Raw genomic sequence first — 57,671 nt, 5'->3', positions numbered from 1 at the left:
GCGGGCCGGGCTCGCCGAGGCCGATCGGCGTCTCGGCCCGGCGCCCCGCCGGTCAGCCCAGTTCGAGTGTGGTGACGCCGAACACTCGTTCCCCGGCGTGGGCGCGGACCGGCCCGGTGTACATGCGGGCGGTCTCGAACGAGGGGCTGAGGCCGGCCTCCTCGACGAGTGCGACCGCGGCCGTGTTCGGCTCGGGCACGTCGACGGCGACCTCGCGGCCGGCGGCGTCGGCGGTGAGCGCGGCGAACAGGGCCCGGGCGTCGTCCGCGGTGTCGGCGAAGAGGGGGCCGACGCGCAGGGTGTCGTGTCCGGGGCGGATCACTCCGTAGCCGGTGAGCCGGTCGCCGTCGTGGCGGACGAAGGCACGGTGGCCGTGGCCGGTGAGCCACTCGGCGAGGAAGCGGGGCCGGTCGGCGGGCGTGCAGAGGGCGTCGTACGCGGTGATGGCGGGCAGGTCGGCGGGGCTCGCGGGGCGGACGCCCGCGGACGATCCGGTGCCGGGCGCGACGCCGGTGAACCGGATGGTGCGGTGGGCGGGTTCGAAGCCGGACCGGCGGTAGTTGTCCTGCTGGGCGACGACTCCGTCGAGGCCGACGGTGCGGTTCCCGGCATGGGCCAGGGCGGTCTTCCAGGTGGTCAGACCGTGGCCGTGGCCGCGCAGGTCCGGGCGGACGAGGTAGCAGCCGAGGAAGGCGTAGCCGGAGCCGTAGGTGACGACGGAGATGGCCGAGACGGGTTCCCCGTCGATCCGGCCGAGGAAGAAGCCGTCGGGGTCCTGGGCGAAGAAGGCGGGCCCGTCGGACAGCCCGGGGTTCCAGCCCTCGGCCGCCGCCCACCCGCTGATCACCGGCCAGTCGGCGAGCGTGGCCCGGGTGACGACGAGGTCCTGCGGGGCCGGTGAGATCATCGGTGCGCTCCACTGTCCGTGAGGTTCGGGCTGCCGTAGGGCGCGGCGCTCGGCCGCGCACCGGGCATCCTTCCCGACCACCCCGGACCCGCGCCATGCCGGGACCGGCCGTGACGCGGTACCCAACCGGCTTTCGGACATTCGCTGTTGGGGCCGGGACAGCGGTGAGCCCCACCGGGCCGGCGTCCGGTGGGGCCTTACCGCCGACGGGTCAGCGCATGCGGCTCGGCCGGAAGCGGCGGTACAGGACCGTTCCGGTGAGCAGCAGAGCCGCGCTGCCGGCGACCGCCGGTGCCGTCATGTCCGCGCCGGTGTGGGCCAGGGTGGCCACGGAGGGCTCCGGAGCGGCCTGCCGGGTGTGCGGGGCCGGGTGGGACTTGACCGGGGTCGTGCGGGCCGGCTCCGGCGTGGTGGTCTCCGGCGTGTGGTGGTTGCTGGAGCGGTTGCCCTCCGTGGGGTTGCCCACGCCCACCACGTTCACCGAGTTGCCGGTGACGTTCACCGGCACGTGCACGGGGAGCTGGATGCTGTTGCCGGAGATCACTCCGGGCGAGTCCTTGCTGCCGCCGTACGCGGACGCACCGCCGTGGGACGAGGAGGAACCGGCCTTGTGCGAGCCGCCCTTCTTGTCCCCGTGCCCGCCGTTCTCGCAGGCGTTGCCCGCGGAGGGGTTGAGCAGTCCCACGACGTTCACGGTGTTGCCGCACACGTTCAGCGGGATGTGCACCGGAACCTGGATGGCGTTGCCGGAGATCACCCCGGGCGAGCCGGTCGCCGCACCTTCGGCGGAGGCCCCGTCGGCCGCGAACGCAGCGGACACAGGCATCGCCACGGCCATCGCGCCAGAGGCGGCAACGACAGCGATCACACCGTTTCGGGTAGCCCGTCTCATGGATTTCCCTGCTTTCTAGACATCGTCGCGGGCACTTGCCCACACCGGATAGAACGCAGACGAACCATCGGGGTTATGGCGTATCAGTCTTTCACCCCATTGAGCGACATGATCTTTCGAGTCGCACGTAAAGTTTCGAATAGTCACCGATCATCACAGAAAGTGCGAATAATAGATCATCGACAGCCGCGCCGCTCGCCCGGAGGCGGCCCTTCCGGACCCCGCTTATGGTGAGCGAGGGCGCCGCCCGGTCCCCGTCGGGTGCGCCCCCCGGGAGGCGAACGATGCTGGCCAAGCTGTCCACCGGGCCCGCCGTGCGGAAGTGCGCGGGCGCCGGCGCGCTGACCCTGACGCTGCTCGGGTCCGGGCTGCCCGCCGCGGCGGGCGACGAGCCGCGGCCCGGCCTGTCCCGCTTCTACGGGCAGAAGGTGGCGTGGGCGGCCTGCGACGGCGCGGACATGCCCGGAGACCTGCAGTGCGGGAAGGTGACCGTCCCGCTCGACTACGCCCACCCCGGCGCCGGCACGCTCGACCTGGCGCTGGCCCGCTACCGGGCCACGGGCGGGTCGCGGGGCTCGGTGCTGCTGAACTTCGGCGGCCCCGGCGGCTCCGGGGTCCATGAACTCGCGTCGGGCGGGAAACAGTTCATGGACCTGACCAACGGCTACGACGTGGTCACCTTCGATCCGCGCGGCGTCGGCCGGTCCTCCCCCGTCAGCTGCGGCGAGGGCGGCGACCAGACCTCGGTGGCGACCGGCCAGAACCTCGACATCAGCCGGCCCCTGCCCCTGCTGAAGCGGTTGCGGCAGGCCGCCGACCAGTGCGCCCGGAACTCCGGCCCGGTGCTGCGGCACATAGGCACCGTGGACGCCGCCCGCGACCTGGACGTCATACGCCAGGCCCTCGGCGACAAGAAACTCAACTACCTGGGCTTCTCCTACGGGACGCGGCTCGGCGCGGTGTACGCGGCGCAGTTCCCGCACCGGGTCGGCCGCATGACCCTGGACGGTGTCGACACCCTGACCGAATCCCTGTCCGAACAGGGGATCGCGGGCGCCGAGGGGCTCCAGACGGCACTGGACGACTTCCTGGACTGGTGCACGACGGACATCGCCTGTCCGTTCGGGCGGGACCGGCGCATGGCCGGGAGCCAGGTGATCCGTCTGGTCCGCTCGCTCGACGAGAACCCGGTGCCCACCGACTTCGGCGGCGCCTTCTCCGGGCAGGACCTGGCGGGCGCCATCGGTTCCGCCCTGTACAGCCAGGAGCTGTGGCCCACCCTGGAACGGGCGCTCGCCTCGCTTGTCGACGACGGTGACACCCGGGGCGTGCTCAGCTTCTCCGCCGGCGCGTTCTGGCCGGGCGGCGGCTTCACCCCGCCCGTCCGTCGGCCGGGACCGGCCCGGGGACCGGCGGTGGACAAGCGGGACGGCGGGCTCGTGAACTCCGGCGACGTCCCGGCCGACAACCTGCCGGCCGCACTGCTGGCGGTCAACTGCGCGGACGACCCCGACCGGCCCACCGACGCGCAGCTCGCCAAGGACCTCAAGAACCTGCGGACCGCCTACGACCAGGCCTCACCGGTCTTCGGCCGGTTCAAGCTCACCCAGCTCCTCATGTGCTACGGCCGCCCCAGGGGCACGGACTTCATCCGGGACCGGGTGAAGAACGTCGACACGGCGAAGATGCTGCTGGTCGGCACGCGCGGCGACCCGGCGACGCCGTACCGCTGGACCGAGGAGACGGCCCGGCGGCTCGGCGCGGCGGCCGTCGTGCTGGACAACAGGGGCGACGGGCACACCGGCTACTCGTCGTCCAAGTGCGTGCACCGCAAGGTCGACGACTTCCTGCTGTACGGCTCCCTGCCGGCCGACGGCAGTTCCTGTCCGGCGGACCGGAAGGGCTGGACCTCCACGTCCGGCACCGCCCGCTGACGACGGACATGGCGCGAACGGGTGACAGGGGCGATCGCGGCGCAACCTCACGGCCGCCCGGACCGTCACATCCCACGAGGCGCGCCCCGGCCCGCCGTACCCGCACCGACCACGACAGGGGGAATGCGCCATGCGTATCCGAGCCGCCGTAGCCGTACCCGCCGTCTGCGCCGCCGTGGCGCTGCTGGGCGCCGCGCCGCAGAGCCAGGCGGCCGCCCGGCAGGCCGGCCCCGCCCGCTGCGCGGAACGGGCACTGGCCGTACGGGCGAAGGCCGCGTCCGCCGATCCTTCCGTGCTGCGCGTGGCCGTGACCAATCGCGGGGTCCGCACCTGCGTGGTCGACCGGGTGCCCACGATCACGTTCGGCGACCTGGACGGGGCCGCGCTGCCGGTGCCCGAGGGCGGCAGGGGCACCTACGCGCTCAAGGCGGGCAGGACGGCGTACGCGGCCGTGCGCACGATCGCCGACCTGGCGGACCCCGAGGCCCGCCGGACGGGCTCGGTCACGGTGGCCGCCTCGGCCTCGCAGTGGGGCCGCTCCTTCACCGCCGCCCGGCTGGGCACCGGGAGCGAGGTGCTGGTGTGGGAGCCGGTGACGACGTGGTGGCAGCCGACGGCGGCGGCCGCGGACCGGGCTCTCGGCGTCGGCTGAGGCCCGCTCCGGGCGCGCGGACGTCCCGGGGGCGGCGCTACGGCCGCGGGGTCGCCGCGGACTTCGGCGGCCGTGCCGGCCCCTCGGTCTCCTGGGCCTCCGCGGACTGCCCGGCCTCCTCGGGCTCGGCGGACTGCACGGCCTCCTCGGGCTCCGGGGTCGCCTCGTGCGGCTCCGTCCGCTCGGTCTCCACAGGCTTCGGGGTCTCCTCGGCCTCCTCGGGCTCCGGGGTCGCCTCGTGCGGCTCCGTCCGCTCGGTCTCCACAGGCTTCGGGGTCTCCTCGGCCTGCTCGGGCTTCGGGGTCAGGAACCAGTCCAGGGCCGCGGTGAGTTCGGCCGGCTTCTCCACGGGCAGCTCGTGGCCCGCGTCGATGATGCGGACGACCGCGTCCGGGTAGGCCTTGGCCAGCCGCAGCATCTGCCGCACGGGAAGCTGGATGTCGTGGTAGCCGTGCACCATCAGGGTGGGCGTGCGGATCTCACCTGCCCGGTCGAGGACGTCGAAGGCGCGCATGGCGCCGTACAGCGACATGACGACCTCGCGCGGGGTCTCCCCGGAGGCGCGGATGTACTCGCGGACCTCCTCGCGCGGATGGCCCGGCGCGAAGGCCCGCTGGATGTTGGCCGCGATGAACATCTTGTACGGCGCCAGCGTGGAGGCCGCCATGAGCAGCCCCCGGCCACGGCTGTAGGTCATCCGGCCGATGGAGTTGACCAGCACCATCCGCTCCACCCGCTCGGGGTGGGACAGGGCGATGGTCTGGGAGATCATCCCGCCCATGGAGTGGCCGACCAGCACGAACCGCTCGACCCCGAGGTGGTCGAGGAGCGCCAGGACGTCCGCCGCCAGCTCCGCCACCGTCCGCACCCCGGCCCCGGTGCTCTCCCCGTGCCCGCGCAGGTCCAGCCGGATCACCCGTCGGCCCGCCGAGAAGTGCGCCACCTGGTGGTCCCAGCGGTGCCGGTTCGCGGTCCAGCCGTGCACGAAGACCAGGGGCACCGCCGCGCCGTCGCGGGGGCCCTCGTCGTCGTACGTCAGTACCGCGCCGGCGACGTCGAGCTGCGGCATGGGGACCTCCTGGGGTGTGGTGCGGGGCGAGTCCGGTTACTGACGGGTACGGTATCCGGCGGTGCCGCCCGCCGTCACCGGCCTCCGGGGGTGATTCTCAGCGGTGCGCGCCGAGGAACTCCAGGACGTGCCCGAAGACGTCCAGCGCGGCGCCGCGGCCCAGGAACGGGTCGAGGTGGCCGTAACCGGGGATCTCGGTGTAGGACACGTCGAGCTGCGGCTGCCGGCGGGACAGCACCTCGTGGCAGAGCTTCTGCGAGTCCAGCCACAGCCCGTTCTCGCTGCCCGAGAGCAGCAGCACCGGGGTGTCGATGCGGCCCGCGGCGTCCAGCGCGTTGGGCGGGAGCGCCCGGTAGCGGTGGTCGGTGTCGTGCCAGCGGACGACGGTGCGGGCCAGCTCGATCCGGCGCAGATGGGGCAGGATCCACAGCGGGGCGGGGCCGAGCAGTTCGGCGAGCCGGTCGTGGGTGGCCGGGTCGAGGTTCTCGTGGACGAAGAGGGAAGCGCCGGTCCCCCAGGCCGAGTTGTGCAGGATCTGGCAGGTCGGGTCCGGGCAGGCCGCCTTGCGCGAGGCGAGCGCGAACAGCGGGGTGTACTTCGACCACAGGCCCACCTTGCGGATGTCGACCGGGATGTGGTCGATCCGGGTCTTGAGCAGTTCCCCCGCCACGGACATCCGCAGCGAGGTCCGCCCGGCCAGCTTGGGCGTGAGGAAGACCCCCTGTGACACCACCCCGGCCAGGCCCGGGACGAGACCGGCCGCCATGCTCATCGACAGGGTGAGCGAGCCGATGCAGTGCGCGACCACGAACAGCGGCCGGTCCCCGATGCGTTCGCGGACGTGTGCGACGGCTTCGGGGATGTCGTACAGGGCCACGTCGTCGTACGTGTACCGGCCCCCGGTCTCGTTGTACGGGAGCCTGCTGCTGCCCCGCCAGTCCAGCAGCCAGGGCTCGTAGCCGTCGTCGAGCAGGACGTCGACGAGGTTGCGGGTCTCGGGCAGCAGGAACATGTCGGCGGAGGCGGTGTGCCCGTGCAGCAGCAGTACGGCGGGGCGGCCCGGGTCGGCGGGGCCGATCCGGGTCAGGCCGAGGCGGACGCCGTCGCCGGCCCGGAACGGGACCTCTTCGACGTGGGCCGGGTCCAGGCGGTGGCGCAGGGGGCGCGGTGCCACGCCGGTGCGGACCTTGCGGAGCGCCGGGCGGGCCGCCTTGGCGGGGGTGGTCCTGAAGATCATCGGTTGTGCTCCGTGAGGGTCGGGGTCCGGCGCAGGTCGAGCAGGTCGGCGGCGGCCCGGGCGAACGGGGCGACCAGGCCGCGGCCCATCTCAAGACCGAACCAGGCGAGCCAGGTGAGCTTGGCGGCCCGCTTCTCCTGGCCGGTCAGGCGCGGGTCGACGCGGATGCCGTCGATCTGGTCGCGGACGTAGGAGTCGGCGGGCACGACGACCTCGCCGAGCAGGCTCGCCGCCTCGCCCTCGCGGCCGATCTCCACGGTGAGCGCGCGGGTCTGCCGCCACAGGTCCCGGCGGGCGCGCGCGTACTTGCGGCCCTCGAGCCACCAGAGACCTCCGTCCGCGTCCCGCAACTTGAGGCGATAGCGCAGGAGTTGGTGCCGCATGCCGTGCTGTTGCGGGATGCCCTCCTCGGGGCGCACCCACAGGTCGCCGCGTTCCACGGCGAGCGGTTCGGGGTGCAGGGCGGGGCAGGTCACCTGTCCGGTGACGTCCACCCGGCGCTCCTTCACCAGTTGGTACATGCTCGCGATGGACAGGGTGAGCGCCATCGAGCAGGGGGCCGAGGCCGCGGCGCCTACCGGCCCGACGGTGCCCTCGGTGGTCTCGGAGAACCAGAGGTAGGGCTGGTCGTCCTTGTGCGGCAGCCGGGCGAGGCCGTCGCCGGCGAGCTTCTCGAAGGCCCTCAGCTGGGCCTGGGCGTCGTAGCGGGCGGCGGGGGCGAGGCCGAGCGCGGCGACCAGGGCGTCGGTGCGCGCGGCCTCGGCGGCCGGGCCCTTCAGGGTGGCCTCGCACAGCTTGAGGGCGGTGGGGCTCCGCAGCACCCGGGAGAGGAAACCGAGTTCGGGTACGGGCTCGGCCTCCAGGCGGGCGAGGGTGCCGGTGCGCCACTCGTCCCAGTCCTGGACGCGTACGTGCATGCCGCCGAAGGCCATGTCCCGTACGACGTCGTCGAGGGTGTTGGGCACGCCGGTGAGGTTGTAGTCGAAGCCCCACGCGTCGGGTTCGCATATCGCGGCGACGGCGACCCGGCTGACCCAGTCCACCGGGGCGGCGTTGAGGTGGCGGAACGCCGGCACGGTGCGGAAGCGGCCGAAGGCGGAGATCAGGCCGCTGCTGAGGTCCTGCGGGTTGTAGGCGCCGGTCCTCGTGTGGCCGCCGATGCCGCCGGGGCGGAGCGCGGTGACGACCAGGCCGTGGTCGCGGGCCCGGCGCAGGGCGACCTCGGCGGCCCACTTGGACTGGTCGTAGCCGGAGACGAGCCGGTCGATGTGGGCGAGCGGGTCGTCCTCGCCCATCGAGGTGATGCCCACCTCGTTGAACACCGCGATCGACGAGATGTGGTGCAGCGGTTTGGGGCGGCCGGTCGCGGCGAGTTCGGCGAGGGTGAGCGCGCCGAGGACGTTGCTGCCGCGCAGCGATCGGTAGCCGCGCAGGAAGTCCACGGCGGCCGCGACGCCGACGACGCTGTCGAGTTCGTGGGCGAGGGTGTGCCACCGCTCGTCGGTGAGGCCGAGGCGCGGGCGGCGGATGTCACCGGGCAGCACGGTGATCCGGCGGCGGACCTCGGACGACCACGGCAGCCGGTAGCCGCGCAGTTGTTCGCCGAGCCGTTCGGTGGCCGCCGCCTCGTCGTCGGCGCGGACCAGGCAGTGGACATGGGCGTCGCTGTGGCGCAGCAGGTCGAGCAGCATGTGGCTGCCGAGGAAGCCGGTCGCGCCGGTGAGCAGGATCCGGCGGGGCGGCACCGGCTCGGGCACATCGGTGAACGGAAGCCGGTCGGCGAGGGCGAGGTCGGCGAGTATCTGCTGGAGGTCCTCAGGGCGGGCGCGGGAGTGGCGGTCGCCGCCGGTGCGGTGCGGGACGCCGGTTACGGCGGGCGGGGTGCGGGGGGACGGGACGGGGAGGGTGCCGGGGGCCGCCGTCGGTGCGGGGAGGGCGGGCGGGGTGTCCGCGAACGCCGGGGCGGAGGCCGGTGCCGGTGACGCGGAGGGCGTTCCCGTGGCGCGGGGTGTCGCGCCGGGCGCCGGGACCGGAGCGGCGCGGACCGCCTCGGCGGCGGCCGGGGGCGGGCCCGGCGGAGCCGTGAGGGGCGTCTCGGCGGCGACGGACTCCGGGCTCGGCGCGGACGCGTGGGTGCCCGGCACGGCGGCGGCGGCTTCGGAGGGCGCCGTCGGCGCGGCGTCCAGGAGCGGCAGCCAGCGGCGGGCCAGGCTGCTCGGGCGGGCGTCGGCGAAGACCTCGTCGAGGTCGACCTCGATGCCCAGTTCGCCCTCCAGTTCGGCGATGAGTTCCACCGCGCCCACGCTGGTGCCGCCCGCGTCGAAGAAGTCGGCGTCGGGGTCGAGCCGGCCGGCGGGCAGATGGCGGCCGGCCGCGGCGGCGACGGTGGCGGTGAGGCCGTCCAGGTCCGGCGCCGGGGCCGGCGCGGGCTCGGGTACGGCGGCCTCCGCCCGCACCTTGGCCAGCAGCTCGGACACGCCGAGTCCGCCGCCGCCCCGCTCGATCGACTCGGCGATCGCCTCGTTCACGTCACGCATGAGAGCCCTTCGCGTTGTGCTTGGTCTTGTCGCTCAACTCTGGTCCCAGGAGCGGAACGCCCGCAGGTGCTCGGGCGTGACGACGACGTCCAGCCGCGCGTCGTCCGGGTCGCCGCCGCCGAGCGCGGCGAGCAGCCGGCGGGCGGGTGCGTTGCGCGGGGTGCGCTCCGCGGTGAGCCGGACCTTGGTGCAGCCCAGTTCCCCGGCCCGGTCGGCGAGCCATGCGAGCAGCCGTTCCTCGACCCCGCGGCCGAGGGCGCGGCAGCTCATCGGCCAGGCGAGGACGTCGAGCCGGTCGCCGTCGGCGGCGACCGCGAGCAGCGCGATCTGGCCGTAGTCGCCGAACCGGTCGCGGGCCGCCGCCGTCCACACCTCGCCCCGTTCGCGCCACCGGGTGAGGTCACCGCCGTCGGCGGAGCGGGCGCGCAGGGTGAACTGGTTGGTGCGCCGGACGAGTTGTTCGCCGCGTTCGACGTCCGCGTCGGTGAGTTCGCGGATGTCGACCTCGAGGCCGAGCCCGGCCAGGAAGTCCTCGAACCCGGCGCCCGCGCGGACGGCGTCCCGGGCGCGTTCCGCCTCGTAGAACCGGGCCCTGAGGGCGTCCTCGGCGGTGGCCGCGGCCGGGACCAGGGGCCACAACCGGTCGAGGAGCGCCTCGAGTTCACCGGCCGGCGGGCAGGTCACCGACAGCACCTGCGGGAGTGCCGCGCGCATCTTGGCGATCTCGGCCGGGTTGTCGTCCAGGAACAGGAAGCTGTCCAGGCCGAGGTTCAGGGTGCGGGCGGCCTCGTCGAGCCGGGCGGGCTTGGGTCCCCAGGCGGCCGAGATCACGCTGAAGTGCTCGGCCTTCAGCGGACTGTCGGGCCGGTCGAGGACCGCGCGGACGGTGGCCTCGTCGTTGTTGCTGACCAGGGCCAGCAGCGTACCCGCCGCCCGCCACCGCAGCAGCCGGCGGGCCAGCAGGGCGCGCGGGCCGGTGAGGTCCACCGCGTCGGGACCGCTCTCGCCCGCCACGCCGCCCCACAGCGTCTCGTCGCCGTCGACGGCGATCACCTTGGGCGCGGGCCGCTGTACGGCCCGCACCACCTCGGCGAGACGCAGCGCGACCGCGCCCTGGAACTCGGGGGTGAAGGGCAGGTGGGCGAGCCGCTCGGTGCGCTCGTCGAACCGCTGCCCGACGGCGTGGTGGCGGGTCCACTCGTCGGGGCCGAGCACCGCGATCCCGGGCGACTCGGCCAGGTCGGCGGCGATGCCGCGCTCCCAGTCGAGGAGCCGGCCGGTGGTCCCGGCGCTGGGCAGGATGCCGACGACGAGGGGCCTGCGGGTGCGCTCGGCGAGGGACTTCAGGGCGGCCGGGTAGGCGTCACGCAGTTCGGTGAGGAGGGTGTCGTCGACCGGTCCGAAGCGTTCCAGATCGGCGGCGCGCAGCAGGACGACGCCGACCGCGGTGGCCGGGTCGGCGAGAACGCCCGACGGGTCCTGGAGGGCGGCCAGCACCTGGTGGTAGGGCGCTTCGGCGGTACTCGCCCGCTCGTCCTCGAGGGCCGCCTCGCACATCAGGGGCAGATGGCCGAGGGCGAAGGTGGCGGCCAGGGCGAGGCGCGGCCCCTCGGCGGGCTGCTCGGGCCGCCGTTCGCGCACCGGGGCGGTCGCGTCCTCGGTGGTCCGGGCGAGCAGCGTCAGGAACTCCTGGCCCAGTCGGGCGGTGGTGTCCGCGTCGAGGATGTCGAGATTGTGGTCGAGGCGGACGGTGCCCGCGTCCGGGGTCATGGTGATCATCAGGTCCAGGTCGGTGTGCCCGACGCCGGCGGGCAGCACTTCCAGGTGCCTCAGCTCACCGGAGAAGCGCACGTAGTTGAAGTAGACCTCGACGAGCGGTGCGTTGGCCCGGTGCAGGCCCTGCCGGGCGAGGGTGGCGAGCACGTCGGAGAACATGGCGCCCTTCGACAGGATCCGCCGCAGCCGGCTGTCGGTGCGCAGCAGTACGTCCGCGACCCGCTCCCCCGCCGCGGCCTGCGCGGGGAAGGGCACGGGGACGCCGAAGAAGCCCACCGCGCCGAAGGCGTCGGCGTGGATGCGGGTGTCCACCGGAACGGCGAGCACGAACCGCTCCCGCTCCCGCGTCCGGGCCAGCAGCACGGTGAGGGTGCCGAGGCAGTAGGCGGCGGGGGTGACGCCCAGGGCGCTCGCGGCGTCCGCGACGCGCCGCATGAGCCCGTCGGGGACGGACACGGTGACACTGCCGGACCGGTACGAGCGGGTGTCCGGGCGGGGACGTGCGAGGGTCAGGTCGAGCCGTTCGCTGCCCCGGAAGGCCGCGCGCCACTCGTCGCCGGGGCCCTCCCCGCCGCCCTGCTGGGCCTCGGTCAGCAGGTCCAGGTCACGGTTGGTGACGGTGCCGTCCAGCGGGGTGCCGGACAGCTCGGCGTCGATCTCCGCGGCCACCAGCAGCAGGGACTGCAGGTCGCTGACCGCGTGGTGGGCGCCGAACGCCAGGACCTGGCCCCGCGGGCCGCCGTCGGCCAGTTCGAACCGCCACAGCGGCGGGGCCGCCAGGTCGAACGGCGGCTCCAGCAGCAGCCGCAGCCGCTCGGCGGGGTCCACGTCCGTGCCGTCGGTCCAGCGCAGCGGCGGCGCGGGCAGCTCCCGGTCCACCCGGAGCTCGCGCCGGCCGTCGGCGCCGGTCACGACGGCCGTGCGCAGGGCCGAGTGCCGGGCGACGAGCCGGTCCAGGATGCCGGTGAGGTCCTCCCGGGTGACCGGGGTGGTGAGCCGTACGGCGAGGCCGACGCCGTGGGCCGCGTGCGGCATGTCCGGCTGGGCGCTGCGCAGGAGGCGTACGACGTCCCGCGTGGCGGGCCGCAGTTCGGTCTCCGGGACCTCCCGCGCCGGGGCGTCCTGCCCCGCGTCGGCCGGTGCGGTGCGCTCGGGGAGCCCTTCGCCGAGGGCCAGGGCGAGACCGCGGATGTCGGCGGCGGAGAACACGTCGGCGGCCGGGAGTTCGACGCCCAGCTCGCGGGCGAAGGCGTTGCGCAGCCGGACCAGCATGAGGGAGTCCAGGCCGAGTTCCTTCAGGGCGGTGGTGGCGAACACGTCGACGGCGCCGCCGGAGACCTCGCCGACCCGGGCCCGTACATAGGTTTCGAGCCACTCGGCGCGCTCCTCCTCGGTGGCGGCCGCGAGCACCCGCCGCACGAGGTCGTCGCCGTCCGCGCCGGCGGCCGGGACGGTCACCAGGTCGGCGAGCAGGGGCCGGCCGCGGGCCGCGTCCGGATCGAGGGCGAGCAGCTCCATGTCGAGTGCCATCGGCGCGAGTTGACGGCGGCCGGTGGCCAGCACCCGGTCGAACAGCTCGCCGCCGTCCTGCGGGGAGAGGGCGACCAGGCCCGAGCGGCCGGTCTCGGCGGCCCGGGTGCCGGATCCGGCGACCATGCCGACGCCGGCCCAGGCGCCCCAGTCCAGGCTGAGCGCCCGCCGTCCGGTGCGGGAGAGGTGGTGCGCCCAGGCGTCGAGGAAGGCGTTGGCCGCCGAGTACGGGCTCTGTCCCGCCGAGCCGAGCAGACCCGCCGCCGAGGCGAACAGCACCAGGTCGTCCGCCTCGGGGACGAGTTCGGTGAGCAGGGCGGTGCCGAGCACCTTGGGCGCGAGGACGCGCAGGACGCGTTCCTCGGTGAGGTTGGCCAGGGTGGCGTCGTCCAGGACACCGGCCGCGTGCACCACGGTGGTGACGGGTCCGGCCGCGCGGCGTACGGCGTCCAGGGCGGCCGTGAGCCCGTCGCGGTCGGCGACGTCCGCGCGGGCCAGGTGGACGTCCACTCCGCGCTGTTCGAGACCGGCGATCCAGGCACGGGCGGCCGCGTCCGGGGTGCCGCGGCCGAGCAGGGCGATCCGCCGGGCGCCCCGGCGGACCAGCCGTTCGGCGACGACCCGGCCGAGCCCGCCGAGCCCGCCGGTGATCAGGTGCACGCCGTCCGGCCGCTCAGGGTGGCCGCCGTCGTCGGGACGGGTGCGGGCCAGCCGCGGGACGAGCCGGCCGGTGTCGCGCAGCGCGACGAGGCGTTCGTCGTCCGCGTGCCGGAGTTGCGTCCACAGCAGGTCGGTGCCGCCTTCGGCGGGCAGGTCGATCAGGGTGGTGGCGAGTTCCGGGTGCTCCTGGGCCACGGCGAGGGCGAACCCCCAGGCGAGGGCCTGCTGCGGATGGGTCACGGCGGTGCTGTCGCCGGCGGCCTGGCTGCCGCGGACGACGACGAACAGGCGCGGCGTCCGGCCCTTCGGCCGGTCGCGGCCGGTGAGGGCGCGGACCAGGTGGAGGGTGGTCAGGCAGCACAGCCGGGCCGCCTCCCGCGCGCTGCCGCCGTCCGCGACCGGCGGGGCGTCGAGCGCGGAGAGCTGGACGATCCGCTCGGGCGGCGCGTCCGCGAAGGCCTCGTCCAGGAGCCTGGCGAGCTGCGCGGGGTCGGCCGGGTCGAGAACATGGCGGCCGGGTGCCTCCACGGCGTACTCGGTGCCCGGGCGGGCGACGACGTACGGCACCAGTCCGTCCAGCCGGGAGGCGAGTTCGTCCGCCGTGCCGGTCTCGTCGGCGAGGATCAGCCAGCCGCCCGCACCGGGCGGTTCCTGTGCCTCGGGGCGCGGCTGCCAGCGGGTCTCGAAGAGGGCACCGTCCAGCGGGGACAGCGCGGCGAGCCGGAACTCGTCCACCGCGAGCACGAGTTGACCGTCCTCGTCCCACAGGCGCAGATCCGGCGTGGCCGTGTCGCCGTCCACCGAGCGCAGGTCGCAGCTCACCCAGGCGGGCGTGGTGCGCGCGCCGCTGTGGTACACGCGGCCGGCGCCCGCGGGGACGAAGGCGCGGCCGGCGGGCGCGGCGGCGGGCAGGGCCGCGCTGTGGAAGGAGGCGTCCAGGGTGGCGGGGTGCAGCAGGTGCCCGGCCGCGGGCCGGGCGGCCAGCCGGGCGAGGGCTGTCGTGCCGCCGTCCCGGTGGCCCTCCTCCAGGCCCCGGAAGGCAGGGCCGTATTCGATGCCGAGGGCGGCGAGGCCCGCGTAGACGGCGCTCACGTCGACCCGCTCGGTGCACCGCTCGCGCAGCGCGGCGAGCCCGGGCCCGCCGGCCGGGGCGGGTTCCGGGGCGGTCGCGGCCGGCGCCGAGACGATGCGGCCGGTGACGTGCCGCTCCCACCGCCGGCCGCCGGCCGGGGCGGAGGCGACCGTGAAGTCCCGGTGGCCGTACTCGGCCGGGCGCAGCACCAACTGCAGGCGTACGGGCCGGTCGGCGTCCAGCCGCAGCGGCTGGACGAACCGGACGTCGGTCAGCCGCACCCCGTCACCGTCACCGTCCGCCGCCGGGCCGGTGGCGGCCTCCAGCACCATGCCGAGTAGGGCGGCGCCCGGCAGCCACACCTCGCCGGTGACGCGGTGGTCGGTCAGGTAGGCGAAGCGGCCGTCGTTCAGGTCGATCTCGGTCTGGAAGAGGTCGCGGCCGGGCTCGTCGCTGGCCTGGACGTGGGTGCCGAGGAGCGGTGAGCCTCCGGTGGCGTCCGACTGGACGGGGGCGAGCCAGTGGCGTTCGCGGGCGAAGGCGTAGGTCGGCAGGTCGGCGCGGCGGCCCCGCGGGTACAGCGCGGTCCAGTCGGGCGTGTGCCCGGCGGCGTACAACTCCCCGAGCCTGCCGAGGAGTACGTCGTGCCCGTCGCGGCCGCGGCGCAGCGAGCCGACGCCGGTCGCGTCGACGCCGGCTTCGCCCGCGACCGCCTCGATCGCCGGGAGCAGCGAGGGGTGCGGGCTGAGTTCGACGAAGTAGCGGTAGCCGTCGTCCAGCATCCGCCTGATCGTGTCCGCGAAGCGGACCGGCCGGCTCAGGTTCGCGTACCAGTAGGCGGCGTCCAGACCGTCGCCGGGGACGGGTTCGGCGAGCACGGACGAGTAGAGGGGGGTCGGTGTGCGGGTGCCGCGGATGCCGGAGAAGCGGTCGAGGAGGTCCGCCCGCAGGGGGTCCATGAGCGGGGTGTGGGAGGCGAACGGTGTCGACAGCACCCGGCTGGAAACGCCCCGTTCCGCCAGTTCCGCGCGGAGCGCGGTGAGCGCCTCCGACTCGCCGGAGACGGCGGTGGCGGTGGGGCCGTTGACCGCTCCGACGAACAGCTTCCCGGCGTAGGGGCGCAGCAGGTCCTCGACGTCGGCGGGCGGCAGCTCGACGGCGAGCATGCCGCCGTGCCCGACGAGGGGCACCACCGCCTGGGCCCGGCCGGTGACGGCGGTCACGGCCTCGTCCAGGGTGAGGGCGCCCGCGCTGTAGGCGGCGGCGATCTCGCCGAGGCTGTGGCCCACCACGGCGTCCGGGGTGACGCCGAGTTCGCGCCAGGCGGCGGCGAGGGCCGCGTTCACGGCGAACAGGACCGGCTGGAGGTACTCGGTGCGGTCGAGCGGGGAGAACTCCTCCGGTGCGCGCAGCACGTTGAGCACCGACCAGCCGGCGTGCCGTTCGACGGCGGCGTCGATGCGGGTCAGCTCCGCCCGGAAGGCCTCGGAGCGGTTCATCAGCTCCAGTCCCATTCCGGTCCACTGGCCGCCGTGCCCGGCGAACACGAAGGCGACCTTGCCGGACTGCTCCTCGTGCGGCGCGGGTACCGGCCTGCGGCCGCTGCCCAGGGCCCGGAGCGAGGACAGCAGTTCCTCCCGGCCGTCCGCGACGACCGCGGCGCGCCACTCGAAGTGGCTGCGGTGCCGGGCCAGGGTGTGGGCCACGTCCGGGAGGGCGGTGCCGGCGGTGATGTGCCGGGCGAGCCGGGCGGCCTGTCCGCGCAGCCCGGCCTCGCTGCGTCCGGACAGCGGGAACAGCCGCTTGCCGTCCGGGACTTCCGTCTCCTCGGCGGGCCGGGCGGGGGCCTCCTCCACGATGACATGGGCGTTGGTGCCGCTGATCCCGAAGGCGCTGACACCGGCCCGCCGCACCCGCTCGCCCGTCGCCGGCCAGGCCACCGGTTCCTGGAGCAGCCGCAGTCCGCTGTCCTCCCACTCGACGTGCCGGCTGGGTGTGCCGGCGTGCAGGGTGGGCGGCAGGGTCCGGTGCCGCATCGCCTGCACGACCTTGATGAGCCCGGCGACGCCCGAAGCGGCCTGCACATGGCCGATGTTGGACTTCAGCGACCCCAGGTACAGCGGGCGGTCCGCGGTCCGGGTGCCGGCGAAGACCTCGGCGAGGGCGTTCGCCTCGATCGGGTCGCCGAGCGTGGTGCCGGTGCCGTGGGCCTCGACGTAGTCGATGTCGGCGGGGTCGAGTCCGGACTGTTCCAGCGCACGGCGCAGGACCTGTACCTGGGCCGGTCCGTTGGGCGCGGACAGGCCCTGACTGCGGCCGTCCTGGCCCACCGCCGTGCCGCGCAGCACGGCCAGCACCTCGTCGCCGTCCCGTCGCGCGTCACCGAGCCGTTTGAGGACCAGCATGCCCGCGCCCTCGGCCCAGATGGCCCCGTCGGCGTCGTCGGAGAAGGCGCGGCAGCGCCCGGTCGGGGAGAGCCCGCGCAGCCGGCTGAACTCCACGAAGGTCTGCGGGGTCACCATCAGGGTCACCCCGCCGGCCAGCGCCAGATCGCACTCGCCCGCGCGCAGCGCCTGGGCGGCGAGATGGGTGGCGACCAGTGAGGAGGAACAGGCCGTGTCCACGGTCAGCGCCGGGCCGTGCAGGCCGAGCGCGTACGCCAGCCGGCCGGAGGCGACGCTGAGTGCCGAGCCGGTGCCGACGTAGCCGTCGAGCTGGTCGAGGCGGGATCCGGCCAGGTAGTCGCTGCCGAACATGCCGACGTACACGCCGGTGGTGCTGCCCGCGAGCCGGGCGGGCACGATGCCGGCCCGTTCGAGCGCCTCCCAGGCCGTCTCCAGCAGCAGCCGCTGCTGGGGGTCCATGGCGGCGGCCTCCTTCGGGGTGATGCCGAAGAAACCCGCGTCGAAGGACTCGATGTCGTCCAGGAAGCCGCCTTCGCGGGCGTAGGACTTGCCGGGGGCGTCCGGGTCGGGGTCGTACAGCGCGTCGACGTCCCAGCGTCCCGCCGGGAACGGGCCGACCGCGTCCCGGCCTTCGGCGACCAGCCGCCACAGCCCCTCCGGGTCGTTCACCGAACCGGGGAGCCGGCAGGCCATGGCCACGATGGCGATGGGTTCGTCGTTGGCCGGGCCGCTCCGGCGCGCCACCGCCGGGGCCGGCCTCGGGGCGGCGTCGCCGAGCGCGTGGGCCAGCAGGTACGCGGCCAGCCGGTCGGCGGTGGGGTGGTCGAAGAGCAGGGTGGCGGGCAGCCGCACGCCCAGCCGGGCCGCGAGGCGGTTGCGCAGTTCGACTGCGGTGACGGAGTCCATGCCGAGGTCGCGCAGCGGCCGGCCGGCCGGTACGGACTCGGTGGAGCGCAGCCCGAGCGCGCGGGCCGCCTCCTCGCGAACCAGGGCCAGGACGCGTTCGGCCCGCTCGGGTCCGGGCAGCCGGGCCAGCCGGCCGGCCAGGGCGCCGCCCGTCGCGTCGCCGGTGCGGGGCGCGGGCAGCAGCGTGCGCCACAGGGCGGTGCCCGCGGTGTCCGTCGTGCGCAGGCGGGGCAGGTCCAGGACCCAGCCGACCAGGTGCGGGGCGTCGCCGCGCAGGGCCAGCGCCACCAGGTCGCGGCCCTGCTCCGGGGTGAGGGCCCGGTGCCCCAGCCGGGCCATGCGGTCCAGGTCGGCGTGGGCGGCGGCGAGGCCCTCGCCGGCCCAGGCGCCGAAGGACAGGGAGAGGCCGGGCAGGCCCGAGGCCCGCCGGTGGTGGGCGAGTTGGTCGAGGAGCACGTTGGCGGCCCCGTAGTTGCCCTGGCCCGGGTTGCCCACGACACCGGCGGCCGAGGACACCAGCAGGAACAGGTCCAGCGGGGTTCCGGCGGTGAGCCGGTGCAGATGGGCGGCGCCGTCGGCCTTGGGGCGCAGCACCCGCTCCAGCCGTTCGGGGGTCAGCTCGCCGATCACACCGTCGTCGAGGACCCCGGCGCAGTGCACGACACCGCGCAGCGGGAACTCCTCGCCCACCGAACCGAGTACGCCGGCGAGCGCGGCCGGGTCGGTGACGTCGCAGGCGACGACCTCGGCCCGCGCGCCGAGCGCGGCCAGCCCGGCGACGGCCTCCTCAGCGCGCGGGTCCCCGGCGCCGCCCCGTGCCGTCAACAGCAGCCTCGGCACACCGCGTTCGGCGAGAAGCCGGGCGATGTGCCCGCCGACGGCTCCCAGACCGCCGGTGACCAGGACGGTTCCGTCCGTGGGCGGCACGCCGGCCCGGCCCGGGTCCGGCTCCACTCCTCGTCCGGTCCTCCCCGGGCGGGCCCGCACCAGCCGGGGCGCCAGCAACTCAGTCTCACGCCAGGCCAGTTCGGGCTCGCCGGGAAGACCGGCGGCGGCCCTCAGCGCGGGGCCCGGGTCGAGGCCGTCGTCGTCCAGGTCGAGCAGGGTCAGTCCCAGGTGCGGGTGTTCGGCACGCGCGCTGCGCACCAGGCCCCACAGCACCGACTGGGCGTACGCGGGCACCCGGTCGCCGTCGGCGGCGGCCACCGCGCCGCGGGTCACCCACACGGTCCGCGCGGGTGCCTGGCCCTCGGGGAGCGCGATGAGCCGCCGCAGTTCCCCGAGGGCGCCGGTGGCCGTCTCGTGCGCGACGGCCACCGGATCGGCGTCCGGTGCCGGGCGCGGCCAGAAGCGTACGGCGACGTCGGCGCGGTCCTCGGCGCCGGGCAGGGCGTGCCGGGCGGCCGCGGCCTGCGGGTCGGCGGGGTCGCCGGCCACGGCCCAGGTGAGGTCCGGCGCGTCGGCGGGCTCGCCGGGCGCCGTCCACGCCACCTCGTACAGGTGCCGGGCGTTCTCCGAGCCGGCGTCGAGGTCGGCGGGGTCGGCGGCGCGCAGGCGTACGGCGTCCAGACGTCCGGCGGGGAGGCCGTCGGCGTCCCACAGGGTGACGTCCAGGGTGAGGTCGGTGCCGGTGTCACCGGTGCGCCGGACCCGTGCGGTCAGCTCGCCCGTGGTGACGGCCGGGAGGACGCAGCGGCCCACGGCGACGGGCAGCAGGGCGCGTCGCCCGGCCGGGCCGAGCGCGGCCGTCACCTGGAGGGCGGCGTCCAGCAGCGCGGGGTGCACGGGGTACGGGCCGGCGGTGTCGCGGGCGCCGGCGGGCGGCGAGAGCCGGGCGAGGAGTTCCCCGTCGCCGGTGACGGCCGCCGACCGCACGCCCTGGAAGGCGGGCCCGTAGCCGAGGCCGAGCCCGGCCAGCCGGTCGTAGGTCCCCTCGGTCCAGGCCTCTTCGGCGGACTCGGGCCATACGGGCGGGCGTTCCGCGGTGAGCGGGGCCGAGGGGGCGGCGGAGGCGCTGGCGTTGAGGGTCCAGCCGGGGGCGTCCTGGCCGCGCGGACGGCTGTGCACGGTGATCTCGGGCACGGGGCCCGCGGTGACGACCTCGACCGAGACCTCGACCGTGCCGGAGGCGGGCAGCACGAGCGGGGCGACCAGCAGCAGGTCGGTGACGTCGGCGGACTCGTCCGGGCGGGCCACGGCGAGCGCGGCACGGCACAGCTCCATCAGAGTGGTGCCGGAGACCACGGTGCGGCCGAAGACGGTGTGGTCCGGCAGCCAGTCGGCGGTGGCCGGGGACCACTCGTCGCGGAAGGTCCAGCGGGTCTCGTCGGCGGACTGGAGCTGGACGCCGAGCAACGGGTGCGCCGCGCGGTCGAACAGGGCGGGGCCACCGGCCCCGGACTCGGGTTCGGTCCAGTGGCGCTCCTGGTCCCAGGCGTACGTCGGCAGATCGGCGGCGGCGCCGGACTGGACCAGGCGGCGCCAGTCGATCCGGCGTCCATGGGTGTGGAGTTCGGCCGCGGCGCGGTCCAGGCAGCCGGGACCGTCCTCGTCGCGGCGCAGCGAGCCGACGGCCGTCAGTTCGTGGCCGGTGTCCTCGCCGAGGGTGCGCAGCGCGGTGAGCAGGGCGGGGTGGGGGCTGAGTTCGACGAAGTGGCGGTAGCCGTCGGCGAGCATGCGCTCGACGGTGGGCGCGAAGCGGACCGTCTCGCGCAGGTTGGTGTACCAGTAGTCCGCCTCCAGTTCCCCGGTGACCGGTTCGGCGGTGACCGTGGAGTACCAGGCGATGTCCGTGGGGCAGGTGACGACGCCGTCGAGTTCGTCGAGGACCGGCGCCCGGACGGCCTCGACCTGGGCGCTGTGCGAGGCGTAGTCGACGTCGAGGCGGCGGACGAACACCTGGCGCGCCTCCAGGCCGGTGAGCAGGGCCTCCAGCGGTTCGACGGCGCCCGCGACCACGGTGGCCCGGCCGCTGTTGACGGCGGCGACCGAGACGCCGTCGCCGAGCAGGGGCTCCACCTCGGTGTGGGGCAGCGCGACGACGGCCATGCCGCCGGTACCGGCCAGGCCGGTGAGGGCCTGGCTGCGCAGGGCGACCACGGCGGCCGCGTCGTTGAGGCTGAGGGCGCCGGCGACACAGGCGGCGGCCACCTCGCCCTGGCTGTGCCCGATCACGGCGTCCGGGAGCACGCCCCGGGCCCGCCACACGGCGGCCAGCGACACCATAACGGCGAACAGGGCGGGCTGGACGACGTCCACGCGCTCCGGCGACGGGGCGCCCGCGTCGCCCCGCAGCACGGCCGCCACCGACCAGTCGGTGAAGGGGCGCAGGGCAGCGTCGCAGCGGTCGAGTTCGTCGGCGAAGACCGGGTCCCGGTCCAGCAGGTCGCGGGCCATTCCGGCCCACTGGCTGCCCTGTCCGGGGAAGACGAAGGCCAGCTTCCCGCCGGGGGCGGCCTGCTGGGGTCCGGTGACGCGGTCGGGGTCGGTCCGGCCGTCGGCGAGGGCGCGCAGGGCGTCGAGGAGGCCGGCGCGGTCGGGTGCGTGGAGCACGGCGCGGTGCTCGAAGTGGGTGCGGTGGTGGGCGAGGGTGGCGGCGACCGGGGCCAGTGGCAGCTCGGGGCGGTTTTCTACGGCTTCCAGCAGCCGGGCGGCCTGTCCCCGGAGGGAGGGAAGGCCGCGGGCGGAGAGGGGGAAGAGGGCGGGGCCGGTCCGCGCGGCGGGGGCGGCGGCCGGCGTGGCGGTGTCGGCCGGGGGGTGAGGCGCTTCCTCGACGACGACGTGGGCGTTGGTGCCGCTGATCCCGAAGGCGCTGACTCCCGCCCGGCGTACCCGGTCCGCGTCGCGTGGCCAGGCGAGCCCCTCGGTGGGCACCCGCAGCCCGGTGCCGGACCAGTCGATGTGGTCGGTGGGGCGCTCGGCGTGCAGGGAGGCCGGTATGTGCTCGTGGCCCAGGGCCAGAACGGTCTTGATGACGCCGCCGATGCCCGCGGCCGCCTGGGTGTGGCCGATGTTGGACTTCAGGGAGCCGATGACGAGCGGCCGGCCGGCCGGGCGGTCCGGGCCGAACACATCGGCCAGCGCCCGGAGTTCGATGGGGTCGCCGAGCCGGGTGCCGGTGCCGTGGGCCTCCACGAGATCCAGGTCGTGCGGGCCGAGCCCGGCCGCGTGCAGGGCGGCCCGCAGCACCCGTTCCTGCGCCGGGCCGTTGGGGGCGGACAGGCCCTGGCTGCGGCCGTCCTGGTTGATCGCCGAGCCCTTGACGACGGCCAGGACCCGGTCGCCGTCCCGGCGTGCGTCGCTGAGCCGCTTGAGCAGGACGAGACCGCAGCCCTCGGCCCACACCACCCCGTCCGCTTCGGCGGAGAAGGGGCTGCACCGCCCGGACGGGGACAGTCCGCGCAGCCGGCTGAACTCGACGTGCCCGCGCGGGGTGACCAGCAGGGTGGCGCCGCCGGCCAGGGCGAGGTCGCACTCCCCGCCCGCCAGGGCGCGCGCCGCCAGGTGCAGGGCGACCAGCGAGGACGAGCAGGCGGTGTCCACGGTCACCGCGGGTCCCCGCAGGCCGAGGGTGTAGGCGATGCGCCCGGAGGCCACGCTGGCCGCCGAGCCGGTGCCGACGTGCCCGTCGAGCTGGCCCAGCGAGGCGGCGGCGAGGTAGCCGCTGTCGTACAGGCCGAGGTAGACGCCGGTGGAGCTGCCGTTCAGGGACTCCGGGATGATGCCGGCGCGTTCGAACGTCTCCCAGGAGGTCTGCAGGAGCAGCCGCTGCTGGGGGTCCATGGCGGCGGCCTCGCGCGGTGAGATGCCGAAGAAGGCCGCGTCGAAGCGATCGATGCCGCCGTCGAGGAAGCCGCCGCGCAGGGTGTACGCCTTCCCGGTGGCCTCCGGGTCGGGGTCGTACAGCCCGCTGGTGTCCCAACGGCCCGCGGGGACCTCGCCGATGGCGTCCCGTCCGGCGTCCAGCAGCCGCCACAGGGCCTCGGGGTGATCGGCGCCACCGGGGAAGCGGCAGGCCATGGAGATGATCGCCACGTCGTCGCCGGGACCGGTGCGGTCGGGGCCGGGGGCGGCGCCCGCGGTGGGCGGCTGCGCCGGGGCCGGCGCGAAGACGGCCTCCGCGACGGCGTCGATCGTCGGGTGGTTGAAGACGAGGGAGGGTTCCAGGGGTCGGCCGGTCAGGGTGCCGAGTTCGGCGGCCAGGGTGACCAGGTGCCGTGAGCCGAGGCCGAGTTCGGCGAGCGGGCGGTTGGGGTCGAGGCGGGCCGGGTCGGTCCCGGCGGCCTCGGCGACGGCCGACACCAGCCAGGCCCGGACGCCCTCGGAGGTCGTCAGGGACGGCTCGGGGGTCTGCTTCGGGGACTCGTTCGCAGGCATCTGGGCAGCTGTCCTCTGAACTCGGGCTCAGGCGGGGCTCCGTACCGGGCTTCGGCTGCGCGGTACGGCGAGGCGGGGGGGCGTACGCCCCTGACCGGGGCCGTACGGCGGCGGCCGGGGCGCGCCGGGCCGCCGGCGCGGGTCCGGGCGCGCCGGCGGCGGGCGGTGTCACACGGCGGGCTCGGTCACCACGGCGAGCGTGCCCTCGAGGTAGGCGCCCCGGGTGGCGCGGCGCTGGATCTTCCCGCTGGACGTCTTGGGGATGGTGCCGGGCCGGACCAGCACGATGTCGTGCAACGACAGGCCGTGGGCCTCGCCCACGGCGGCCCGGACCACGTCGGTGATCTTCTCCGCCTCACCGGCGCTGTCCGGGGCGATCTCGGCGACGATCACGGGCCGTTCGCCGTCCGCCCCGGCGTCCACGGAGAACGCGGCGGTGCAGCCGGGGCGCAGCGCCGGATGGGTCAGTTCGGCGGTGAGCTCCAGGTCCTGGGGGTAGTGGTTGCGGCCGTCGATGACGATGAGGTCCTTGAGCCGGCCGGTGACGAACAGCTCGCCGTCCCGCAGCAGGCCGAGGTCGCCGGTGCGCAGGAACCGGCCCTCGTGTCCGGCGAGTTCGGCCCGGAAGGTCTGGCGGGTGGCGAGCGCGTTGCGCCAGTAGCCCTTGGCGACACTGGCTCCGCCGACCCAGATCTCGCCGACCTCGCCCGCGGGCTGTTCCCGCAGGCTCTCCGGGTGGACGACCGCCACGGTGACGCCGGGGCCGGGCCGGCCGCAGCCGACGGCGGCCGCGTCGGCCTCGCCAGCGTTCGGGGTGCCGTCGGCCGCGGCGAGCAGGGTCGGCGGGGTGCCCGCGGTGCCGCCGGTGACCATCAGGGTGGCCTCGGCCAGGCCGTAGCAGGGGTAGAGGGCCTCGCGGCGGAAGCCGGCCGCGCCGAAGGTGCCGGCGAACCGGCGCAGGGTGGCCGCGCGCACCGGCTCGGCGCCGTTGAAGGCGACCTTCCACGAGCTGAGGTCGAGGCTGCCGAGGAGCTCCGGGTCCGCGTGCTTCAGGGCGAGTTCGTAGGCGAAGTTGGGGGCGCCGCTGGTGTGCGGGCGGTACCGGCTGACGGCGGTGAGCCAGCGGGCCGGCTGCTGGAGGAAGTGCAGCGGCGAGAACAGGGTGGCGGTGGCGCCCAGATAGACCGTGTTCAGGACCGGGCCGATGAGGCCCATGTCGTGGTAGACCGGCAGCCAGCTGACGAACAGCTCGTGGTCGTGTGCGGCCATCGCCTCGGGCGTGTGACCCATGCGCTCGGTGATGACCGCCTCGTTGTCCAGCAGGTTGCCGTGGGTGACGGCGACCCCGCGGGGCGCGGAGGTCGAGCCGGACGTGTACTGGAGGAACGCGACCGTGTCCGGGGTGAGTTCGGGTTCGCGCCAGCCGGCCGCCGCGTCGTCGGGGATGTCCTCGGTGGCGAGGCGGGTGATCCGGCCGAGCTCGGGCAGGTGCTCCGCCATGCCGTCGAGCGCGGCGAGCACGCCGCGGTCGCCCAGCACCACCTTGGCATCCGCGTCGGCCATCAGCCGCTTCATCCGGGTGAGCGCCCGGTGGTTCTGCGCGCGGCCCTGCGGGGGCACGCCCGGTACGGCGATCACACCGGCGGCGAGGCAGCCCAGGTACGCGCAGATGAACTCGAGACCGGGCGGGTACAGCAGCATGGCCCGCGAGCCGGCCAGCCCGCGGTCCTGGAGCCAGGCGGCGACGGCGCGGGAGCGTACGGCCAGCCGGCGGTAGGTGAGTTCCTGGATCTCTCCGTCGCAGTCACCGGTGACGAGGTGACGGTACGCGGTGCGCTCGGGGTGGTTCGAGGCGTGCGTGGTCAGCAATTCGACCAGGGATCGTGCCATGGGACGAGTCTCACCTGTCTGAATGAGTGGCGAGGAGACAGGAGTTCGGTGCGGCGTCACGCGCACACCCCGGAGCCCGCCGCGACCCGGCCCCGTTGCCGGGTCGTTCGAGCTCGACCCTCCGCGCAAGGCGCCGTGGTCCTACGGCTCCTCGCGGTCCCCCCGCAGCAGTTGCTACCGACAAGTAGCACCATAGCAAGTCTGTTCGGCCGAAATGCCGACCGTGCGTGAACGCTTCGTATCCAAGCACACCGGCCGGAACCGCGTCGATGACGACCGCGTGAACGGACGCCACCGGACGGCCGTTGCGCCACGAAGGCGGCGACGGAGGTTCAGCGGCCTCCTCCCGCCGGCACGCCGGGGCTTCTCGCGGAGCGCACCCGGTCCGGCACGCAGCGCAACCCAGTGCCGCCTTTCGGCCCAAGTGCCGGAAATGTGAAACCGCCCTATCGTTCTGTCATGGAGCACGCACTGAGTCCCGCAACCCTCGCCGAACTGCGGCGCCCGCGTCCCTACCCGGCGGTGTCCGTGCTGACGCCGACACACCGCCGCGAACCCGAGAACGGGCAGGATCCCGTCCGGCTGCGCAACGTGGTCGCCGAGGCCAAGAAGCGGCTGGAATCCGACCCCTCGGTCACCCGGGAGCGGCGCGCCGAGGTCGTGACCCAGCTCGACCGCGCGCTGGCCGAAGTGGATCTGGCGCACGCCGAGGACGGCCTGGTGATCTTCGCCGCCCCGGGAGAACACCAGGTCTGGTCCCTGTCCCGCACCGTCCCCGAGCGCGTGGTGCTCTCGGACACCTTCCTCACCCGCAACCTCGTCTCCGCCCAGGTCGCCGAGCGCCCCTTCTGGGTCATGTCGGTATCCGCCGACCGCGTCACGCTGTGGAGCGGCGGCGAGGACCGGGTGGTCGAGGACCGCACCGGCGGCTTCCCCCTCATCCGCAGACAGGAGAACTTCGACGCCGAGCGCGAGATGCGCCGCGGCGACCTGCCGAGCACCTTCACCGACGAGGGCACGCGCCAGTTCCTGCGCGAGGCGGACACCGCGATGAGCGCGGTCCTGCGCGACCAGCCCCGCCGGCTGTACCTCACCGGCGAGGACGCGGCGCTGTCGCTGCTGGAGGAGGCCGGCCAGATCGCCAGGAGCGCCGTCCACGTACGGCACGGCGGTCTCGCGCACGCCGGGCCCGAAGCGGTGTGGCAGGCGCTGCAGCCCGTGCTGCGGGAGGAGGACTGGAAGGGTACCGACCTGATCGTCGGGGAACTGGTCGCCGCCCGGGGCCGGCGCAACTTCGCGGCCGGGGTGGACGAGCTGTGGCAGAACGCCCGGGAGGGCCGGGTGCGGCTCCTCGCCGTGGAGGAGAACTACCGCACGACCGTCCGCGACGACGGCGACCACCTGGTCCCGGCGGAGCAGGGTGACATGGACGCCCGGGACGACATCGTCGACGAGATCGTCGAGCAGTGCCTGGAGACCGGCGCCGACGTGCGCTTCGTGCCCGACGGCACGCTGGGCGACGCGGGCGGGATCGCGGGGGTGCTGCGCTACTGAGGCACCCCGCTGAGAGCGCTTGCCCGGCGGCGTACGCTACGGCGTGATCGCCGGCGAGAGGGAGCGCGCACATGGGTGACCTGCTGGGTGTGGCCGTACTGGGTGCCGGACACATGGGAGCCGACCACATACGGCGGCTGGACCGGGTCGTCGGCGGCGCCCGGGTGGCCGCCGTGGCGGACCCCGAGCCGGAGCGGGCGAAGGACGCGGTCGCCGGCATCGACGGCGTCAGCGTGCACACGGATCCGGTGGCCGCGCTGGACGCGCCCGGCGTCGGGGCCGTGCTGATCGCCTCCCCCGGGCCCGCGCACGAGGAGGCGCTGCTCGCGGCCTTCCGGCGGGACCTGCCGGTGCTGTGCGAGAAGCCCATGGTGCCGGACCCGGCGGGTGCGCTGCGGGTGGCCGAGGCCGAGGCCCGGCTCGGCCGCCGGCTCGCGCAGATCGGCTTCATGCGCCGCTACGACGCCGAGTACCGCCGGCTGAAGTCGCTCCTCGACGGGGGAACCCTGGGCCGTCCGCTGATGCTGCACTGCACGCACCGCAACGTCTCCTCCCCCGGCCACTTCACCAGCGCCATGCTGATCAACAGTTCCGTGTCGCACGAGATCGACGCGGCCCGCTGGCTGCTCGGGCAGGAGCTGACCGCGGTGACCGTACTGCGTCCGGCCCCCTCGGCGGGCGCGCCGGAGGGCCTGGCCGACCCGCAGTTCGTGCTCTTCGAGACCGAGCGCGGCGCGCTGGTCGACGTGGAGGTCTTCGTCAACTGCGGCTTCGGCTACCAGGTGCGCTGCGAGGCGGTGTGCGAGGCGGGCAGCGCCCGGATCGGCGACGGGCACTCCATGGTCGTCACCACCCCGGGCGGCGCGGGCGAGGAGGTGGCGCAGGACTACCTGGTCCGGTTCGCCGACGCCTACGACCGTGAGGTGCGGGAGTGGGTGGACGCCACCCGGCGCGGCGAGGTCACCGGCCCGGACGTCTGGGACGGCTACGCGGCCTCCGTCGTCGCCGAGGCCGGGGTGCGGGCGCTGGAGACCGGCGGCCGGGTGACCGTCGAACTCGCGCCGCGCCCGGCCCTGTACGCCGGCGCCGGCCGCTGACCCGGCGCTCAGACCCCGTCGAACAGGCTGCTCAGCCCCCGCTCCACGACCGCCGCCAGGTCCTCCTGCCCGGCCGGCACCAGGGCGTGGCTGTTCAGCAGGAAGCGGCGCAGCGCCGAGGTCGGGAACTGCAGCAGGGCGAGGCCGCACGGCGAGTGGAACTCCAGGACCGTCCGGGTGCGGCCGTACGGCCATATCCGCACGTCGCCGTGGCCCGCCGGGGCCCGCAGTCCCTGGTCCAGCAGCGACCGGGCGAAGGTCCAGGTGACCTCGTCGCCCACCAGGGTGGCCTCGGGCGGGAAGTCCACGAAGACGGCCAGTGGGTCGTCCGCCCTGTAGCGCAGGATCGCCGACACCGGGAGCTCCCGGTCCTCGGCGGTGATGAGACGGGCGGTGGCGGGCTGTTCGACAATGAGGTCCATGCAATTAAGGAGTCCGCGGCGGCCTTTCACAGGACGTCAATTCCGGACAGAATTGATGCGCGTCGAACAGCGGGCGCCGCAATGGAACACCAGAGCGTCGAACACCTGGCTCAGCGCGACCCGGAAACCCTCCGCCATCACACAAGTCCCGTAGTCGGCCTACGACTTGACTCCCCGTTCGCGTACGCCATACGTACCCTCGGAACACTCCGGGAAGACTCTGGCATATGCCGGAAGCACCACCGTATCGTGTGTTGCCAAATCCCTTACAGGGCGTCGCGGGCTGTGCAACAGTCATAACGGTCCCTCCGTCCTTCTTGGCCGTACCGTCCCCTCCCCATCGGAGTGCGTCATGCCGTCCCCAGTCTCCGCGGACCGCTCAGCCCCCCAGCCGCCGGGGCGCGGCTCGGTCGAGGCGTTGATAACGCAGACGCGGCGACTCAAAGGCGACATGGTCGCCGTGCGGCGGGACACTCAGGACGACGGATCGGACCCGGAGGAGCGCTGGCAGCGGGCTCTGTACGACCTCGCACTGCACCAACTGGACGATCTCGACGCGCACTTGGCGCAATTGCGGGACGGCCCGGTGCCCGCCGAGGCGGAACCGGCCGTGTTTCCGGCCGTCCGGCCCGCACCGGCCGGCACCCCACGCGGATCACTGCTCAGCCGCGTCGGCAGCGCGGAGTGGAACTTCCTGACGGACGAGGCGAGCTGGTCCGGGGAGCTGTACGAGATCCTGGGCCGCGACCCGGACGCCCCGGCGCTCACCCTGGACGAGCTGCCCTCCCTGGTCCTGGACGAGGACCGGCCGAAGCTGACCGCGTTGGTGACCGACTGCCTGGTGGACGCGCGGCCCATCGACGGCGAGTTCCGCGTCGTGCGGCCGGACGGCTCGGTGCGGACGGTGCACATGATGGGCGAGCCCGTGCTCGGCCCCGACGGCGGCACCACCTCGATGTGGTCCGTGCTGCGGGACGTGAGCGAGCTGCGCCGGCACCGGCGGACGGTGCGGGACAGCCACGACTCGCTGCAGCACCACCGCAGTCGGGCGCAGACCGAGCACCGGCTCGCGGCCGAGCTGCAGGAGGCCGTGCTGCCGCCCTGGCGCGGCTCACTGCGGCTCCCGCACCAGGGACCGCGCACCCTCGACCTGGCCGCCCACCATCTGCCCGCCACGGCCGGCACGCTGATCGGCGGCGACTGGTACGACGCGCTGGAGCTGGCCGACGGCGCCACCCTGCTCAGCGTCGGCGACCTCACCGGACACGGCGTCGCGGTCGCCTCCGGCATGGCGATGCTGCTCGGCGCGGTGCGCGGCATGGCTATGGTGGGCACCCGCCCCGGCGAACTGCTGGGCCTGCTGAACCAGTTACTGGACGCCACCGTGCAACCCGCCCTCGGCAGCGCCGTCTGCTGCCACTACCGGCCCGAGGACCGCGCCCTGGTGTGGGCGCAGGCCGGACACCCCGCCCCACTGCTCTACCGCGACGGGACGGGGAGTCCGCTGAACGCGCCGGACGGCGTCCTGCTCGGCGCCACCACGGGCGCCACCTACGGAGAGACCGAAGTCACCCTGGAGCCCGGTGACCTGGTCCTGCTGCACACCGACGGACTCGTGCCGGACCACGGCTCCACGAGCGCCATGGACCGTCTGCGCGACCTCGCTCCCCGCTTCGGCGCGGCGCGCACCGCTCAGGACTGTGTGCGCACGGTCGTGGAGGAGTTCGGCGGAAGCGAGCGCGAGGACGACGCCTGCGTCCTCGTGGCCAGGGTGACCGGCTGACCGGCTGACCCGAACGCGGCGCACCGCCTCCTATGCCGGTGCGCTGCCGTCGCCCCTGCCCCTCGGCTTCGGCAGGGCGAGCTCGATCTCCTCCCGCAGTTCGTGGATCCTCGGGTAGCCGGCGTACTCGGCGGTGAGCCGGTACATCTCGCGCAGTCTGTCCCACGTGCGCCGGGAGGAGTTCGATCCCATGGACATCAGGGCCAGCCGTGCGTAGCGGTCGGCCTGTTCGGGGTCGTCGGCGATGAAGCAGGCCGAGGCCATGGAGAGATGGTCGAAGATCTTCGACCGCTCCCGGCCGTCCACCCGCAGGGCCAGCGCCTTCTCCGCGTAGTGCTGCGCGTGCACGGCCGCGTCCGGGTCGAACTCGGCGAGCGTGCGGTACGCGAGGGCCTGCATGCCGTACAGATCCTCGTCCTTGAAGGTCTGCATCCAGCCCGGCGGTTCCACGTCCTGCCGGTCGGAGACGAACAGGTCCTCCGCCTGGCCGAGAGTGCGGCGCATCGCCTGGCCCTTGCCCATCGACGCCTGCGCCCAGGCCTCGATGGTGTGGAACATCGCCTTCGTACGCGGCTGGAGCCGCTCCCCCGCCCCGGAGCGGGCGAGTTTCATCAGGTCCAGCGCGTCGTCGGGCCGGCCGAGGTGCACCATCTGGCGGGCCGCCCGGGACAGCGCCTCCCCGGCGCGGGGCCGGTCACCGCCCTCGCGGGCGGCGTGCGCGGCGATGACGAAGTACTTCTGGGCCGTGGGCTCCAGGCCGACGTCGTGCGACATCCAGCCCGCCAGGACGGCGAGGTTGGCGGCGACGCCCCACAGGCGCCGCTGGAGATGGGATGGGTGATGGTAGGCGAGCATGCCGCCCACCTCGTTGAGCTGGCCCACGACCGCCTTGCGCTGGAGCCCGCCGCCGCGGGCCGCGTCCCAGGCCCGGAACACCTCTACGGAGCGCTCCAGTTCCTCGATCTCCTGCGACCCGATGGGGGCGGCCTCGTAGCGGTCGAACCCAGCGGGGTCGGCGTGCAGGGGATCGTCGACGACAGGGGCGTCGGCCTTCAGGGATGGGTCGGTGTGCAGCCAGTCGTGCATGGCGCTGCTGAGTGTGGATCCCGCGGCGAGCGCGGCACCCGCGCCCACCAAGCCGCGTCGGTTGAGCATGAGGTCCATTCCCGTGAATTCGGTGAGGACCGCGGCCGTACGTTCGGGCGCCCACGGCACACCGTCGGGATGTTCCTCGATCCCGTCGCCCTGCCGTCTTCCCGCACGCCCGTGCCGTACCAGACCGAGGTCCTCAATGGTCACGACACGGCCGAGACGCTCGGTGAACAGGGCCGCCAGCACCCGCGGCACGGGATCGCGCGGGATCTCTCCCGTGTCGATCCAACGCCGCACCCGGGAGGTGTCGGTCGACAGCTGGGGGTGGCCCATGGCCGCCGCCTGCTTGTTGACCAGCCTCGCGAGTTCGCCCTTCGACCAGCCGGCCAGGCCGAACAGGTCCGCAAGGCGGGTGTTGGGTTGTCCGCTCACGTCAAGCCCCCAGGTTCTCGGCTGACTTGACAGTAGCCCCGTGGAGGTTGCCGAGCGACTATTCGCCAGGGTTCGCCAGGGTGCGCCAGATGGTGTGCCACTGGGCATCGGGTGTCGAGTAGGAACGCGCCACCCCGCCCCGGTCGTCACCATCCGATGCGGGCCCACTCCCCAGGGTGGGTCCGGGCGGCCGGGCCGGGTGGGCGCACGCACAGCGTGGATGTACAGGCAGGCACCGCAGGCACACGAAGGGATCTGTATCTCCCATGTACGCAGCATCATCCTCCGTGTCCGCTCCGCCCCGGCCGCTGCGTCCCCGCCCGGCGGGCGGCGGACCCTACCTCGACCCGGCGGCCCGGCCGACGGCCCCCGTGCTGGGCGCGGGCCGGCCGCGGCGCGTTCCCGGGCAGCCCGGATCCCAGCCGCTCAGCGGCAGACTCGACCTCTCCGGTCCGCAGGGCGCGCAACTGCGCACCGCGCTCGCCTCGGTGCACCGGATCTGCCCGGAGTTCGCCCCGGTGCAGGTGCTGCGCCGCAGCGGACGCTCGGTCCTCCTGGTCGGGACGACGGGACGCAGCACGGCCGTGGCCAAGTGTCTGCTGGACCAGTCGCCTGCCTGGGCCGAGCGGTTCCGTCACGAAATAGCCGCATACCGCTCGTTCGTCCGGCACCGCCCGCCCGTGCGCGTGCCGAGGCTGATCGCGGCGGACCCGGACAACTGCACCCTGGTGATCGAGCGCATGCCGGGCCGGGTGGCCGCGCTCCAGCGCCATCCGCTGGAGGCCCCGCCCCGGGCGGACATCCGGGCCGCGCTCGGCGCGATCTGCCGGCTGAACGCCTGGCGCCCCCCGGCGGGCACCTTCGACGCCCCGCTGGACTACGCGGCGCGCATCGCCCGGTACCACGAGCTGGGTCTGCTGACCGACCGGGATCTGGGCGATCTGCAGAAGCTGCTGCACGGCATCGCGCACGCGGCGGGCCGCCAGGGGATGGGCCAGTTCTGCCACGGCGACGCGTTACTCTCCAACATCCTTCTCTCACCGGCCGGTCCAGTGCTGGTGGACTGGGAGCACGCGGGCTGGTACCTGCCTGGGTACGACCTGGCGACGCTGTGGCTGGTACTCGGGGACGCGCCGGTGGCACGGCGTCAGATCAGCCAGATCGCCCAGTCGGCGGGACCGGCCTCCCGGGACGCGTTCCTGGTGAACCTGATGCTCCTGCTGACCCGTGAGATCCGCACCTACGAGACGGCCGTGCAGCGTTCGATGCACGAGGCGGCCCCGGCGGCACCGGGCACGGCCCTCCCGGGCGTCGCCCCGACCGGCGAGGAGCAGCGGCTGCTGCTCAGGCGGCTGCACGACGACTGCCAGCTGGCCCGCCGGGCCGTGCGCGCGGCGGTCGGCACTCGCTGACGCGGGACCAAGGTCCGCGGTGCGCCCGAAGCGGCGGCGCACCGCGGACCTTGGTGCGTGCGGCCCCCGCGTGAAACCTTTCCACGGAGGCGGTCCCGCCGCTCCGCCGGACACTCCACTGGTGTACGCCACTGACGCCCCGCAGGCCCGTGCACCACCGCGGCGAAACTCGCCGAACCCCTGCGTGACATGGGAAATCATCCCGCCGAAGGCATCATTGACGGATCGTCGGCAAGCCGGTACCACTGACCAAGCTCGGCCCCGCACGCCCCGCCACGACCCGCCTGTCACAGGAGTCCGCATTGCGAGGATCCGCCACCGACCCCACGTCCACACCCGGCCGGAGACATCTGCGGCGTACCGCCGTCACCCTGGCCTCCGCGGGCCTGCTGCTGCCGTTGCTCGGCGCGGGCCCGGCCCAGAGCGCCCCCGAGTCCTCCGCCGGCGAGCTGCGGAGCGCGTTCGCCACCGCCGCCGCCGAGTACCACGTGCCGCAGAGCGTCCTGCTGGCCGTCTCCTATCTCCAGTCCCGCTGGGACACGCACGCCGGGGCGCCCAGCGTGACCGGCGGCTACGGCCCCATGCACCTCACCGACGCGCGCACCGCGCTCGCCACGGCCGAGCACTTCGCCGAGGGCGCCGAGGACGCCCGCGGCGACAGCGCCCGCCCGGCCCCGCACCCCGACGTCCAGGTGCCCGCGAGTTCCGAGCTGCCGGCCCGGCTCAGGACGCTGTCCCGGGCGGCCGAGCTGACCGGCCTGCCGGCGGCCGAGCTGCGCACCGACCCGGCGGCGAACATCGCCGGCGGTGCCGCGCTGCTCGCCGCCGCGCAGAAGGAGCTGGGCGAGCCCCTCGGCGCCGGCCCGGCCGGCTGGTACGGCGCGGTGGCCCGCTTCTCCGGCGCCGACGACACGGCGACCGCGGCGGCGTACGCGAACGACGTCTACGACGTACTGCGCACGGGCGAGGAACGCGTCACGGACGAGGGCCTGCGGGTGACGCTCGCCGCCCAGCCCCAACTGGAGCCGGAGACCGATCAGTTGAAGCGGACGGGGCTGCGCACGGCCCCGGCGGACGACGTGGAGTGCCCGAAGTCGGTGTCCTGCGAGTCGGTACCGGCGCCGTACGAGGAGTTCGGCGACAACGACTACGGCAACCACGACCTGGGCGACCGTCCGCAGTCGCAGCGGATCAAGTACATCGTCATCCATGACACCGAGGGGTCCTGGGACGGGGTCATGAAGCTGATCCAGGACCCCACGTACGTGTCCTGGAACTACACCATCCGCTCCACCGACGGTCTGATCGCCCAGCATGTGAAGGCGAAGGACGTGGCCTGGCACGCGGGCAACTGGGACATCAACGCCCGGTCCGTCGGCATCGAGCACGAGGGCTTCCTGACCTCGCCGGACGCCTGGTACACGGAGGCGATGTACCGGTCCTCGGCGCGCCTGGTGAAGTACCTGTCCCGCGGCTACGGCATCCCGCTGGACCGGCAGCACATCCTGGGCCACGACAACGTGCCCGGCCCGACGGCCGCCACGGTCCCCGGCATGCACACCGACCCGGGCCCGTACTGGGACTGGCGGCACTACTTCCAGCTGCTCGGCCACCCGTTCAAGCGCACCGGCGGCAAGCACTCCTCGCTGGTGACGATCCTGCCGGACTACGCCGCCAACCAGCCGGTGTACACGGGCTGCACCACCAAGGGCGAGCCCTGCGCGGCGCACGGTTCCAGTGAGGTGCGGCTGCACTCCGACCACGACGAGAGCGCCCCGCTGATCCAGGACATCGGTCTCGGCACGGTGCCGACCGACGGGGTCAACGACCTGTCGTCCCGGGTCTCGACCGGTCAGCGGTTCGCGGTCGCCGACCGCTGGGGCGACTGGACGGCGATCTGGTACCTCGGCCAGAAGGCGTGGTTCCACAACCCGCGCAAGCAGCCCACGGCGGTACGTGCCGCGGGGCTCGTCGTCACCCCGAAGGACGGCGCGGCGAGCATCCCGGTCTACGGCAGGGCGTACCCGGAGAAGGAGGCCTACCCGGCGGGGGTGCCCGCGCAGTCGGTGGTGCCGCTGAAGTACACGATCCCGGCCGGGCAGAAGTACGCGGTCGGTGACCTGATGCCCGGTGAGTACTACTACGCCGTCACCTTCACGCCCGACTCGCACCGGGTCGTGAGCGGCAAGGACCTGTACTACGAGATCCAGTACGGGCACCGGGTGGCGTTCGTGCGCGCCGCGGACGTCACCGTGGCGGGAGCGGCCCGCTAGTACCCGTCCGTCAGCCCTGCTGGAAAAGCTCCGCCGGGAGCGGCTTCAGCAGGGCGTACAGGTCGTCGGTGATGGGGCGGTCCCAGGCGGCGATGGTCACCAGGACGCCGTCGCTGCGGTCGAACTGGACGCAGGAGATCCGGCCCTCGGAGAGCTTCAAACGCCGCACGATCAGCAGGTTGTCGCCCTGGAGGACCGGGGTGTCCTCGGTGCCGACGACGGTGATCTCCTCGTCGTTCTCCAGCGCCAGAAGCAGCTGGGCCACCTCGAAGGGGATCTCGCCCTCGGCCACCTCGCGGGCCGGGGAGCCCTCGGGAAGATTGCCGATGATCATGGCGGGGCCGCGGCCGCCGAAGAGGTCGTAGCGCAGGAAGACACCCTGGCAGGATCCGTCGGGGGCGGGCAGCAGGCCCGCGCCGAGGTTGCCCGGCCAGTCGCCCGGGTCCATGGCCAGCACGTCGAATTCGGGTCCGGCGGGAGTGGCGCTGCGGCGGCGGAGGAACGACATGCCGCAATGGTACGTGCACGCGCGCGTCCGCCGCCGTGTGGGAGCCCGCACGGCGGCACCCGGATTCCCCCGGCCGGCCTGGATCTTCCGCCCGGGCCGGGCGGCTTCCGGGAGCGGGGACGTCACTCCTTCGGTGGCGCCGGCGGGACGACCGCGATCGGGCACGCCGCGTGCAGCAGGACGGCCTGGGTGACGGAGCCCATCATGCGCGCGGGCGCGAGCAGGCGCCGCCGGTGGCGTCCGACGACGACCAGGGCGGCCTCCCCGGACGCGGTGACGAGATGGCCGGCGGCGTCGCCGGGCAGGACCTGCACCTCGGTGTCGACGCCGGGGTGCCGCTCGCGGTGCGGGGCGAGGAAGCCCTCGACGAGGGAGCGGGTCTCGTGCTCGACGGCGTCCTGGTCGATCGGGGGCGGCACCGTCTGGCCGGGCGCGGACCAGGTCTGTGCCGGCCACGGGTAGGCGGCGATCACCTGGACGCGGGCCCCGCGCAGGGCGGCCTCGGTGAAGGCGAACTCCAGGCCGGCCCCGTCGGGGCTGTCGGCGTGCAGACCGACGACCACCCGGGCCCCGGGTACGGCGGGACCGCCCTCGGGGATCTCGCGGCCGGGCCGGGGCACGATGACCACCGGGCAGTCGGCGTCGCGTGCGGCGGCCAGTGAGTTGGAGCCGAGCAGCAGGCTGGTGAAGCCGCCCCGGCCCCGGGAGCCCAGCACCAACAGCTGGGCGTCTGCGCCGAGTTCGGGCAGTACGGCGCCGGGCACACCCTCCATGGCGACGTACTCGGCGGGCGGGGCGTCCGCGTCGTCCCGCAAGCGGGCGCGCACCTCGTCGAGCACCGGGTCGCCCTCGGCGTCGGGCGGCCCGGCGACCAGGACGTCGGCCTGTCCCCAGGCGGCGTACTGCCGGACGTGCACCACCCGCAGCGGTGCGGCGCGGCGCCGGGCGGCGTCCACGGCCCACTCCAGGGCCCGCCGGCTGTCGTCGGAGCCGTCGACCGCGGCGATGACCGGCGCAGTGCTCATTCCTTGCCCACCTCCGGAACACGACCTTCCCCTTGCTGGGGCCAAGCCTCGCGCAGGCTGCGGCCCCGGCAGGGCGCTGTGGGTCGCGTGTCCGGAATTCCGCGGGGAACACCCCCGGATCGGCGTGCGACGGGCTAAGGGCTCAGGTGAGGTCGAACTCGCCCTCGCGCGCGCCGGAGACGAAGGCGCCCCACTCCGCGGGGGTGAAGATCAGGGACGGGCTCTCCGGGCGGCCGCTGTTGCGCATCGCGATGAATCCCTCGACGAAGGCGATCTGCACATCGCCCAGTCCTCGGCTGCTGGACTGCCACTCGGCCTCGCTGAGGTCCAGCTCCGGCTTGTCCCAGCCCACGAGCGGCTGCTGCTGGGTGATGGTCTCGGCCACGTCCGTGCTCCTCCCGGTTCGTCGTCCGCGAGTCAGCCTAGCGACCGGTTCCCACGGCGGACAGGCCACGTGAGGAGGACTTTCGGGTCGCCTCAACGGGACGGGACACCGTCTTCCCCGAGGAAGGCGAGGACCCGGCGGACGAAGTGCCCGGGGTCGTCCAGCCAGGGGTAGTGACCGGCGCCGGGCTGGACGCTCACCTCGGCGCCGGGGAGGCACTCGGCGGCCCGGTGGGCCAGGGCGGGGCTGGGGCCGCCGTCGTACTCGCCGGCGTGGATCAAGACCGGCGCGGTGAGCGCGGCGAGCGCGGCCCTGGTGGCGTCCGGAGTGAAGACGCCCTCGGCGTTGTAGTGCTCGGCCGCCTCGTCGTTGGTCTGCGCCTCCTCGGGCTCCGCGTGCGCCCGGGCGGTGTCGTCCCAGCGGCCGTAGAAGAACGGCAGGAACACCTCGTCGAAGTCGGCGTCCCCGGCGAGCCATGCTTCGTAGGCGGGGAAGGCCCGGCCGAACCACGGCTCGTCCGCCCGCAGCCGGGCGGCGGCGAGCCGGTCGTCGGGCGTGGCCCGCATGCCGAGGGCCGAGGGGTTGGGGGTGATCAGTGCCAACCGCCGGATCCGGTGGGGGTGGCGGGCCGCGTACAGCAGGGCGAGGCTGCCGGCCGCCGAGTGGGCGAGCAGGTCCATCCGCTCCAGGCCGAGGTGGATCCGCCACCGCTCCACGTCGTCGACCATGCGGTCGCAGCGGTAGGTCGCCGGGTCGGCGGGTGTCCCGGAGTCGCCGGTGCCCCGCAGGTCGAGCAGGGCCAGCCGGCGGTGCGCGGTGAGGCCGCCCAGGTCACCGAGGTAGACGGAGGCGCGCATGGGGCCACCGGGCAGCACGGCAAGGGGCGCACCCTCGCCCCTGAGGTGGTAGGCGAGCGTGGTCCCGTCGGCTGCTGTGAAGGTCGGCATGCCGTGATCATTCAGGCCCGCCCCGCCCGGCCGCAACGCTTTTGCCGGACGGCATCCCTCGTGATCCCGTGTCGCCCCGCCCGGAAAAATTCGGGCTCACCTCTTGCCTGCCGCCCGGATGGCCTGAATTACTGGCCCCGAACGAATCGACCGAATGATCGGTCGTCCGGAATGTGCGGCTGGTGAGGGAGAGCTCCCGATGGCGGATGCGACGGACCTGCTCGACGCGGGCGAGAAGCTCGGGCCCGAGGAGCTGCGGGCGCTCCAGCTCGAACGGCTGCGTGCCTCGCTGCGGCACGCCTACGAGAACGTGCCGTTCTACCGCGAGTCCTTCGACAAGGCCGGCGTCCGCCCGGAGGACTGCCGTTCGCTCGCCGACCTGGCGCACTTCCCCTTCACCACCAAGGCCGATCTGCGCGAGCAGTATCCCTTCGGCATGTTCGCCGTGCCCCGCGAGCGCGTCCGCCGTCTGCACGCCTCCAGCGGCACCACGGGGCTGCCCACGGTGGTCGGCTACACGGACAACGATCTCTCGGTGTGGTCCGACATGGTCGCGCGTTCGCTCCGGGCGGCGGGCGCGCGCCCCGGTGACACCGTGCACGTCGCCTACGGCTACGGGCTGTTCACCGGCGGTCTGGGCGCCCACTACGGTGCCGAGCGCCTGGGCTGCACGGTGATCCCGGCGTCGGGCGGCATGACGGCCCGCCAGGTCCAGCTCATCCGGGACCTGGAACCCGGCGTCATCATGGTCACTCCGTCCTACATGCTGACGCTGCTGGACGAGTTCGAGCGGCAGGGCGTGGACCCGCGCGGCACCTCGCTGCGGGTGGGTGTCTTCGGCGCCGAGCCCTGGACCGAGCGGATGCGGCGCGAGATCGAGGAGCGGTTCGCGATCGACGCCGTCGACATCTACGGGCTGTCCGAGGTGATGGGTCCGGGGGTCGCGCAGGAGTGCGTCGAGACCAAGGACGGTCTCCATGTGTGGGAGGACCACTTCTATCCGGAGGTCGTCGACCCGATCACCGGGGAGGTGCTGCCGGAGGGCGAGCGGGGCGAGCTGGTGTTCACCTCGCTCACCAAGGAGGCCATGCCGGTAGTCCGGTACCGGACCCGGGACCTGACCCGGCTGCTGCCCGGTACCGCTCGTGCGTTCCGGCGGATGGAGAAGGTCACCGGCCGCAGCGACGACCTGGTGATCCTGCGCGGGGTGAACCTGTTCCCCACCCAGATCGAGGAGATCGTGCTGCGCACCCCCGGTGTGGCACCCCACTTCCAGCTGCGCCTCACCCGGGAGGGCCGCCTCGACGCGCTCACGGTGCGCGCCGAGGCCCGGCCCGGCGCCACGCCCGAGGCGCGGGAGGCGGCGGCCCGGTCCATCGTCGCGGCCGTCAAGGACGGGGTCGGCGTCTCGGTGGGCGTGGAGATCGTGGAGCCGGAGTCGCTGGAGCGGTCGGTGGGCAAGATCCGCCGCATCGTGGATCTGCGTCCCCGCTAGGCCGTGTCCGCGAAGTCGCGCCTGCGTCGCGACTTCGCGGACACGACCCAGGGCCCGTTGGGCCTAGGAGCCGCCTGCGAACCGGTCGCGCAGTTCGCGCTTGAGGATCTTGCCGCTGGCGTTGCGGGGCAGCTCGTCCACGAACATCACCCGCTTGGGCGCCTTGAAGGGTGCGAGCTTCTCCCTTACGTGTGCGGTGAGTTGCTCCTCCGTCACGTCACCGCGCCGGACGACGACCGCGGTGACGGCCTCGATCCACCGTTCGTCGGGCAGGCCGATGACGGCGGCCTCGGCGACGGCCTCGTGGGTGTAGAGCGCGTCCTCCACCTGGCGGGAGGCGACCAGCACGCCACCGGAGTTGATGACGTCCTTCACCCGGTCGACGATCGTGTAGTAGCCCTCCGCGTCGCGCACCGCGAGGTCGCCGGAGTGGAACCAGCCGTCCCGGAACGCCTCGGCGGTCTCCTCGGGCCGGTCCCAGTAGCCCTCGCACAACTGCGGTGAGCGGTAGACGATCTCACCGGGCGTGCCGTCGGGCACGTCCTCGCCGCGTTCGTCGACCACGCGCGCGTCCACGAACAGCACCGGCCGGCCGCAGGAGTCCGGCCGGCCGTCGTGCTCGTCGGGGGCCAGCACCGTGGCGAGCGGGCCGATCTCGCTCTGGCCGAAGCAGTTGTAGACGGCTAGCTTCGGCAGGCGTTCGCGCAGCCGCTGGAGCACCGGAACGGGCATGATCGAGGCGCCGTAGTAGGCCTTGCGCAGTCCGTCGAGGTCGCGGGTGGCGAAGTCGGGCCGGTTGGCCAGGCCGATCCACACGGTGGGCGGCGCGAACAGGCTGTCCACCCGGCCCTGTTCGATCAGGTCGAAGAGCCGGTCCCCGTCCGGGGCGTCCAGCAGCACGCTGGTCGCGCCGACCGCGAGGTACGGCAGCAGGAACACGTGCATCTGCGCCGAGTGGTAGAGCGGCAGCGCGTGGGCGGGCCGGTCGCCGGCGCTCAGGTCGAGGGCGGTGATGGCGCTCAGGTACTCGTGCACCAGCGCGCGGTGCGTCATCATCGCGCCCTTGGGCGAGGCGGTGGTGCCGGAGGTGTAGAGCAGTTGCGCCAGGTCCTCGGTACGTGGCTCGGGCCCGTCGTACGGCGGCGCGTCCGCCAGCCGGGCGAGCAGGGAGCCGTGGGCGTCCCGCAGGGGCAGCGCCCGTACGCCGTCCGGGAGCCGGCCGGCGAGGTCCGGGTCGGCCAGCACCAGGGAACTGCCCGACTGGCCGACGATGTACGCCAGGTCGTCGCCGGTCAGGTTCTGGTTGACCGGCACATGGACCAGGCCGGCGCGGGCGCAGGCCAGGAAGGCGATCAGATAGGCGTCGGAGTTGTGCCCGTAGGTCGCGACCCGGTCCCCCGGGGCGAGGCCTTCCGCGCGGAGCAGCCCCGCCGCGCGCGTGACGGCGTCGTCCAGCGCCTCGTAGGTCCAGTCGCGTCCGCCGTACTCCAGTGCGATGCGTGCCGGGGTGCGCCGGGCGCTGCGCCGCAGCACCCCGTCGACCGTGCTGCCGTGTCCCTGCGTCATGACAGCCGATCCTCGGCCCGCCGGACGGGCTGGTCAAGAACCCGTCGCCGCTCGCGCGCTACGACTCCAGCACCGCCATCGCCGCGTTGTGCCCCGGCACCCCGCTCACCCCTCCCCCGCGCACCGCGCCCGCGCCGCACAGCAGCACGCCCGGATGCCCGGTCTCCACGCCCCAGCGCCCGGTGCTCTCCTGTGCGTACGGCCAGGACAGGGCGCGGTGGAAGATGTTGCCGCCGGGCAGGCGCAGGTCCCGTTCGAGGTCGAGCGGGGTCTTCGCCTCGATGCAGGGGCGGCCGTCGGCGTCGGTGGCGAGGCAGTCGGCGAGCGGTTCGGCGAGATGCGCGTCGAGCTGCGCCAGGGTGGACTTCAGCAGCTCCTCGCGGACGGCGTCGTTGTCCCGGGCGAACAGCCGGGCGGGGGTGTGCAGTCCGAAGAGGGTGAGGGTCTGGTAGCCGCGCCGGGCGAGGTCGGGGCCGAGGATGGTGGGGTCGGTCAGCGAGTGGCAGTAGATCTCCGAGGGCGGTGCCGCGGGGAGTTCACCGGCGGCGGCCTGGGCGTGGGCGGTGGCCAGTTGCCGGTAGCCCTCGGCGATGTGGAAGGTGCCGGCGAAGGCCTCCCGGGGGTCGACCGAGTCGTCGCGGAGCCTGGGCAGCCGGGTGAGCAGCATGTTGACCTTGAGCTGGGCGCCCTCGGCCGGCTCCGGCGGCGGGTCCCCCATGAGCGCGGCCAGCTCCTGCGGCGAGGCGTTGACCAGGACGTGCCGGGCGGCGGCGACACCCTCGCCGTCGGCGGTGCGGTAGGTGACCTCGGCGGTCTTCCCGTCGGTGTCGACGCGGACCGCCTCGTGCCCGGTCGCGATCACCGCGCCGGCGGTGCGCGCCGCGGCGGCCAGCGCGTCGGTGAGGGCGCCCATGCCGCCGACGGGTACGTCCCAGGCGCCGGTGCCGCCGCCGATGACGTGGTAGAGGAAGCAGCGGTTCTGGGCGAGGGAGGGGTCGTGGGCGTCGGCGAAGGTGCCGATGAGCGCGTCGGTGAGGACCACGCCCCGCACCAGGTCGTCGGTGAAGTTCTCCTCGACGGCGACCCCGATCGGCTCCTCGAACAGCGACCGCCAGGCGGTCTCGTCGTCGATCCGCCTGCGCAGCTCGTCCCGGCCGGGCAGCGGTTCGGTGAGCGTCGGGAAGACCCGCTCGGCCACCCGGCTCGTCATGCCGTAGAAACGCTCCCAGGCCGCGTACTCGTGCTCGCCGCCGGTCAGCCGGGCGAACGCCTCCCGGGTGCGCCGTTCCCCGCCGCCGACGAGCAGCCCGGTGGCCCGCCCGCCGCGTTCGGTGGGCGTGTACGAGGAGATGGTGCGCCCGCGGACTCGGAACCGGAGCCCGAGGTCGCGCACGATCTTCCGCGGCAGCAGGCTGACCAGGTACGAGTAGCGCGACAGCCGGGCCTCCACCCCCGCGAACGGACGCGTCGAGACGGCGGCCCCACCGGTGTGGCCGAGCCGCTCCAGCACCAGCACGGACCGCCCGGCCCGGGCCAGATAGGCGGCGGCGACCAGTCCGTTGTGGCCACCGCCGACGATGACGGCGTCGTAGGTCCGGGTTCCCTCGTTGGCAGGCATGGTCCTTGGTAGCACGTGATGATCAAGACGGGCCAGAGGCGTGCGCGGGCGGCGCGGACTCGGTGTCCCGCAGGACACCCGCGGCCCACGGCCCCGCGCCGGACGCGCGAGACCGTCACTCCTTCGTCATGAGTCCCCTCAGCGCGATGTTGAGTTCCAGGACGTTCACGCGGGGCTCGCCGATGAAGCCGAGGGTGCGGCCCTCGGTGTGGTCCTCGACCAGTTTCTCGACCCGTGCGACGGGCAGTCCGTTCCTCGCGGCGACCCGGTACACCTGGAGTGCGGCGTACCGCGGGGAGATGGCCGGGTCCAGGCCGGAGCCGGAGGAGGTGACGGCGTCGGCGGGGACGTCGGACGGCCGGACCGTGTGGCCGGGCACCGAGTCGTCCTTGACGACGGCGGCCCTGGCGGCGAGCACCTGGGCGCACAGCGTGCCGTCCTCGGGCCTGGCCGGGCACTCGCCCCGCACCGCACCGCTGTCGGCGGCCAGGTTGGTCGCGCCGGACAGGATCAGCTTGTACCGCGTGTTCACGCTGTTGCTGCCGAGTCCGTCGGCCGGGCGGCCCTGGAACCACCTCAGGTCGGGCCCGGCGGTCTGCCGGCCGTTCTGCGGCGGCAGGTCGTACGACTGCCCGATCAGGGAGGAGCCGACGACCCTGCCGTCCGCCTCGGTCTCGGAGCCGTTCGCCTTGCCCGGGAACAGCCCCTGGGCGATGCCGGTGACGGCGAGCGGGTAGAGGACGCCGGTGACCAGGGTCAGCACGAGCAGGGCGCGCAGACCCGCGCCCAGCGACCGGGCCGTTCGCACAGTGGAGTTGTTCATGCCGATCAGCCGATTCCGGGGATGAGGGAGATGAGCAGGTCGATGAGTTTGATGCCGATGAACGGCGCCACCAGGCCGCCGATGCCGTAGATCCCGAGATTGCGGCGCAGCATTCTGTCGGCGCCGACCGGCCTGTACCGCACGCCCTTCAGGGACAGTGGCACCAGCGCGACGATGATCAGCGCGTTGAAGACGACGGCGGACAGGATCGCGGAGTCGGGCGAGGACAGCCGCATGATGTTCAGCGTGTCCAGGCCCGGGTGGACCGCCGCGAACAGCGCCGGGATGATCGCGAAGTACTTCGCCACGTCGTTGGCTATGGAGAACGTCGTCAACGCGCCCCGGGTGATGAGGAGTTGCTTGCCGATCTCGACGATCTCGATCAGCTTGGTCGGGTCGGAGTCGAGGTCGACCATGTTGCCGGCCTCCTTGGCGGCCGACGTGCCGGTGTTCATCGCGACCCCGACGTCCGCCTGGGCCAGCGCGGGCGCGTCGTTGGTGCCGTCGCCGGTCATCGCTACCAGTTTGCCGCCGGCCTGCTCCCGCTTGATGAGGGCCATCTTGTCCTCGGGAGTGGCCTCGGCGAGGAAGTCGTCGACACCCGCCTCCTCGGCTATCGCCCTCGCGGTCAGCGGATTGTCGCCGGTGATCATGACCGTCCTGATGCCCATGCGGCGCAGTTCCTCGAACCGTTCCCGCATGCCGTGCTTGACGACGTCCTTGAGGTGGATGACGCCGAGCACGCGGGCGCCGTCGCCGTCGTGGACGGCGACCAGGAGCGGGGTGCCGCCGGCCGCCGCTATCCGGTCGGTCAGCTCCTGTGCGTCAGGGGCGACTTCCCCGCCCTGCTCCCGCACCCAGGCGATGACGGAGGCCGTGGCGCCCTTGCGGACCCGGTGGCCGTCCACGTCCACGCCCGACATCCGGGTCCGCGCGGTGAAGGCGATCCACTCGGCGCGCGCCGGCTCGCCCCGGTGCCGCTCGCGCAGCCCGTACCTCTCCTTCGCCAGGACGACGATCGAGCGGCCCTCGGGGGTCTCGTCGGCCAGCGAGGACAACTGGGCGGCGTCGGCGACCTCGGCCTCCGTCGTCCCGCTCACCGGCACGAACTCCGCCGCCCGGCGGTTGCCCAGGGTGATGGTGCCGGTCTTGTCGAGCAGCAGGGTCGACACGTCGCCTGCGGCCTCGACCGCGCGCCCCGACATGGCCAGCACGTTGCGCTGCACAAGACGGTCCATGCCCGCGATGCCGATCGCGGAGAGCAGGGCGCCGATGGTGGTCGGGATGAGGCAGACCAGCAGCGCCACCAGCACCACCGTCGTCAGATGCGTGCCCGCGTAGCCGGCGAACGGCGGCAGCGTGGCGCAGGCCAGCAGGAAGACGATGGTGAGCGAGGCCAGCAGGATGTTCAGCGCGATCTCGTTGGGCGTCTTCTGCCTGGCGGCGCCCTCGACGAGGGCGATCATCCGGTCGATGAAGGTCTCGCCGGGCTTCGTCGTGATGCGGACGACGATCCGGTCCGAGAGCACCTTGGTGCCGCCCGTCACCGCGCTGCGGTCGCCCCCGGACTCACGGATCACGGGAGCGGACTCACCGGTGATCGCGGACTCGTCGACGCTGGCGACGCCCTCGACGACGTCTCCGTCACCGGGGATGGCGTCGCCGGCCTCGCAGACCACCAGGTCGCCGACGGTCAGGTCGGTTCCCGGGACCCGCTCCTCGGGGCCGTCCTCACGGAGCCGTCGCGCGACGGTGCCGGTCTTGGCCTTGCGCAGGGTGTCGGCCTGGGCCTTGCCCCGGCCCTCGGCGACCGCCTCCGCGAGGTTGGCGAAGAGCACGGTCAGCCAGAGCCAGGCGCTGATCGTCCAGCCGAACCAGTCGCCGGGGTCCTTGGCGGAGAACACGGTGGTCAGCACCGAGCCGATCCACACCACGAACATGACGGGCGACTTGACCATCACCCGCGGATCGAGCTTGCGGAAGGCCTCGGGCAGGGATCTGACCAGTTGCCCGGGGTCGAAGAGGCCCGCGCCGACGCGGTTCCCGGCGGGTTGGTGCCCGGCCGGCGCGTCCTGGTGGGGCGCGAGGGTGGGAGTGGACATGGAGTCCTCGTACTTGTCGCTGCCGGTGTCGGTGGTCATCACGCCAGCCCCTCCGCGAGTGGGCCCAGCGCGAGGGCCGGGAAGTAGGTGAGACCGGTGATGATGAGGATCGCGCCGACCAGCAGGCCGGTGAACAGGGACTTCTCGGTGCGCAGGGTGCCCGCGGTCACCGGCACCGGCCGCTGCCGTGCGAGCGAGCCGGCCAGGGCCAGCACGAACACCATGGGCAGGAAGCGGCCGAACAGCATCGCCAGGCCCGTCATGGTGTTGAACCAGTCCGTGTTCGCGTTCAGGCCGGCGAAGGCCGAACCGTTGTTGTTCGCGGCCGAGGTGAAGGCGTACAGGACCTCGGAGAACCCGTGCGGACCGGAGTTGAGCATCGAGTGCGGCGGGGTGGGCAGCGCCGTCGACGCCGCGGTGAGGACCAGCACCAGCGCCGGGGTGACGAGGAGGTAGGCCGCGGCGAGCTTCATCTCGCGGGCGCCGATCTTCCTGCCCAGGTACTCGGGGGTGCGGCCGACCATCAGACCGGCGATGAACACCGCGATGACCGCCATGATCAGGATGCCGTAGAGGCCGGAGCCGGTGCCGCCGGGCGCGACCTCGCCCAGCATCATGCCGAGCATCGTGATACCGCCGCCCAGCCCGGTGAAGGAGGAGTGGAAGGAGTCCACCGCACCGGTCGAGGTCAGGGTCGTGGCCACCGCGAAGATCGACGAACCGCCGACGCCGAAGCGGACCTCCTTGCCCTCCATCGCACCGCCGGCCACCTGCGGCACCGGGCCGTGGTGGGTGAACTCGGCCCACATCATCAGCGCGGTGAAGCCGAGCCAGATGGCGGCCATCGTCGCGAGGAGCGCGTATCCCTGCCTGACGCTTCCGGCCAGCACGCCGAAGGTGCGGGTCAGCGAGAACGGGACGACCAGGATCAGGAAGATCTCGAAGAGGTTGGAGAACGGGGTCGGATTCTCGTACGGATGCGCGGAGTTGGCGTTGAAGTAGCCGCCGCCGTTGGTGCCCAGCTCCTTGATGGCCTCCTGGGAGGCGACCGCGCCGCCGTTCCACTGCTGCGGACCACCCGCGAACCGGCCGACCTCGTGGATGCCGGAGAAGTTCTGGATCACGCCGCAGGCGACCAGGACCACCGCGGCGACGAGGGCGACCGGCACCAGGATCCGCAGGGTGCCGCGCACCAGATCGACCCAGAAGTTGCCGAGTTCACCGGTGCGCATGGGGGTCCCCCCGCGCGAGCGAAGCCGAGCGTGGGGGAGGGTGAACCCGCGGACCAGGGCCACGGCGACGGCCATGCCGACGGCCGCGGAGACGAAGTTCTGCACGGCGAGGCCGGCCGTCTGCACGACGTGCCCCATGGTCTGCTCGCCGTAGTACGACTGCCAGTTGGTGTTCGTCACGAACGACACGGCCGTGTTGAACGACTGCGCCGGGCCGACCGAGGAGAACCCGAGCGAGCCGGGCAGGATTCCCTGCAGCCGCAGCAGCAGGTAGAGGAACAGGACGCCGGCGGCCGAGAAGGCGAGGACCGCGCGCAGATACGCGGGCCAGGTCATCCCGGCGCCGGGGTCGGCACCGATGCCCTTGTAGATCCACTTCTCCACCCTGAGGTGCCTGCCGGAGGAGTAGACCCGGGCCATGTGGTTGCCGAACGGGACGTGGACGAGCGCCAGCGCGCCTGTCAGGGCGAGCAGTTGGAGCACGCCGGCGAGTACGGGACCCATGTGTGTGCTCAGAACCTCTCCGGGAAGAGGAGGGCGAGGACGAGATAGCCCAGCAGGGCGACGGCCACGACGAGGCCGACGACGTTCTCGGCGGTCACAGCTTGGTCACCCCCTTCGCGACGAGGGCCACCAGCGCGAAGGCCGCGAGCACGGTGACGACGAAGGCCAGATCGGCCATCGTGTACTCCTGGAGTGAGGTGCGGTTGCGTCGGACGGTTCGAGCAAACCGCCTCGGCGACCGGTCGCGGCCGCCGTTGACGGCTCTCTTACGGCCGTACGTCCGGCCTTGACGGGACCCTGACGGTCCGCTGCTCCGGAGTTCTCGTCCGTGGCTCGTGATGGCCTCGTGGCGCGTGACGGCCTCTCGGGAGGCTGCCGTCCCGGCTCAGTCCAGCGCCACCATGAAGTCCGTGCACGCCATGGCGCAGGCGCGGCACACCGCCGCCGCGGACTCGGCGCCCGGGTGCTCGTCGAAGGCGTGGGCGCACTCGAGGCAGACCGAGCGGCACCACTCGAGCTGCACTCTGATCCCGTCCTCGTCCTGACCGTTCTGCTCGGAGAGCGTGCGGCACGTCGCGTCGCACACCTCGGCGCACATGATCCCCAGCCGCCGTACGCGCTCCTGCTGCTCGGTGCCGTCCGGGTCCAGGAGGCTCGCGCGCACCGCACAGGCCCTGGCGCACTCCGCGCACGCCTGGGCGCACGTGAACCGGTCCTCGAGGAACCGGTAGAGCTGCTGCTGCGTAGGCGATGTCACACCCGGCGGGTAGCCGGGCCCGGGCAGGGCAAACGCGTGGACCGCGATGAGGGATGCCGCAACCCGGGGCGGGTCGCCGATCGTGACGGACCGCCACGCAAGGTGTCCGGTTCGCCCCATTCTGTGTGGGGTATTCCTGAGCTATGAGTACCGCACAGATGCAGCTGGCCGCGGCAAGCGGCCTGATGGGCCTCGTGTTCTTCGTCATAGCCGTCGCCGTGCTGGCGCTGCTCGCCGGCGGCTTCTGGATGAACTCCCGGGAGAAGTACCGCGAGCCTCCCCGGCCGCGTCCCGATGAGCAGCCGCACCTGCCACCGGAGGGCGCGGTGCACGAGATCCGGGAGAACAGGGAGTCCCAGGAGGTTCCCGTCACTCCCGAGGGCGGCCGCCCGCTCACCCCGTACGAGCTGACCAACGTCGACTCCAGGCCCAGCGACTCGAAGGAGCGCCCGCGCTGGAGCAAGGGGTCGAGCGGCTCGTTCGGCGGCGGCGGGCTGGGCGCCCACTGACCCCGAGCGCCCACCGACCCGAACCCCGACCCGGCACCCGACATCCCCGACCCGCACCCGATTCCCGACGGGAGCCGCCCGCGCCCGGCCCGCGCCGGGCCGCCGCACGCCGCTAGGCCGTGTCCTTCCCGGCGGCGTCCAGGCGCCCGACGCGGGCCACGTTGCGCAGGTCCTCGGGGTCCTGGCTGGGCTCGGCCGCGAACCACGCGTCGAGGATCTCCCGCAGCACCGGTGCGGAGGTGAGCCTGAGTCCGAGCGCCAGGACGTTGGCGTCGTTCCAGCGCCGCGCCCCCTCCGCCGTACCGGCGTCCGTGCACAGGGCCGCGCGGACGCCCGGCACCTTGTTCGCCGCGATGGAGGCGCCGGTGCCGGTCCAGCAGCACACCACCGCCTGGTCGGCCGCGCCGTCGGCGACGTCCCGGGCGGCGGCCTCGGAGCAGACCGCCCACTGCGAGTCGGCGCCGGGGCGCAGCGCGCCGTGCTCGCGCACCTCGTGGCCGCGCCGGCGCAGCTCCTCGACGAGGTGGCGGGCCACGGGTTCGTCCATGTCGGAGGAGACGGAGATCCGCATGCTCAGGAGCCTAGCGGTTGCCGGCCGGCGGCTCCCGGCCGATGTGGCCCCGTCCGGGCGGCAAGCGGCCCCGGAGGGCGTCCGGTGACGCCGTCCGGGGCCGGCCGATCGGTCCGCGGGTCCTTCGACGATCAGGGGTGGTCGGGCTGCTGTGCCGGGGGCACTCCGCCGCCCTCTCCTCCACCCTTGTGGCCCTTGTCCGAGCCGTGCGGGCGGGCACCCGCTTCACGTCCGGCCGTCTGGCGGGCCTTGAGTTCGCCACTGTCCTGCGGGGTACCGCCCCCCTTGTCACTGCGCCGCTGTTCGGGCTGCTGCGGATTCGACATGCGCCGGGCTCCCTCCGGGTGTACGTGCTGCTTGCGGGGTCCGGGTTCCCAGGGGGACGCGGGTGACGCACACCGCGGCGCCGCCGGTCCGCCCCCCGGGACCGGCGGTCTGCGGTCAGCGGTGCCGGACCGCCTCAGGGCGCGCGGCGGGTCAGATTCCTGTGCAGGTGCTCCAGCGCGTCCAGGAGCACCGAGCGGTGGTACCAGCTCAGCCAGCCGGCCGTGTCGGCAGCGAGCACGTCGAGGGTCTCGCTCCGGGCGCCGGCCGGCGTACGGCCGGTCGCGGGCCAGTGCAGGGTGATCACTCCGGTGCAGGATCCGGCGGCGGAGACGACGGGGACGCTGTGCAGGGCACGGGTGTCCGTGGCCAGCAGGGCGCGCCTGACCTCGTCGGACAGCAGCGGCTCCGCCGCGACGTCGGGCACGCTCACCCGGCGGCCCCGCGTCCGGGCGAGCGCGTCGGCCATGCCCTCGTCCTGACCCCGGACGAGGTGGTCCAGAAACCTTTCGTCACAGCCGTAGTGGGTCTCCAGCGTCAGCGCGTTCACCGCGGGGTCCACGAACCGCACGTATCCGGCGGTGGCCCGGCCCACGGCCAGGGCCTCGTGCAGCACCGCGTCGATCATCTGGCGCCGGCAGCGCGGGTCCCGGCCCTCCCGGGCCAGGATCCGCGACTGCGGCACGGGCAGGGAGCGGCGGCCGGGGAACCAGACCTCGCCGTCCGGGGGCCGGGCCACCACGACTGCGGACACCAGGACGCGCAGCGGCACGTTGAACCGCTGGGAGGCCTCGCGCAGCACCCGGAAGGCACTGCCGGAGTCCGGCAGGCCGTAACGGGCCATCAGCGTGCCCTGCGCCATGCCGATCACCGGAGCGGTGCGCACCCTGGCCCGCAGGGCCCGGACCTCCTTGTGCAGGTCCTCGTACGACGGACGCCACAGGTCGGCCATCTGCGAACGCCAGGCCGGCAGGTCCTCCACCGGGGCCGTGGCCCGCGCCAGTTCCCGCAGCGCCTCGTCGAGGGTGGCGTACAGGAGGACGCCGTCGAGACGGGCGAGGTGCACGGCCTCGCGTACGCCGGGGCGGGCCCGGATGATGATCAGATCGGGGCGTCCGACGCGGCCCCGGGTGGTCTCGCTCAGCGCGTGCAGGACGGCGGCGCCGCCCAGCTGCACATGGGCCATGTCGAGTACCGGCCGCAGTCCGGCACGGTCGGCCTCTTCCAGGTGGCCGCGCAGTTCGTCCGACCAGACCTCCGCACCGTCCGGGCTCAGCGTCCCGGACATGCGCAGGAGCAGGGCGCCCTCGGCGGGCAGGCCCTCCACCAGGGACGACTCGATGACGAGAGGGGCCGGTGCGCCCAAGCGGGCGGAGGAGGATTTCACGGCATCACCACACCAGGACGTCACAAAGCCTCGAATATCCGCAAAGGCCTCTTCCTGACCTTGGACCACCACCTTGCACGCTCGGTGCCCGGCCCTCAACCGCACCGCGCGGGGACCCGGCCGCCGATTTGTGTCAGTGGGTGCCGCCGGGCCGCGCCGGTTCGCCCGCCGGCAGGGAGTCCAGGGCGGACGCCGTGGTGGCGTGCACCCGCACGCCCGGCAGACCGGCGAGCCGCAGCGCCTCGCGCACATGGGGCCGGGGCTGGACGATCGGCAGGCAGCGGCCGGACAGCGCGAGCCCGCCGGTGGCCCGGTCCAGCGAGCGCACCGCGACGGCACTGGCCAGATACACCTCGGTCATGTCCAGTACGAGGTGTTCGCCGGCCCGGTCGGACTGGCGCAGATGCTCCGCCAGGGCTTCGGAGAACTCCGTGGCGTTGGACGCGTCGACCGTGCCGCGCGCCTTGAGAAGGGTGATCCGGCCGGACTCGGGGCGGCTCTCCCGCACGGCTCGGAGCAGCAGCGGGGCAGCGGGAAGCTGGCCTTTTTCCATGGGCGGGGCACTTCCTGGGAGGGAGGGCTCGGCCAGCCGCTTCTTGACCGGGGAGGGGACCACTGTGCCGCCCCCGGGTGCCCGAAGCAACGACGTGTCTCCGGGCGTGTCGCCGAGGGGCCGGGCGCGCGGGCTCCCGGCAGGGCCGTCTCCGGGAAGTGCCGGGCGACGGCTTCGGCGGTGCCGTCGGCCGAGGCTTTGTCGGTGACGATCACCCGGGGCCGCTCGGGGAGCCGCCTGAGGCGGGTGAGGTGCGCAGGAGTTCGTCGCGGCGGTCGTGGGTGATCAGGACCACGGTCGTACGGCCGTCCGGGTGCCCCTCGGGGTGCGTCCGGCTCATCGGGCGCCTCCGGCGGGCTGCCGGTCGAGCAGGCGTGCGGCGTGTTCGACGTGCGGGGGCAGCGGCCGGCGTCCGGCGACGGCGGCGGGCAGCCGTACGAGGGTCTCGCGCAGGGCGCGGCGGGCGCCGGGCCGGGCGGTGACGGCGGCCAGGGCGAGGTCGGCGCCGGCGCGCGGGGCGACGGGCCAGGGCCGGCGCAGGCAGGAGGTGAGCACGTGGTCGCGCCTGACCAGGCTGGACCGGCCGGTGCGGCCGTCGGTCCGGGGGTGGTGGCGGGCGCACAGGGAGGGCTCGTGGGCGAGGCCCCGGACGCGGGCCGCGAGGTCGTAGGCGAGGAGGGTCTCCTCCCCGCCGAAGAAGAGCAGCGGGTGGTAGCCGCCGGCGCCCAGGAAGGCCTCCCGGCGCACGACGCGGGCGCAGCCGAGGAAGCCGAGCACCGGGCGGCCGGGCAGGTCCGGTTCGCTGGGCAGGGGTGAGGCGACGAGGACGGCGTTCAGCGGGTCCTCGGTGCCCCGCTCACCGACCAGGGTGCGGGCGGCGAGCAGCCCGAGCCGTGGGTGCACGTCGAGCAGGTCGGCCGTGCCGCAGGGAGCCCGGGGTCCACCAGGAGTCGTCGTCGCTGAAGGCGACACAGGGGGTGCGGGCCTGCCGGACGGCCAGGTTTGCGGCCGACGGCGCCGGTGTCGGCGGCGGGCCGCGGCAGACGGGTGACCGCCGGGTGGCCGTGCACCGCCTCCCGGGTGGTGTCGTGGCGGGAGTTGTCGACGACGATCACCGGCGGCCGTTCGGGCAGCGCGGCCAGGGCGCCGAGGGTGCGCAGCAGACTGCCGGACCGATCGCGGGTGATGACGGCGACCGTGATCCTAAGGTCCGCTCCGGCGGTGGGCCGGCGGGTGGGTCCTGGGGCCCGGTCAGTGGACACGCGCCGCCACCCCCCACCCGGGGACTCCGGTGCGGGCCCGCCGGCCCCTGAGCTGCAGCAGGCAGGCGGCGGCGACCTCGCCGGTGTGGACGCGCAGCAGCCGGGCGTCCGGGTTGCGGCCGTGCGGGTCCCCGGGCGGGCCGGGCTTCCACAGGGCCAGGTGCCGGTGGCCGGGCGGTGGCCCCCACAGTCGCGGGGAGACGGGGCCGAACAGGGTGACCGACCGGGTGCCGTGGGCCACCGCGAGATGGGCGATGCCGGTGTCACCGCTGAGCACCAGCGACGCCCCGGCCACCAACGCCGACAGCTCGTCCAGGGGCAGGCCCCCGCTGATCACGTCCGACGCGGGCCGGCCGCCGCGCTCGGCGACGGACCGAACGAGGGCGTCCTCCCCGGGGCCGCCGGTCAGCACCACACGGTGTCCGGCAGCGCGCAGGCACCGTACGACGGCGGCGAACCGCTCCCCGGGCCAGCGGCGCGAGCCCGACGCGGCCCCGGGGTGCACCACGACCGCACCGGGCGCCGGTGACGGCGTGGACGGGGCCGGCAGGCGCAGGTCGAGAGGGTCGGCCGGGATGCCGTGGGCGCGCAGGAAGGCGCACCAGCGGTCCCGTTCGTGGACGTGCGGCTGCCAGGGCGGACCGTCCGGCAGGGCGTGGGCGAGCAGCCGGCGCGGGTTCAGGGCGGCCAGCGCGTCGCGGCTCTCGGGACCGTTGCCGTGCAGGTCGATCGCCATGTCCGGCGGCGGCCCCGGCCAGTGCGCGAGGGACGGCACCGCCCGGCCCGGCGCCTCGGCCGGGAGGACTTCGTCGACCGCCCCGGTGGACAGGGCGATCCCGGTCAGCGCGGGCGGCAGGGCGAGGACCACCCGGTGTCCCGGGAAGCCCCGCCGGACCGCGCGCAGCGCGGGCACCCCGGCGAGCAGGTCGCCGAGGCCCAGGGCGCGCAGCACCAGCACGGTCGGGGGACGCGAGTCGGGTGTCACCGGACCGGCCCCCCGGGCGGCGGGTGCGGGAAGCGGGTCACTGGACGGGTCCTGCGGTGCGGGCGGGTGCCAGGGCCGCGCGGCGGGCGAGGCCGGTGGTGGAGCGGCCGTCGAGGTAGGGCAGCAGGAGGACCTGGCCGCCCCAGCTCTCCACGAGCGGCTGCTCGGGCAGCCGGGTGCGGGCGTAGTCGCCGCCCTTGGCCCAGATGTGGGGGCGCAGTTCGCCGAGGACGCGTTCCGGTGTGTCGTCGTCGAAGACGGCGACCGCGTCGACGCACTCCAGCGCGCTGAGCACGCGTACCCGGTCGGCCGCCGGGACCAGGGGCCGGCCGTCGCCCTTGCGCCTGCGCACCGAGTCGTCGGAGTTGACACAGACGATCAGGCAGTCGCCGGCCCGGCGCGCGGCCTGGAGCAGGGCGACATGGCCGGCGTGCAGCAGGTCGAAGCAGCCGCCCGCGGCGACCACGGTGCCGCCCGCGGCCCGTACCCGGGCGGCGGTGCGCCGGGCAGCGGCCGCGCATTCCTCGCCGGGCGGCCGTTCCGGTGGGGTGTCCGGCACCTCGGGCACGGCGACGGCGCGGGCGCCGCCCTCGGCGACGTACCGGGTGGCGGCGTGCACGGCACCCTGGACGGCCGCCTCGGTGAAGGCGCCGTCGGCGAGCAGCCCGGCGGCGGCCGCCGCGAACCGGTCCCCGGCCCCGCAGGGGTCGCCCGCCGCGGTGGCCGGGGCCGGCACCAGCAGCGGGGTCTCGCCGTACGAGAGCAGCGCGCCGCGCTCGCCCAGGGTGACCGCGACGGCGTGCGCGCGCCAGGCCCGGGCGAGCGCGCCGGCATCCTGGGCGGCCGTGCGCAGTACGCCTCCGTCGCCGGGCGCGCTGCCGGTGTCCCCGGCCGGCCGCCGGGCGAGGAGGCGGGCCTCCTGCGCGGAGGGGGTGGCCAGCCGTACGCCGGGGACCGGTGGGCCGCCCCGTACATGCGGGTCCCACACCACGGGCGCCCGCGCGGCGGCGCCGGCCAGCGCCTCCCGGAGGACGTCGGCGGTGCCCCGGCCGTAGTCGGCGACCAGGACGGCGTCCGCCGCGCGGACCGCGGCCAGGGCGGCCCGGCTCGCCTCGCGGGCGCGTCCCTCGCCGTCGTCGAGGCGGAGCAGTGGCCGGTCTCCGGCGAGTACGCGGGTCTTGCTGCCGAGTTCGCCGTCCAGCGGCACCTCGACCAGGTCCACGCGGCCGGCCAGCAGGTCCCGCAGGACGCCGCTGGTCGTGTCGTCGCCGAGAGCGGTGACGAGGGTGACCGGGCGGCCGTCGGAGGCGGCCAGGCAGGCGGCGAGGGCCGCGCCGCCCGGGCGGGAGCTGCGCCGGGTGCCGTGCACCACCGGCACGGGCGCGTCGGGGGCCAGCCGCTCGGCCCGGCCGCACAGGTCGTGGTCGAGCAGCGCGTCCCCGACGACGACCAGGGGGGTACGGGGGGTGTTCATGCGTCTCCCTCCCCGCGCCGCGCCCGGGTGCCCGCGGTGCGGCCGTGGCCGTCCGGCCGGGCGCCGTCCGTCCGGCCCCGCGCCCGGCTGTCCGATCGGCCGCTGGCACCGGGCCGGCCGTCACCTCGGCCGTCCGCCGTGCCTCCGTCCGCCTCGCCCCGTTGGACGGCCTGGTCGAACGACTCGCAGAGCATGTGCACGGCGACCAGGTGCAACTCCTGCACGGTGGCGGCCACCGGCGCGTCCACGCACAGCGCGTCGTCGGCGGCCAGGTGCAGGGGGTTCGGGGCCCGGCCGGTCAGCGCCCAGACGGTCATGCCGAGCCGGTGGGCGCGGTCGGCCGCGGCCAGCAGGTTGGCGCTGGCACCGCTGGTGGACAGCAGCATCAGCACGTCGCCGGGGCGGCCGTGCGCGGCGGTCTGGCGGGCGAACACCTCCTGGACGCCGTAGTCGTTGGCGATCGCGGTGGTGGAGGAGGTGTCGGCGTGCAGGGCGAGCGCGGAGAACGGCGCCCGGTCGTCCCGGTAGCGGCCCACGAGTTCGGCGGTGAGGTGCTGCGCCTGGGCGGCGCTGCCGCCGTTGCCCGCGACGAGCAGCCGGCCTCCCGAGCCCAGCCGCCGGGCGAGTTCGGCGCCCCAGCGTTCGATGAGGGAGCCCTGGTCGCGGAACGTCTCCAGGGCCTTCATCAGGTCGTCGCAGTGCGCGGTGTCGGTGACGGTCTTCATCGGGCGGCTCCCTTCATCGGACGGCTTCCGAGAGCGAGGGCATCGAGGACACGGCGCCGTACACCCCGGCCACGCCGTCGGCCACGCGGTCCCAGGTGTAGTGGGCCAGCACCCGTTCGCGGCCGGCGGCGCCGTGGCGGGCGAGCCGGTCGGGGTCGTCGAGGAGTTCGCGGACGACTTCGCCGAGGTGGTGGTGGTCGTCGTCGGCCGGGACGTGGACGCCGGTGGTGCCGTCCACGACCGTGTCGAGCTGGCCGCCCACGGCGGTGGCGACGACCGGCGTGGCGCAGGCCATGGCCTCGAGCGGGACGATACCGAAGGGCTCGTAGCGGGGCAGGGACAGCACGAGGTCGGCGCCGGCCATCAGGCGCGGCATCCGGGTCCGGCCGACCCCGCCGAGCAGGGTCACCCGGTCGGTGACGCCGTACTCGCCGGCGATGGCGTGCAGCCGCCGGGCCTCCGGCTCCGTGCCCAGCAGGTCCGCCTCGGGGCCGCCGGCGACGAGGAGTTCGGCGTCGGGTATCCCGGCGAGGGCGCGGATGGCGCGGTCGAAGCCCTTGCGGGGCACGAGCCGGCCGACGGCGAGCAGCCGTCTGCGGCCGCCGGGCAGCATCCGGGGGCGGCCGGACGGCGCGAACTGGTCGGGGTCGACCCCGCAGGGCACGACGGTGACGCGGTCCTCCGGCAGGCCCATGGCCCGCAGTTCGGCCACCTCGTCGGAGCAGGTGGCGATGATCCGCGCGCACTCGTGGCCGACGGCCTCCTCGATCGCGACGCGCTCGGGCGGGCTGGTGTCGTCGGCGCCCTGGTAGCGCTTCTTGACGGTGCCGAGGGCGTGGTAGGTCTGCACGACGGGGATGCCCAGGCCCCGGGTTCCGGTCAGGGCGGCGAGGCCCGACATCCAGAAGTGGGCGTGCACCACGTCGGGCGGGTCGGCGGCCCACTGCCGGGCCAGGAAGGCGCCGAACGCGGCCATGTGGGGCAGCAGTTCGTCCTTGGGTACGGGTGCGGGCGGCCCGGCGGGCACATGCACCACCTGGACGCCGTCGATGAGGGTCATCCGGTCCGGCAGTCCGGTGGAGTCCCGCCGGGTGTACACCGTGACCCGGAACCCCTTGCGGGCCAGTTGCCGGGCCACCTGTGCCACGTACACGTTCTGGCCGCCGGCGTCCGGTCCGCCGAGCGCGGCCAACGGGCTGGCGTGCTCGGAGACCATGGCGACGCGCCCGGCCGGGGGCAGAATGCGGCTCATCGGGTGACCTCCTTGATCAGGCGCTCCCAGTCGTCAAGGAAGCGTCGTTCTCCGTAGCGGGCCAGGGCCGCGGCGCGGGCTGCCCGCCCCGTGCGGCGGGCGTGGTCCGGTTCGGCGAGGAACGTCCGTACGGCGTCCTCGAGGACGTCGAGCCGGTTGGAGACCACGCCGGCGCCCGCGGGGACCGCCTCGCGGACCTCGGTGGTGTCCAGGGCGACCACCGGCATGCCCAGGAACATGGCCTCCAGCAGGGACAGGCCCAGCGAGGTCCAGCGCACCGGGTGCAGGTACAGGCGGCAGCGGGCCATCTCGCGGTGCAGTTCGTGCTGGGGCAGGTCCCGGGCGCGGCAGCGCTCGGCGGGCAGGCCGAGGTGTCCGGCGAGGCCCTCGGTGCGCATCCCGAAGACGTCCAGGGGCGCCGAGCGGGCGAACCGGGGCAGCAGGTCCGTTCCGGTGGTACGCCCCCTGCGCACAGGCTCGTTGACCACGACGGCGGCGCGGCGCTCGGTGCCGGTCCAGCGGTGGCCGGGGTCGACGATGCCGTGCTCCACGACCTCGGCCGGTGCCCTGCCGCTGTCCCACATCAGCCGGTTGAAGTGGGTGACATGGACGACGGGGATCTCCGTCTGCCCGGCGAGCGGGTGGAGTTGACGTTCCGGGGACGCGTCGGGGCTGTTGTGCTCGACGTACACGGCGGGCACGTCCACGCCGGGCACACGGCCGGTCCAGCGCCGGGCGAGGCCGATCTCGCGCGGACGC

The 57,671-nt window shown here is 74.3% G+C and carries 38 protein-coding genes and 2 pseudogenes; 9 read left to right on the top strand and 31 right to left on the bottom strand.

Translation table 11 applies throughout. From position 1 onward, the window contains the following. Positions 1-52: 52 nt before the first annotated feature. Complete coding sequence (locus tag ABZ478_RS26230; protein ID WP_359553101.1) at positions 53-907, bottom strand: GNAT family N-acetyltransferase; 855 nt, start codon at positions 905-907, stop codon at positions 53-55. Between the two features lie 211 nt (positions 908-1,118). Further along, positions 1,119-1,799 carry a chaplin gene (locus tag ABZ478_RS26225; protein ID WP_359553100.1) on the bottom strand — a complete coding sequence of 227 codons (681 nt, stop codon included), beginning with the start codon at positions 1,797-1,799 and terminating at the stop codon, positions 1,119-1,121. Between the two features lie 284 nt (positions 1,800-2,083). Between ABZ478_RS26225 and ABZ478_RS26220 the strand changes: the two genes are divergently transcribed. Both ABZ478_RS26220 and ABZ478_RS26215 read left to right on the top strand, forming a co-directional pair. Then, positions 2,084-3,733 carry an alpha/beta hydrolase gene (locus tag ABZ478_RS26220; protein WP_359553099.1) on the top strand — a complete coding sequence of 550 codons (1,650 nt, stop codon included), beginning with the start codon at positions 2,084-2,086 and terminating at the stop codon, positions 3,731-3,733. Positions 3,734-3,863: 130 nt separating this feature from the next. Then, positions 3,864-4,385, top strand: coding sequence for a DUF4232 domain-containing protein (locus tag ABZ478_RS26215; RefSeq protein WP_359553098.1), 522 nt, complete (start codon positions 3,864-3,866; stop codon positions 4,383-4,385). 292 nt (positions 4,386-4,677) lie between these two features. On the opposite strand, the pseudogene ABZ478_RS26210 reads toward ABZ478_RS26215, so the two are convergent. The 5 genes and pseudogenes from ABZ478_RS26210 to ABZ478_RS26190 form a co-directional block, all read right to left on the bottom strand. After that, positions 4,678-5,454: pseudogene (locus tag ABZ478_RS26210) on the bottom strand (alpha/beta fold hydrolase); the annotation flags it as partial. 97 nt (positions 5,455-5,551) lie between these two features. Beyond that, positions 5,552-6,691 (bottom strand): alpha/beta fold hydrolase, encoded by a 1,140-nt coding sequence (locus tag ABZ478_RS26205; RefSeq protein WP_359553097.1) that lies wholly within the window; start codon positions 6,689-6,691, stop codon positions 5,552-5,554. Continuing rightward, positions 6,688-9,228, bottom strand: coding sequence for a thioester reductase domain-containing protein (locus tag ABZ478_RS26200; protein WP_359553096.1), 2,541 nt, complete (start codon positions 9,226-9,228; stop codon positions 6,688-6,690). Before ABZ478_RS26200 ends, ABZ478_RS26205 begins: the two co-directional genes overlap by 4 nt. A gap of 33 nt (positions 9,229-9,261) precedes the next feature. Continuing rightward, entirely contained in the window at positions 9,262-22,953 is a 13,692-nt protein-coding gene (locus ABZ478_RS26195; RefSeq protein ID WP_359553095.1) for an SDR family NAD(P)-dependent oxidoreductase, read from the bottom strand. Between the two features lie 168 nt (positions 22,954-23,121). Continuing rightward, positions 23,122-24,843 carry a fatty acyl-AMP ligase gene (locus ABZ478_RS26190; RefSeq protein ID WP_359553094.1) on the bottom strand — a complete coding sequence of 574 codons (1,722 nt, stop codon included), beginning with the start codon at positions 24,841-24,843 and terminating at the stop codon, positions 23,122-23,124. A 459-nt stretch (positions 24,844-25,302) separates the two neighbouring features. Here ABZ478_RS26190 and ABZ478_RS26185 point away from each other — a divergent pair, with 459 nt between their 5' ends. Together ABZ478_RS26185 and ABZ478_RS26180 are read left to right on the top strand one after the other, a co-directional pair. Then, positions 25,303-26,397, top strand: a complete 1,095-nt coding sequence (locus ABZ478_RS26185; protein ID WP_359553093.1) for a chemotaxis protein — start codon at positions 25,303-25,305, stop codon at positions 26,395-26,397. A gap of 71 nt (positions 26,398-26,468) precedes the next feature. After that, positions 26,469-27,494, top strand: coding sequence for a Gfo/Idh/MocA family oxidoreductase (locus ABZ478_RS26180; protein WP_359553092.1), 1,026 nt, complete (start codon positions 26,469-26,471; stop codon positions 27,492-27,494). A gap of 8 nt (positions 27,495-27,502) precedes the next feature. On the opposite strand, the gene ABZ478_RS26175 is transcribed toward ABZ478_RS26180, so the two are convergent. After that, a complete protein-coding gene (locus ABZ478_RS26175) occupies positions 27,503-27,916 on the bottom strand; it encodes an SsgA family sporulation/cell division regulator (RefSeq protein ID WP_359553091.1) in 414 nt (137 codons plus the stop codon). 352 nt (positions 27,917-28,268) lie between these two features. On the opposite strand from ABZ478_RS26175, the gene ABZ478_RS26170 reads away from it, so the two are divergent. After that, on the top strand, positions 28,269-29,699 hold the full coding sequence (locus ABZ478_RS26170) for a SpoIIE family protein phosphatase (protein ID WP_359553090.1): 1,431 nt from the start codon (positions 28,269-28,271) through the stop codon (positions 29,697-29,699). 30 nt (positions 29,700-29,729) lie between these two features. Here ABZ478_RS26170 and ABZ478_RS26165 read toward each other — a convergent pair whose 3' ends face one another. Continuing rightward, positions 29,730-31,223, bottom strand: a complete 1,494-nt coding sequence (locus tag ABZ478_RS26165; protein ID WP_359553089.1) for a hypothetical protein — start codon at positions 31,221-31,223, stop codon at positions 29,730-29,732. Positions 31,224-31,489: 266 nt separating this feature from the next. Between ABZ478_RS26165 and ABZ478_RS26160 the strand changes: the two genes are divergently transcribed. Together ABZ478_RS26160 and ABZ478_RS26155 are read left to right on the top strand one after the other, a co-directional pair. Next, positions 31,490-32,635, top strand: a complete 1,146-nt coding sequence (locus ABZ478_RS26160) for an aminoglycoside phosphotransferase family protein (protein WP_359553088.1) — start codon at positions 31,490-31,492, stop codon at positions 32,633-32,635. A 302-nt stretch (positions 32,636-32,937) separates the two neighbouring features. Then, the gene (locus tag ABZ478_RS26155; protein ID WP_359553087.1) at positions 32,938-34,908 is read left to right on the top strand and encodes a peptidoglycan recognition family protein; all 1,971 of its coding nucleotides are present in this window, start codon (positions 32,938-32,940) and stop codon (positions 34,906-34,908) included. Positions 34,909-34,918: 10 nt separating this feature from the next. Here ABZ478_RS26155 and ABZ478_RS26150 read toward each other — a convergent pair whose 3' ends face one another. The 4 genes from ABZ478_RS26150 to ABZ478_RS26135 all read right to left on the bottom strand — a co-directional run bounded on the left by ABZ478_RS26150 (position 34,919) and on the right by ABZ478_RS26135 (position 37,773). Continuing rightward, complete coding sequence (locus tag ABZ478_RS26150) at positions 34,919-35,416, bottom strand: hypothetical protein (protein ID WP_358934283.1); 498 nt, start codon at positions 35,414-35,416, stop codon at positions 34,919-34,921. 122 nt (positions 35,417-35,538) lie between these two features. Next, entirely contained in the window at positions 35,539-36,441 is a 903-nt protein-coding gene (locus tag ABZ478_RS26145) for a universal stress protein (RefSeq protein ID WP_359553086.1), read from the bottom strand. Between the two features lie 142 nt (positions 36,442-36,583). Then, positions 36,584-36,826: a DUF397 domain-containing protein gene (locus ABZ478_RS26140; protein ID WP_359553085.1), complete on the bottom strand. Its 243-nt coding sequence runs from the start codon at positions 36,824-36,826 to the stop codon at positions 36,584-36,586. A 92-nt stretch (positions 36,827-36,918) separates the two neighbouring features. Beyond that, positions 36,919-37,773, bottom strand: a complete 855-nt coding sequence (locus ABZ478_RS26135) for an alpha/beta hydrolase (protein WP_359553084.1) — start codon at positions 37,771-37,773, stop codon at positions 36,919-36,921. A 199-nt stretch (positions 37,774-37,972) separates the two neighbouring features. Here ABZ478_RS26135 and paaK point away from each other — a divergent pair, with 199 nt between their 5' ends. Beyond that, the gene (paaK, locus tag ABZ478_RS26130) at positions 37,973-39,268 is read left to right on the top strand and encodes a phenylacetate--CoA ligase PaaK (RefSeq protein ID WP_359553083.1); all 1,296 of its coding nucleotides are present in this window, start codon (positions 37,973-37,975) and stop codon (positions 39,266-39,268) included. Between the two features lie 63 nt (positions 39,269-39,331). Here the strand turns inward: paaK and ABZ478_RS26125 are convergent, their stop codons facing one another. From ABZ478_RS26125 to ABZ478_RS26095, 7 genes are all read right to left on the bottom strand, one after another. Next, the gene (locus tag ABZ478_RS26125; RefSeq protein WP_359553082.1) at positions 39,332-40,834 is read right to left on the bottom strand and encodes an acyl-CoA synthetase; all 1,503 of its coding nucleotides are present in this window, start codon (positions 40,832-40,834) and stop codon (positions 39,332-39,334) included. A gap of 58 nt (positions 40,835-40,892) precedes the next feature. Beyond that, positions 40,893-42,452, bottom strand: coding sequence for an NAD(P)/FAD-dependent oxidoreductase (locus ABZ478_RS26120; RefSeq protein ID WP_359553081.1), 1,560 nt, complete (start codon positions 42,450-42,452; stop codon positions 40,893-40,895). A gap of 115 nt (positions 42,453-42,567) precedes the next feature. After that, on the bottom strand, positions 42,568-43,275 hold the full coding sequence (locus tag ABZ478_RS26115) for a potassium-transporting ATPase subunit C (RefSeq protein ID WP_359553080.1): 708 nt from the start codon (positions 43,273-43,275) through the stop codon (positions 42,568-42,570). Between the two features lie 5 nt (positions 43,276-43,280). Beyond that, positions 43,281-45,416, bottom strand: coding sequence for a potassium-transporting ATPase subunit KdpB (kdpB, locus tag ABZ478_RS26110; protein ID WP_359553079.1), 2,136 nt, complete (start codon positions 45,414-45,416; stop codon positions 43,281-43,283). After that, entirely contained in the window at positions 45,416-47,113 is a 1,698-nt protein-coding gene (gene kdpA, locus ABZ478_RS26105) for a potassium-transporting ATPase subunit KdpA (protein WP_359553078.1), read from the bottom strand. The genes kdpB and kdpA overlap by 1 nt, the downstream gene beginning before the upstream one ends. An 8-nt stretch (positions 47,114-47,121) precedes the next feature. Beyond that, positions 47,122-47,211 carry a K(+)-transporting ATPase subunit F gene (gene kdpF, locus ABZ478_RS26100; RefSeq protein WP_037817630.1) on the bottom strand — a complete coding sequence of 30 codons (90 nt, stop codon included), beginning with the start codon at positions 47,209-47,211 and terminating at the stop codon, positions 47,122-47,124. A 287-nt stretch (positions 47,212-47,498) separates the two neighbouring features. After that, positions 47,499-47,870 carry a ferredoxin gene (locus tag ABZ478_RS26095; RefSeq protein ID WP_359553077.1) on the bottom strand — a complete coding sequence of 124 codons (372 nt, stop codon included), beginning with the start codon at positions 47,868-47,870 and terminating at the stop codon, positions 47,499-47,501. Positions 47,871-48,013: 143 nt separating this feature from the next. Here ABZ478_RS26095 and ABZ478_RS26090 point away from each other — a divergent pair, with 143 nt between their 5' ends. Beyond that, positions 48,014-48,379, top strand: a complete 366-nt coding sequence (locus ABZ478_RS26090; RefSeq protein ID WP_359553076.1) for a DUF6479 family protein — start codon at positions 48,014-48,016, stop codon at positions 48,377-48,379. A gap of 112 nt (positions 48,380-48,491) precedes the next feature. On the opposite strand, the gene ABZ478_RS26085 is transcribed toward ABZ478_RS26090, so the two are convergent. The 11 genes and pseudogenes from ABZ478_RS26085 to ABZ478_RS26035 all read right to left on the bottom strand — a co-directional run. Beyond that, positions 48,492-48,950, bottom strand: coding sequence for an RpiB/LacA/LacB family sugar-phosphate isomerase (locus ABZ478_RS26085; protein WP_359553075.1), 459 nt, complete (start codon positions 48,948-48,950; stop codon positions 48,492-48,494). Positions 48,951-49,081: 131 nt separating this feature from the next. Then, a complete protein-coding gene (locus tag ABZ478_RS26080) occupies positions 49,082-49,276 on the bottom strand; it encodes a hypothetical protein (protein WP_359553074.1) in 195 nt (64 codons plus the stop codon). A gap of 134 nt (positions 49,277-49,410) precedes the next feature. Beyond that, positions 49,411-50,661 (bottom strand): ANTAR domain-containing protein, encoded by a 1,251-nt coding sequence (locus ABZ478_RS26075; RefSeq protein WP_359553073.1) that lies wholly within the window; start codon positions 50,659-50,661, stop codon positions 49,411-49,413. Between the two features lie 133 nt (positions 50,662-50,794). Next, the gene (locus ABZ478_RS26070) at positions 50,795-51,214 is read right to left on the bottom strand and encodes an STAS domain-containing protein (RefSeq protein WP_358934252.1); all 420 of its coding nucleotides are present in this window, start codon (positions 51,212-51,214) and stop codon (positions 50,795-50,797) included. Between the two features lie 211 nt (positions 51,215-51,425). Continuing rightward, complete coding sequence (locus ABZ478_RS26065; RefSeq protein WP_359553072.1) at positions 51,426-51,554, bottom strand: hypothetical protein; 129 nt, start codon at positions 51,552-51,554, stop codon at positions 51,426-51,428. After that, positions 51,551-52,416: pseudogene (locus tag ABZ478_RS26060) on the bottom strand (glycosyltransferase). Before ABZ478_RS26060 ends, ABZ478_RS26065 begins: the two are co-directional and overlap by 4 nt. Before the next feature lie 49 nt (positions 52,417-52,465). Further along, entirely contained in the window at positions 52,466-53,461 is a 996-nt protein-coding gene (locus tag ABZ478_RS26055; RefSeq protein ID WP_359553071.1) for a glycosyltransferase family 9 protein, read from the bottom strand. Positions 53,462-53,498: 37 nt separating this feature from the next. Continuing rightward, the gene (locus ABZ478_RS26050) at positions 53,499-54,935 is read right to left on the bottom strand and encodes a PfkB family carbohydrate kinase (RefSeq protein WP_359553070.1); all 1,437 of its coding nucleotides are present in this window, start codon (positions 54,933-54,935) and stop codon (positions 53,499-53,501) included. Continuing rightward, complete coding sequence (locus ABZ478_RS26045; RefSeq protein ID WP_359553069.1) at positions 54,932-55,660, bottom strand: SIS domain-containing protein; 729 nt, start codon at positions 55,658-55,660, stop codon at positions 54,932-54,934. Before ABZ478_RS26045 ends, ABZ478_RS26050 begins: the two co-directional genes overlap by 4 nt. Positions 55,661-55,673: 13 nt before the next feature. Then, complete coding sequence (locus tag ABZ478_RS26040) at positions 55,674-56,912, bottom strand: glycosyltransferase (protein ID WP_359553068.1); 1,239 nt, start codon at positions 56,910-56,912, stop codon at positions 55,674-55,676. Then, the coding region (locus ABZ478_RS26035; protein ID WP_359553067.1) for a glycosyltransferase at positions 56,909-57,671 on the bottom strand (763 nt) is incomplete at its 5' end. The genes ABZ478_RS26040 and ABZ478_RS26035, both read right to left, overlap by 4 nt.

This window comes from Streptomyces sp. NPDC005706 (assembly GCF_040631045.1).
In the GTDB taxonomy this organism is placed as follows: Bacteria; Actinomycetota; Actinomycetes; order Streptomycetales; family Streptomycetaceae; genus Streptomyces.
Note: the sequence above shows the minus strand (reverse complement) of the source record. Positions and strands in the feature narration are given on the sequence as shown.

Excerpts from the sequence above, each read along its gene's own strand:
- ABZ478_RS26230 (WP_359553101.1), bottom strand. The coding sequence starts at position 907 with ATGATCTCACCGGCCCCGCAGGACCTCGTCGTCACCCGGGCCACGCTC.
- ABZ478_RS26225 (WP_359553100.1), bottom strand. The coding sequence starts at position 1,799 with ATGAGACGGGCTACCCGAAACGGTGTGATCGCTGTCGTTGCCGCCTCT.
- ABZ478_RS26220 (WP_359553099.1), top strand. The coding sequence starts at position 2,084 with ATGCTGGCCAAGCTGTCCACCGGGCCCGCCGTGCGGAAGTGCGCGGGC.
- ABZ478_RS26215 (WP_359553098.1), top strand. The coding sequence starts at position 3,864 with ATGCGTATCCGAGCCGCCGTAGCCGTACCCGCCGTCTGCGCCGCCGTG.
- ABZ478_RS26205 (WP_359553097.1), bottom strand. The coding sequence starts at position 6,691 with ATGATCTTCAGGACCACCCCCGCCAAGGCGGCCCGCCCGGCGCTCCGC.
- ABZ478_RS26200 (WP_359553096.1), bottom strand. The coding sequence starts at position 9,228 with ATGCGTGACGTGAACGAGGCGATCGCCGAGTCGATCGAGCGGGGCGGC.
- ABZ478_RS26195 (WP_359553095.1), bottom strand. The coding sequence starts at position 22,953 with ATGCCTGCGAACGAGTCCCCGAAGCAGACCCCCGAGCCGTCCCTGACG.
- ABZ478_RS26190 (WP_359553094.1), bottom strand. The coding sequence starts at position 24,843 with ATGGCACGATCCCTGGTCGAATTGCTGACCACGCACGCCTCGAACCAC.
- ABZ478_RS26185 (WP_359553093.1), top strand. The coding sequence starts at position 25,303 with ATGGAGCACGCACTGAGTCCCGCAACCCTCGCCGAACTGCGGCGCCCG.
- ABZ478_RS26180 (WP_359553092.1), top strand. The coding sequence starts at position 26,469 with ATGGGTGACCTGCTGGGTGTGGCCGTACTGGGTGCCGGACACATGGGA.
- ABZ478_RS26175 (WP_359553091.1), bottom strand. The coding sequence starts at position 27,916 with ATGGACCTCATTGTCGAACAGCCCGCCACCGCCCGTCTCATCACCGCC.
- ABZ478_RS26170 (WP_359553090.1), top strand. The coding sequence starts at position 28,269 with ATGCCGTCCCCAGTCTCCGCGGACCGCTCAGCCCCCCAGCCGCCGGGG.
- ABZ478_RS26160 (WP_359553088.1), top strand. The coding sequence starts at position 31,490 with ATGTACGCAGCATCATCCTCCGTGTCCGCTCCGCCCCGGCCGCTGCGT.
- ABZ478_RS26150 (WP_358934283.1), bottom strand. The coding sequence starts at position 35,416 with ATGTCGTTCCTCCGCCGCCGCAGCGCCACTCCCGCCGGACCCGAATTC.
- ABZ478_RS26145 (WP_359553086.1), bottom strand. The coding sequence starts at position 36,441 with ATGAGCACTGCGCCGGTCATCGCCGCGGTCGACGGCTCCGACGACAGC.
- ABZ478_RS26135 (WP_359553084.1), bottom strand. The coding sequence starts at position 37,773 with ATGCCGACCTTCACAGCAGCCGACGGGACCACGCTCGCCTACCACCTC.
- paaK (WP_359553083.1), top strand. The coding sequence starts at position 37,973 with ATGGCGGATGCGACGGACCTGCTCGACGCGGGCGAGAAGCTCGGGCCC.
- ABZ478_RS26125 (WP_359553082.1), bottom strand. The coding sequence starts at position 40,834 with ATGACGCAGGGACACGGCAGCACGGTCGACGGGGTGCTGCGGCGCAGC.
- ABZ478_RS26120 (WP_359553081.1), bottom strand. The coding sequence starts at position 42,452 with ATGCCTGCCAACGAGGGAACCCGGACCTACGACGCCGTCATCGTCGGC.
- ABZ478_RS26115 (WP_359553080.1), bottom strand. The coding sequence starts at position 43,275 with ATGAACAACTCCACTGTGCGAACGGCCCGGTCGCTGGGCGCGGGTCTG.
- kdpB (WP_359553079.1), bottom strand. The coding sequence starts at position 45,416 with ATGACCACCGACACCGGCAGCGACAAGTACGAGGACTCCATGTCCACT.
- kdpA (WP_359553078.1), bottom strand. The coding sequence starts at position 47,113 with ATGGGTCCCGTACTCGCCGGCGTGCTCCAACTGCTCGCCCTGACAGGC.
- ABZ478_RS26090 (WP_359553076.1), top strand. The coding sequence starts at position 48,014 with ATGAGTACCGCACAGATGCAGCTGGCCGCGGCAAGCGGCCTGATGGGC.
- ABZ478_RS26085 (WP_359553075.1), bottom strand. The coding sequence starts at position 48,950 with ATGCGGATCTCCGTCTCCTCCGACATGGACGAACCCGTGGCCCGCCAC.
- ABZ478_RS26080 (WP_359553074.1), bottom strand. The coding sequence starts at position 49,276 with ATGTCGAATCCGCAGCAGCCCGAACAGCGGCGCAGTGACAAGGGGGGC.
- ABZ478_RS26070 (WP_358934252.1), bottom strand. The coding sequence starts at position 51,214 with ATGGAAAAAGGCCAGCTTCCCGCTGCCCCGCTGCTGCTCCGAGCCGTG.
- ABZ478_RS26065 (WP_359553072.1), bottom strand. The coding sequence starts at position 51,554 with ATGAGCCGGACGCACCCCGAGGGGCACCCGGACGGCCGTACGACCGTG.
- ABZ478_RS26050 (WP_359553070.1), bottom strand. The coding sequence starts at position 54,935 with ATGAACACCCCCCGTACCCCCCTGGTCGTCGTCGGGGACGCGCTGCTC.
- ABZ478_RS26045 (WP_359553069.1), bottom strand. The coding sequence starts at position 55,660 with ATGAAGACCGTCACCGACACCGCGCACTGCGACGACCTGATGAAGGCC.
- ABZ478_RS26040 (WP_359553068.1), bottom strand. The coding sequence starts at position 56,912 with ATGAGCCGCATTCTGCCCCCGGCCGGGCGCGTCGCCATGGTCTCCGAG.